Here is a 57,671-nt window from a genome sequence, read left to right on the forward strand (position 1 = left end):
TAAAACTAAATATATTCATCTTAAACAATTGACTATACGCAAATTTACTAAATTTAGGTGAAATTACGGATATTCAATAAAAAAATATAGAAATCAAAATTTATTTAAATCATTTTCATTGCTATCACTCGCTGAGTGAGACGCCCTTGCGAACCAAAAATGTCTAATAAAATGAAAATTCTCAGCGATCTTAGCGTTAAAAGCAAAAAAGAATATTTCACATCGAATTTTTCTATCAACCAACAACAATCAACTCTCAGCTACAATCCGAAAAAAAGCTGTAAATTTGAAGAGTTCTAAATAAGAACAGTTTAATTAAAAAGTTAATAAATGTTTGACATTCAGGAAATCAGAAGTCAGTTTTCTATATTAGATCAGAAAGTGAACGGTAAACCACTGGTTTATCTCGATAATGCAGCCACCTCTCAAAAACCGGATTCCGTTTTGGAGGTCTGGAATAAATACTATACGGAAATCAACGCGAATGTTCATCGTGGAATTCATACATTAAGTCAGTTGGCAACTGAAGAAATGGAACTTTCCAGAAGAAAAATCCAGAAATTCATCAATGCTGAACATGATTTTGAGGTTATTTTTACTAAAGGAACTACCGAAGGAATCAATTTGATCGCCTATATTTTAACCCAAAAATTAAAAAAGGACGATGAAATTATCATCTCTTATCTGGAACATCACTCCAATATTGTTCCGTGGCAGATGCTTTGTGAAAGAACCGGAGCGAAGCTGAGAGTCATTCCTATGGATGAAAACGGAATTCTTCAACTCGATCAGTTTGAAAAATTTTTAAATGAAAAAACGAAAGTTGTTTCTGTTAATCAGGTTTCCAATGCTTTAGGGATTATTAATCCGATCGAAGAAATCATTGCTAAAACAAGAAAGAATACCAATGCATACATCGTTATCGACGGAGCTCAGTCTGCACCTCATTTTACTCTTGATGTTCAGAAAATAGACTGTGACTTTTTTGTTTTCTCGGGACACAAAATGTATGCTCCAATGGGAACAGGAATTCTGTACGGAAAACAGGCAATTCTTGAAGATTTGCCTCCATTCCACGGAGGAGGAGAAATGATTGCCACCTGTTCTTTTGACGGAACCACTTACGCAGGTCTTCCTTTTAAATATGAAGCAGGAACACCCAATGTAGGCGGAAACATTGCTTTGGGAGCTGCTGTGGATTTTATTCTGAAAGTAGGGCAGGAAAATATTCAGAACCATGAAAATGCTTTGCTGGAATATGCGCAGAGACAGCTTCTGGAATTGGAAGGCATTAAAATTTATGGTGAAAAAGCCAACAGAACCGGTGTTGTTTCTTTCAATCTTGAAGGTGTCGGAATTGCTTCCGATGTGGGAATGATTCTGGATAAACTTGGGATCGCTGTAAGAACGGGGCATCACTGTACACAGCCAATTATGGATTTCTTCAATATTGCGGGAACCGTAAGAGCAAGTTTTGCGGTGTACAATACATTCAGTGAAATTGATGCTTTGATAGAAGGCGTAAAAAAAGCACAGAAAATGCTAAGTTAGACTTAGATTTTTTTATAATACAAAACGGTCAGAGAAATTTCTGACCGTTTTATTTTTGTATGTAGTCTTAATTGACTTCAGAATCGCACATTTCCATCGGAACCAGACATTTTGTAGAAAGACATGGGTTTCCGCTCGGAATCTGAAGGCAGCACGCATGATATCCGTTATATGTGATGTGGTACGTATTGGCAGGACAGGTATGACCCCCTAAAACCTGTTTTAAGTTCTCTCTTTGGATTTTTTTTAGATTTTTCATAATGTTTTGTTTTATAGTAGTTTGTAATAAGTCCCTAAGATATGAAAAATATTTAAAATGATATTTTTTAATAAATTTCAAAAAATAATTTCCTTCGGTGTAACCTTTTCCGTTTTTAATTGTCTTACTAATAGAAACAAATAATTATGAAGCTTCTGTTTGGAAATAAAAGAGATGATTTGCTGAGCCGCCTCAAAAGGCAGGAACCGGCAGCGCAGAAAGTTTTTTATGATCAGAATGTAAAGAAATTTCTGAGCATTAGCAGAAGTTACGTTACAGATTTGTATCAGGCTGAAGATTGTGTAATAAAAGCGTTCTGTAAAATTTTTAAAAGTATTGAGACCTTTAGAAATGATGGAAGTTTTGAAGGCTGGGCAAGAAGAATTGTGGTGAACGAATGTCTGAACTTTATTAAAAGCCGCAAAACCGTTTTTTATCTGGACGACATTAACCAGTCTTATCTGGAAGAAATTTATGAAGAGGATATTGCTTTTGATTTCAATGCGCAGGAACTTTTAGATCAGCTTCCGGATGCTTACAGAATGGTTTTTAACCTCTATGTTCTCGAAGATTATTCGCATCAGGAAATTGCAGATACTTTGCAGATTTCAGTTGCCGTAAGTAAGACACAACTGTTTCGGGCAAAGGAAAAAATGAGAAAAATTTATTTTCAACAACAAAAAGCACTGAAAAATGAACACTACTAAAAATAATATAGAACATCATATCAAAAAGCAGATTTCAGAAAGAGAAATTGCTCCTTCGAGAAATTTGTGGTCTGAAATCGAAACCCAGTCAGAACGAAAAAACTCAAAAACAAAAATAAATTGGTATTTGGTTGCGGCTTGTCTGGTTTTAACGTTCAGTTTGGGAGCAGTTCTGTTTTTTAATAAAGAAAGCAAAGGAACCGAAAAATCTGCAATAATTGCTGAAATTAAAAATTCAGATATTCAGAATAAAACTCAAGAACAAACAGTACAGTCTCCTGAAACTTTAGATCAGAAACAGAAAGAATCTTTTGCGGCAGAAAATATTAAGGCTGAAAAAAAGAATGAAGCAGTAAAGTCACAAATTATTGTTGAGCAAAAACAAATGCCTTTAACAAAAGAAAATGCTCCGGAAATTATCGGTACTATTTCTAAAATCGAGCCTGAAAAAATCATGGCAAAGTCAGATTCTGCAAAAACTCAGGGGAAAAGAAAAAGATATGTTGATCCTTCCACATTACTGTTCTCGGTAGAACATAAAGACGTTATCGAAAAAACCAAAGAAAGCAATGTAGCAACCATTGATCTGAACGGAAAATAATACTTCAAATTTTAACAAATAAAAAATAATACTATGATTAAAAAAATGATCATGATGGGACTATTGTGCCTTTTATCAGGTACGGCCTATTCTCAGAAAAATCTTACCTTAAATCTTCAGTCTAAAGAAGATACAGAAGTAAGCCCGATTGTAAAAGAAAAAGTAGATGAATATGCCCGAAAAATTGATTCGATTATTCAGGAAGAAAAAAAGCAGATGGAAGCAGAACTGCTGATTCTTCAGGCTAAGAATCTTGATAAAGCTGAATTCGACAAACAAAAGGCGCTTGTTGCCGACCGCTTTTCGGAAAAAATTGATCAGCGAGTTGAAGAACTCGGTTTTGATCTGGATTCTGTGATTCAAAAGCAGGTAAGATATTCTCTTCTGAATTCTGATGTAACTTCCAATGAAGAAATTAAAGAAAAACTTCTAAAGAAATTCCGTCCGACCAAGAACTTCACCGCCTATTTTTCTTACGGAGCCATGATTCTCACCAATAATAAGGCAGATAATGATCTGGATAAAAATTTAGGATACGCGGGAAATCTTGAATTTGGGCTGAAATTCAATTATCAGTTCAGCAGAACCAGTCATTGGGGATTAATTTCCGGGCTTGGATTTTCATGGAGAACCTTAAACATTGATAATAATCGGTTTTTTGCTAAAGACATGAATTCGGATATTTACCTTTCGGCGTATGATAAAAATTTAAGCAAAAGCAAATTGCGAACAGGCTATGTCATCGTTCCTTTAGGTTTGCAGTACAATTTTTCTAAACTGAAAAGTGCAGGAATGGATATCCAGTACAGAGATTATCAGAAAGGCTTTAAAGTAGGTGCAAATATTTATGGAGGAGTAAGAATGTCGACAAACAACATTATTAAAGGCGAAGAAATCAGCCAGAGAGAAAGAGGAAATTATCAGGTAAATCCTTTCATTTATGGAGCGCAGTTTACCGTTTCGTACAGCGATTTCAGCATTTTCGTGAAGAAAGATTTCGGTAATTTTTTCAAGGATAATCAATTTGAAAATGACAAAGCTCTGGTTATAGGTCTTGCTTACAAATGGTAAAAACACGTAACATTTATATATAACAGGAAACCGCAGGACAAATTTGTCATGCGGTTTTTTACAATATTTAACAATTTAATTCTTAGTTTATTTCAGGCTTCCCACCATATCTTCAGGTTTTACCCACTCGTCAAACTGTTCGGCGGTTAAAAGTCCCAGATTCACCGCTTCTTCTTTTAAGGTAGTTCCGTTTTTATGGGCGGTTTTGGCAATTTTTGCAGCATTTTCATAACCAATGTGCGTGTTCAAAGCCGTTACCAGCATCAGAGATTTATCAACCAGTTCTTTAATTCTCTCACGATTGGGTTCAATTCCGACTGCACAGTGATCGTTAAAGGAAATACAGGCATCGGCAATCAGTTGGGCAGACTGTAAAAAATTATAAGCCATCACAGGTTTGAAGACATTCAGTTCGTAATTTCCCTGCGTTCCCGCAAAAGAAATGGTCGTATCATTTCCTAAAACCTGAGCGCAAACCATCGTCATTGCTTCATTTTGTGTAGGATTTACTTTTCCCGGCATAATGGATGATCCCGGCTCATTTTCCGGAATATGAATTTCCCCGATCCCGGAACGAGGTCCGGAAGCTAATAATCGGATATCCTGAGCAATTTTAAATAGAGAAACTGCTAATTGTTTTAAAGCTCCGTGAGATTCTACAATCGCATCATGAGCCGCCAAAGCCTCAAATTTATTTTCTGCGGTTACAAAAGGAAGATCCGTAAATTTTGAAATATATTCCGCCACTTTTACATCATAACCTTGAGGAGTGTTTAATCCTGTTCCCACCGCAGTTCCGCCTAAAGCCAATTCAGAAAGATGAGGTAACGTGTTTTTTAAGGCTTTCAAACCGTAATTTAACTGAGCAACATACCCTGAAAATTCCTGACCTAAAGTTAAAGGCGTTGCGTCCATCAAATGTGTTCTTCCGATTTTTACAATATCTTTAAACGCTTCTGATTTTTCTTTTAAAGTGTCTCTTAATTTTTCGACAGCCGGAATGGTGGTTTCCACCACTTTTTTATAAGCCGCGATGTGCATCGCCGTTGGATAAGTATCGTTGGATGATTGCGACTTATTCACATCGTCATTCGCATGAATTTCCGATTTTTCGCCTAAATTTCCACCGTTGTTGACGTGTGCTTTATTGGAGATTACCTCATTTATATTCATATTCGACTGCGTTCCGGAACCGGTTTGCCAGATCACCAAAGGAAACTGATCGTTAAGTTTTCCTTCTAAAATTTCGTCACAGACTTTCGCGATCATATCTCTCTTTTCTGTAGAAAGAACTCCTAAATCTGTATTGGTAAATGCAGCCGCTTTTTTAAGATAAGCAAACGCTTCGATGATTTCATGTGGCATGGAACCTTCCGGACCGATCTTAAAATTATTTCTTGAACGTTCCGTTTGGGCTCCCCAAAACTTATCTGCAGGAACCTGCACTTCGCCCATCGTGTCTTTTTCTATTCTGTAATTCATGTGATTGAAATTTGTTTAGTTTTGATTTAACCCCAAAAGCAAAGAGATTTATTAAATTTTATAAAAATCAAATTTCACAAAATCAAAATCGAAGATTTTTAAAACTAATGTGTTCTTCTAAAGCATTATTTATTAAACTTAAAATAACTAAAGTGTTTAAAAGCTTTTGCGTCTTTTGTGGTTAAAATATCTTCGTATAAAGTTAATGAGAAAAGAAACCCCCCGCAATTTATAATCATTATAAATATCAATCTAAGTTACTGATTTTACTCATGCTTTTTTGAGTAAGCCGTATTTTTGCACCCAAAGAAAAAAGTAAAATGGATTTCAGATATCAGGATCCGTATCCGATTCTAAAGGATGATACGGTATACAAAAAATTGACTTCAGACTATGTAAAAGTTGAAACATTAGGAGACAGAGAAATTTTAACCATTGATCCGAAAGGGCTTGAGCTTTTGGCGGAAGAAGCAATGGCGGATGTTTCTTTCATGCTTCGTTCTTCGCATCTCGAAAGCTTGAGAAGAATTATTGATGATCCAGAAGCTACGGACAACGACCGATTTGTGGCTTATAATTTATTACAGAATGCAGCGGTTGCTGTGGAAGGAGCTTTACCTTCGTGTCAGGATACCGGAACAGCAATTGTAATGGGTAAAAAAGGAGAAAATGTTTACACAGGCGTTGATGATGGAGAATATTTAAGCAAAGGAATCTACAATACGTATCAAAAAAGAAATTTAAGATATTCTCAGGTGGTTCCTTTAACGATGTTTGATGAGAAAAATTCAGGTTCCAATCTTCCGGCACAGATCGATATTTACGCTAAAAAAGGAGATTATTACGAATTTTTATTTTTAACTAAAGGAGGAGGTTCAGCAAACAAAACCTTCTTATATCAGAAAACAAAGTCTTTACTGAACGAAAAATCTCTTGAAGAATTTATCAAAGAAAAAATTTCAGATTTAGGAACGGCTGCTTGTCCGCCTTATCATTTGGCTTTGGTAATCGGAGGAACTTCTGCGGAAGCCAATTTGGCTGCTGTTAAAAAAGCATCAGCAAAATATTACGACAATCTTCCGACCGAAGGAAATGAAGCGGGACAGGCTTTCAGAGACTTGGAGTGGGAAGCAAAAGTTCAGAAAATCTGTCAGGAAAGTGCTATCGGAGCACAGTTTGGCGGAAAATATTTAACGCACGATGTGAGAGTAATCAGATTGCCGCGTCACGCCGCTTCCTGTCCGGTTGGAATGGGAGTTTCCTGTTCAGCAGACCGAAATATCAAAGGAAAAATTACGAAAGACGGAATTTTCTTAGAGCAATTGGAGCAGGATCCGAAAAGATTTTTACCGGCAACACCGCCACATCTGGAAGAAGCAGTAGAAATCAACCTGAACCAGCCAATGTCTGATATTTTAGCAGAACTTTCAAAATATCCGATCAAAACGAGACTGAAGCTGAACGGTACTTTAATTGTAGCCAGAGATATTGCCCACGCAAAGATCAAAGAATTACTGGATGCAGGACAGCCAATGCCTGAATATTTCAAAAATCACCCGATTTATTACGCAGGACCTGCAAAAACTCCGGAAGGAATGGCTTCAGGAAGTTTCGGACCAACGACGGCGGGAAGAATGGACGTTTATGTAGATGAATTCCAGAGCCACGGCGGAAGTATGATTATGCTGGCAAAAGGAAACAGAACAAAAGGCGTTACCAATGCCTGCAACAAATATGGAGGTTTTTATTTAGGTTCCATCGGAGGACCGGCCGCTATTTTAGCGAAAGACAATATTCTTTCTGTTGAGGTGGTAGATTTTCCGGAATTAGGAATGGAAGCCGTAAGAAAAATCGAAGTGAAAGATTTCCCTGCGTTCATCATTACGGATGATAAAGGAAATGATTTCTTTGCAGATCTTGCGCACTAAAATTAGTTTATAAATAATTGCTACTTTGTATTGCATGGTACTTTATTTAAAGTTATCTTTGCAATACAAAATAGTATTATGAAAAATTTTTTACTTACATTTATATTTAGTACAACTGTTTTCAGTATATCTTTTGCTCAGACGGATGCTAAGATTGACAGTTTGATACAAAAAGAGTTTAAAGATTCAGATGCTCCCGGTGCTGTTTTCCTTGTTTCTAAAAAAGGAAAAATTATCTATGAGAAAGCATTTGGTAAGTCTAATTTGGAACTGAATACGGATATGACTGTCCAAAATGTATTCCAGATAGGCTCTATGACCAAGCAGTTTACAGCTTTTTCTATTTTACTTTTAGAATCCAAAGGTAAATTAAATATAAAAGATCCTATTTCTAAGTATATTCCCGATTATCCGAATGGAAAGTCTATCACCATTCATCATTTGCTTACCCATACTTCTGGAGTCAAAGATTTTACGAAAATGAAATCAATCTCAGAAATCGCACAAAAGGAAATGACTCCCAAAATGATGATTGATTTTTTTAAAAATGAACCTGTTGATTTTAGTCCCGGAGAAAAGTTTGATTATAATAATTCCGGTTATGTATTGCTTGGATATTTAATTGAGTTAGTTTCCGGAGAAACATATGAAGATTTCGTGAAGAAAAATATTTTTGAAAAAATTGGGATGAACAACTCTTTTTATGCTACAGACAGAAAGATAATCAAAAACAGAGCTTATGGATATCATGAAAAGAAAGATGGGTTTGTAAACAAGACAATTATCAACTACAGTGTTCCATTCGCTTCCGGATCTTTAATGTCAACCGTTGAAGATATGCTGAAATGGCAAGATGCTATTAATCGATATACTATTCTTGATGAAATACATACTAAAAAACTTTATACAAAAAATAAACTAAACAGCGGAGAAGAGTTTACCTATGGATATGGATGGCATTTAAAAGAGATCAACGGAACTCCTACAAGAGAGCATGGAGGCAGTATTTTCGGATTCAAATCTATGGGAGTATATATTCCCGATGTAGATATATATGTATTAGGATTCAGCAATTGCGACTGCCATTCCCCAACACAGATTACAAAAGATATCGCTCAATTAGTTTTAAATAGTCAAATTAGCAGCGTGAAGTAAAGGTATAATAGTTTAAAATCAAAATAAATAATAAAATAGGACGTATATCTTTTGTGTAAAAAAATAAAAAGTCCTATTTTTGCCTAAAATCTTTAAGAAAATGATAACGATTTTATCAGCATTTTGGCCGTTTTACCAATTCCTTTGGACAATTTTCTTCATTACAATGTTCCTTGTAGGATTTTGGTGTATCTTTATGTTCTTCGGGTTGGTAATTCCAATGTGGTTGACAGAAGGTTTGAAAGAATATTTCGGAAAAATTAAACCTTTCAATCCGGAAGATATCAGAAGCAAGCAGCTAAACGAGCAGGAGGGAGTAGAAGTAATCTACAGCAATCCTAAAGGAAACGGACCTTTCTTGCACGATAGTCACGGACACGGACATCATTAATTGATTGTCATTGTTTTCTCACCTGAATTCTGAGAAAGCAATATCAAAGCAAAACAACATATATAAACCACTTATCTTGATAAGTGGTTTTTTTTATTTCTATCATTCAAACACTTAAGTGTTATTCAAAGCATATTATTTAATAAGTGCAAAGTTTTGTTTTTCAACAAAAGTTGATTTTTTATTCGAAAAATAAATTACTTTAGTATTGAATTAACCTTAAAAGGATGAATTATATGAAAAAATTCTATTCCGGTATATTGTTGTTTATCTTAGCCAATATCTTTGGTCAGATAAGCTATACAATTACCCCTAATCCGTTTAATGAAACGGATGCAATAACATTAACCGTGCCCGGAAATCAGATCGATGAGTCGGCGTGGGGAGTTTCAAACAATGCCATTTATATCTGGACGTGGTCTCTGGATACCAATTATCAGAACAGTCAGGATTGTCCGACAAACGGGAGTTGGAACAATTCCAATGAACTTAATCGATTAAGTTATAACGCTGCGACAGACACTTATTCATTATCTTTTACGCCCACAACTTTTTATGCAAGAACAGGGATCGGAAGATTTGGTTTTTTACTGAAAGATAAAACCGGAGCACATCAGACAACTCCGGATATTTTTGTCAACGTAGGAATTCTGAATTTAACCATGACAAATCCTGCTGCAAACAGCTTAACGTCTGTTCCTACAGGGAATTCTATTAACATTACGGCTACCACCAATGTAAATGCAACTTTTCAGCTTAAAGCCAACGGAACGGTTGTAAATTCTACTTCTACAGCATCAACTTCATATTCTTATAACTACACGGTAACAGGAGATGCTAATATGGAGCTGATTGCAATGCAGGGTTCGGCTTCAAAAAGCTCAACTTTTATTTTGCAGGTTCCGAGAAATGTGATTTCTGAAGCAATTCCTTCATGGATAAGACAGGGGATCAATTATCATCCGACGGATAACACAAAAGTAGGATTGGCTTTGTATGCTCCGTCTAAAAATTTCGTTCATGTCATCGGAAGTTTTAATAACTGGGCAGTGAATGATGCCTATCTGATGAAAAGAGATACTGCAAATCCAGATTTATACTGGATTGAGTTAAGCGGATTAACGCCTCAGCAATTGTATACTTTCCAGTACAGAACCAATGATTTAAGAAAAGTGGCAGATCCTTACTCTCCACAGATTCTTTCTTCTTATGACGATCAGTACATTTCTTCTACGACTTATCCGAATTTACCGGCGTTTCCTGCCGGACAAGGCTTTGAAGTTTCTATGTTTAAAACAGGGCAGGCTCCTTATAACTGGCAGGTTACAAACTTTCAGCGTCCGGCAAAAGAAAATCTTGTGGTGTATGAATTGCTGTTAAGAGACTTTACACAGGAAAAAAACTGGCAATCTTTAATTAATAAGATTTCATACCTGAAAAATCTGAATATTAATGCAATCGAATTGCTTCCTATCATGGAATTCGAAGGAAATCTTTCCTGGGGTTATAATACTTCTTTCCATTATGCATTAGATAAAGCATACGGAACACCGGAAAAATTCAAAGAATTTATTGATTTGTGCCACCAGAACGGAATTGCTGTAATTCTGGATATTGCTTTCAATCACGCAACAGGTCGTTCACCGTTGGCAAGACTATGGAATGTTGATCCGGATGGAGACGGTTACGGAGATATTGCAGCCAATAATCCTTATTTCAATCAGGTTCCTAAACATTCCTATAATGTATTCAATGATTTTAACCATACAAGTGCTTCAACGAAATATTACGTTGAAAGATGTCTTCAGCAATGGTTAACGGAATATCATGTAGACGGTTTCCGTTGGGATTTAACAAAAGGATTCACACAAAGCTGTTCTGAAAACGATGAAACCTGTACGAACGCTTATCAGCAGGACAGAGTGGATATTCTAAAATATTATGCCGACAAGCAATGGGCTCTTGATCCGAATTCTTACATGATTTTTGAACATTTGGGAACCGATGCGGAAGAACAGCAGTGGGCAAACTACAGAGTTGCGGAAGGAAAAGGAGTGATGATGTGGAATAACCAGAACGGATCTTATAACCAGAATACAATGGGGTATAAAGAAAACAGTAATTTCGACAGAATGAATCATACGCTGCATGGATTCTCTGAAATGAGAGCAGTAGGTTACGGAGAAAGTCACGATGAAGAAAGGCTAATGTTCAAAAACCTTGCTTACGGTGCGGTAAACGGAAGTTATGATGTTAAAAACCTTAATACAGCTTTAGACAGAATGAAAGCTTTCGGAGCGACGTTCTTCACTATTCCCGGTCCGAAAATGATCTGGCAGTTCGGAGAGCTTGGATATGAATTCAGCATCAACAGATGTACAAACGGAACCATTAATAACGGTTGCAGAACCGATGAAAAGCCGATTGCATTTACTTTAGGATATGATACAGATGTGAACAGAAAAGCGGTTTATGATACCTGGGCGAAGATTATCAATTTCAGAAATATTTATCCGGTTTTCAAGTCAAAAACATATACTGTAGAATCCAATAATCTGGCAAACGATCCGAATGGATTAATTACGAGAATTTACGTTTACGACAACGCAATTACGAACGGAGTGAAAAATGTAGTGGTGTTAGCAAATTACACAACGGCAGCTCAAAGTGTGGTTCCGTATTTCCCGTATGTAGGTCAGTGGCAGAATCTAATGGATAACTCTGTTTCTAATGTAACTTCTACAACGGCTCCGATTACTCTTCAGCCGGGAGAATTCAGAATTTTCGGAAATTATGTGGGAAGTTTATCCACATTGGATGTGAATGCTGAAAATAAGCTTTCTTTACAGATTGCGGATAACCCTGTAAAAGATGGTCTGGCTAAATTAATTTACCACAAAGCGAAGAATGGGGAAATCTTTATCTACGATATAAGCGGTAAAAAAATGGATTCATTTAAATTGAATAATGAAAACGGAACGTACGAATTAAAAACAAATTATCCTGCAGGAGCGTATTTGGTTCATTTAAAATCAGATACAGGAATTTCAATTCAGAAAATGATGGTAAAATAACCTGTGGATAACTTCAAAAGTTTATATGGAGAGATCGCGAAAGCGGTCTCTTTTTTTTGTTTATTCATACTTTATCCGCAGTGAAAAAAGAGGTTGCTAATACGATACTAACGCCTTTTCAATACTTTATTCACAATTTTTTCCACACTAAAATAGAAGGTTTTCCATATCATATTCATACCTTACCAATAGGTTATTCATATTTTACTCACAATTGAAAAATTGTTTATCGACAATTAATTTTTGCATATCAACATGAAATTAATACGTTCCTAATAGGTAATTCACGCGTTATCCACATCTTATTCACAATTTTGGCAGCCCTGAAAAATTCAAATTCTAAATTGGTTTGCAGATTAAAAATTATTAGTCTACTTTTGCAGTAGATTTATCAAGAAAGGTGGAGGGATTTGGCCCTGAGAAACCTTAGCAACCGACATTTTCTGATGAAAAGGTGCTAATTCCAACCCGATTGGGGGAAGATAAGTGATTCTGTATTCCGTATGAATTCCAGCTTCTTGAAGGTCTTTTTGTTTGTTTCTGCAAACATTTTAAACTAAATTTTTTAAAGCACTGAAAAGAATGAAGAAACTCAGCGTAAGCGTATTCCTTTTGGCGGTAGGATTTTTATCGGCACAGGAAAAAGAACAGCAGATAGAAGATGTCGTAATTGTAGGAAACCGAAATGCAAAACGCACAAAACTGGAAACACCGGTTCCGGTAGACATCATCAACATCGAAAAAATACAGCAGTCTTCACCGCAAATTACCGTTCAGGATTTACTGAATTATGTTATCCCGTCTTTCAACTCAGTCCGGCAGTCGGCTTCAGACGGTACAGAACATATCGATCCTGTTACTTTGAGAGGAATGGGACCTGATCAGGTTCTGGTTCTCGTTAACGGAAAAAGAAGACATACTACTTCTTTAGTTAATTATCAGAATACAGTCGGAAACGGCTCTGTAGGAACAGACTTAAGCACCATTCCGGTAATCGCAATCGACAGAATTGAAGTTCTGAGAGACGGTGCAGCAGCACAATACGGTTCTGATGCCATTGCAGGAGTCATCAATATTATTCTTAAAAAAAATATCGGCGGAACAGCCAGCCTTAATTACGGAATTTCCGGAAGAAATGATGGTGAAACGTATCAGGCAGCAGCGAACTACGGAACTTCTTTAGGGAAAAAAGACGGCTATATCAGTTTATCCCTGCAATTAAACCAAAGAGGAAAAACAACAAGAACGCAGAATCATAATTTGGATATTTACGGCGATAATTTCGCGTATGATTTTGCTCCGGATTTTAATGCTGCAAAAGCGCTGGACGATCAAAGAATTCTTGCCAATGGCTTAACCCGGGATGATTTTAATTTCCAGATTGGTGATGCAAAAATAAAGCAGGCACAGTTATTTTTTAATTCCGAATATCCTTTGAACGATCAGTTTAAAATATATTCCTTCGGAGGCTTCAGTATCAAAGAAGGACAGGGTTACGGTTTCAGAAGATTGCCGAGTGAAACTTCAAACAATGTGTATTCTATTTATCCGAACGGTTTTCAGCCGACTTTAGGCTCGAAAATCTATGACATTTCTTATGCAGTCGGAGCAAAATATAATAAAGACGACTGGTTTTTTGATCTTAGCAATACATTCGGAAGCAATACATTCAATTATGATGTAAGCAACACCGTCAATGCATCTTTAGGAGCCAAGTCACCAACGGATTTTTATGCAGGAGCACACAGTTTTCTTCAGAATACAATTAATCTTGACGTTTCAAAAAACATCAGGAACTTCAATATCGCATTCGGTGGAGAATTCAGGTTTGAGCAGTACGACATCAAAGCAGGAGATCAGGCTTCCTATATGAGATATGATGTTTTCGGAAATCCTGTGACGGCGACTACCAATCCGGATAATATCTCCGGAGCAGGAGGAGCGCAGTCGTTTATTGGATTTTCACCACAAAACGCACTTTCAAAATCCAGACATTCAACTGCGGTTTATGCCGATGTTTCTTATGATCTGGATAAAAAATTAAATGTAGACCTTGCCGGAAGATTCGAAAACTATTCAGATTTTGGAAGTACACTGAACGGAAAATTAGCAGTGAGGTACGAATTCGCAAAAAATTATGCAGTTCGTGCTGCGGTGGGAACAGGCTTTAGAGCACCATCTCTTCAGCAGCAGTATTTTAACAATTCTTATGCAGATATTTCCACCACAGGAAATTCAATTGTTACCAAAGGAATTTTTAACAACGACAGCGAAGCTGCAAAAGCACTTGGTTTCGACAATTTAAAACAGGAAACTTCGGTGAACGGAAGCGTTGGATTTACTTTAAAGCCGATCAATAAGCTGTCAATCACTTTAGACGGATATTTAATTAAAGTAAAAGACCGAATCGTGATTACAAGTAATATTACAGATGATCGACTGGCGGTTTATGGTGTGGAAAGCGGAAGATTTTTTGCCAATGCCGTTGATACGGAAACCAAAGGAGTAGATCTGGTAGTTGCCTACGACTGGAAAATTGGAGGAGGCAATTTAAACATCAATCTTGCCGGAAATTATACCGAAACAAAAATTACAGATTTCCATTTCCCTGCTAATCTTCAGACACCGCAGAATGAATTTTTCGGACCCGACCAGATCAATATCATCGAAAGTCTGTCTCCCAAAACCAAAGCTTCTTTAGGATTGAATTACGGAGTCGGAAAATTTAATTTTCTGGTGAGAAATACTTACTTCGGGAAAGTAATCCGCGACGGATATCCGTTTGGAGGAGTTCAGGAATTTAATCCGAAAGTAGTAACCGATGTGAGTGTAGGATATGATTTCACAAAAAATATTAACTTAACCGTCGGAGCCAATAATGTGTTTGATGTCTTTCCGGATCTGCAGATTTATGAAAATTCGTATTTTGGGGTTTTCAAATATGCTCCGGTGCAGATGGGAACTCTCGGAAACTATTTCTTCGGAAGGCTTAATTTTACATTTTAATTAATGAATTCAACTTCACACCAGATCGGCTGGAAAACCGCAGTGGCAATTGTTGTTTCGAATATGATCGGAACCGGAATTTTCACAACACTCGGTTTTCAGCTTACCGACATTACGAATGCTTACAGCATATTCCTCCTTTGTTTCATTGGAGGAATTCTTGCTTTGTTCGGAGCCTTTTGCTATGCCGAATTAGGTTCCCATTTCAAAGGGAACGGCGGAGATTTTATTTATCTGAAAGAAACCTATCACCCGCTTCTAGGCTATCTCGTGAGCTGGATTTCCCTCATTATCGGGTTTTCCTCTCCCGTTGCATTGGCAGCTTTGGCGATGTCGAAATACCTTTCTGCTTTCGATGTTTCTTTTGGAAACAGCTTTGCCATAGGAATTATCTTTCTGGTTTCCGTTTTTTTGTCATTCAGCTTACAGGCTTCAAGCAGATTTCATAATTTTTTTACATTGATAAAAATTGCGTTCATTATTGTTCTCATTATCATCGGAATCGGAATTTCAGACTCAGAAACAATTGGGAACAGTCTGAAATTAGATGATTCATGGCAAAAGGAAATCATGCTTCCGGCTTTTGCAACATCTTTGGTTTTTGTAACGTATTCTTACACCGGCTGGAATTCTGCTTCCTACATTGCCGGAGAAATAAAAGATGTTCAGAAAAACCTACCAAAATCACTCATTGTAGGAACTGTTTTCGTAACCGTTTGTTATCTCTTGGTTAATTTTATCATGCTGAAACACGCTCCGGTAGATCAGTTGGCGGGAAAAGAAGATGTAATGGGAGAAGCTGCCAATAATATGCTGGGAAATACTTTCGGTAAAATAGTTAATATTTTTATTGCTTTACAGTTAGTCGCAACCATCAGCGGCTATCTGTGGGTAGGTTCCCGTTTGACGCAGGCTTTTGCAAAAGAAAACCGACTCTGGAAATCTCTATCGGTCGGCAATAAAAAAGGAATTCCTGTCCGTGCGATTTTTGCCCATGCCGTAATTGCAACGCTGATTATTTTAACGGGAAGTTTTAAAGAGATTTTTGTTTATACCGCTTTTATTCTGCAGTTATTTGCCAGTCTGGCAATTTCAACGGTGTATTTTATAAAAAAGGAAGACCGGAAGATATTCAAATCCAATCTTTTTTACGTTTATCCCACGGTTTTTTTATTGTTCAGCATCTACATTTTGTATTTCACGTTGATCCATAATCCTAAAGAAAGCATCATCGGATTAGGAATTGTTGCTGTGGGAATTGTTTTGTATTTAATTGATAGAAAATTATCCCGCTAATTTAAATTAATCGTAAAACAATCAAATATTGTTTTTAAAGCGCAAATTGCAAGGGTATTATGCTTACTAAATCAATTAAAAATTGTTTTTAACGAAGGGTTCGCAAGGGTAATTGAATTAGCTTTGAAAAAAAATGTTCGCAAGGGCGTTTCACTCAGTAAATGATAGCAGAATTATATTTTTGAAATCATTTTGAGACGTTTTAATTTAAAGAAGGTATCATTACCATTAAGTATTGTTTTTAACGCATGGTTCGCAAGGATAATTGAACCAGCTTTGAAAAGAATCCGTTCGCAAGGGTGTTTCACTCAGCAAATGATAGCAGAATATATTTTTGAAATCATTTTAAAACGTCTTAATTTCAAAAGCTATTACGTAAGAATCATTTACACATTTTTATCACTTGCTGAGTGAAACGCCTTTGCGACCGAAAAGTAATTGCAATCATTTTAAAAGAAAAACCTTGCGAACATTGCGCTTAAAAAACAACAAATTCAAAAACTGAGTTAAAAAAGATTCTTCAATAGGCATACGCTTCATTCAGAACAACAAACTATTAGTTTTAAAATTGAATTAATAATCCGTATCTTTGCACCCACAAAATTTTCATAATGTCTAAATCATTAATTCCAAAATTAGAAGCTATAAAACAGAGATATAATGAGGTGGCAGACCTTATTATACAGCCTGATGTTATTTCAGACCAAAAAAGATATTCTTCTTTGAACAAAGAATATAGCGATTTGGGGAAAATTGTAAAAGTTTACGATCAATATAAAGGAGCGTTGGATACGATTGAAGAGTCCGACGAAATTATTGCCGACGGATCAGATAAAGATTTCGTGGAACTGGCAAAAATCGAAAAAAACGAAGCACTGGAAAAAATTCCGGGACTGGAAGAAGAATTAAAAGTACTATTAATTCCTAAAGATCCTGCAGATGATAAAAACGTTATCGTGGAACTTCGTGCCGGAACTGGAGGTGATGAAGCAGCCATTTTCGTGGAAGATATTTACAGAATGTATTCCATGTACTTCAAGACGAAAGGATGGAGACACGAGGTTACAGATTCCAACGAAGCGGCTAAAGGGTACAAAGAACTCATCATGAAAGTGGAAGGAGAAGGCGTGTACGGAATCATGAAATTCGAATCCGGAGTTCACCGTGTGCAGCGTGTTCCTGAAACAGAATCTCAGGGACGAGTTCACACTTCTGCCATTACCATTGCAGTTCTTCCGGAAGCCGAAGAAGTGGATGTGGAAATTAATCCGGCAGATATCGAAATGCAGACTTCACGTTCCGGTGGAGCAGGAGGGCAGAACGTTAACAAGGTGGAAACTAAAGTTCAGCTTACGCACAAACCTTCAGGATTGGTGGTGGTTTGTCAGCAGGCACGTTCCCAGTTAGCCAACCGTGAATTGGCGATGGAAATGCTTCGTGCAAAATTGTACGACATCAAATTGCAGGAAGTTCAGGGAGATATTGCGGCACAGAGAAAGACAATGGTTTCTACGGGAGACCGTTCTGCAAAGATCAAAACGTATAATTATCCTCAAGGGAGAGTTACCGATCACAGAATCAACAAATCCATGTATAACTTAGATGCATACATGAACGGAGATATTTCTGAAATGATCGATGCCGTTATCATGGCAGAAAACGCCGAAAAAATGAAAGGCGAAGAAGAAAGTTTATAAAATCTTTACCATAAAATCTTTTGTAAGTCTCCGGAGTATTTCGGAGACTTTTATTTTGAGCTTAATTCATTGTTTAAATTATGTGATGTTTAAATATTTTTAAATCAATTGATTATGTTGTTTTGTAAATGCTTGTTTAAAAATAATTTAGGAAAAAAAGGGTTTCATGGTATAATTAATGTACTTTTACATCAACTCTTGATCATTCAGGAGTTTTTTTATACACTAAAATTGAAAAATGTACCGTACTTATGAAAAAACTTCACATTGCCTTTCTGGCAATACTTCTCTTTTGCTTTCAAAGCTTAAAATCCCAAAATATTCTAAAGCCTGAAAGTGTTTTTAATCTTTACTTTAATTCTTTCGTTAAATATGATGATGAATCTGTAAAAGAACTCAACAGTTATCTTATTAATTTTCTGGGAAAAGAAAGTACCCACAAAATGAAACTTAAAGACACCTACAACGAAAAGATTGATGATTATACCCAACTTTTTCTTTCCGGTCTTCCTGTAAATGTGGCATCTGCGTGCTCTGTTGAAGTTAAAAATTATTTCAGCGCTTTAATGCAGAATTTTGCCGATACGAAATACAGGATAAAAGAAATTAAAACCGTAAATGATGAAAGATTTAAAGGAAACGGATTCTCTGAAGTTACATACGAAGCAAGTTTTAAAGTGCCTTCTCATAATCTGATGCTTAATATGGGAGATATTAAAAAAATAGGTGCAGGAGAAATGAAGAAATACCTTATTGATGTTACCAATCAGTTAAAAAAAGCAGACAAAATCGTTTCCACAGAACAGAAATTCAACCTTTATCAGATTAAGGTTGATGACGCCATTTACTACTGGAACGGAGGTCCACAGGAATTAAACTGGAAGCTAAATGAATTTTATCTGAGAAATTTCAATTAAAAATTAAGGCTGTTTTAGGACAGCTTTTTTTATTTAAAACAGATTCCTTATTTTTGGGGAAATAGCTTAATATGAAAATCACACCCATTTTATTAACAGCCGGAGTTCTTTTTTCGGCAACATTTTATTCACAAAAAATGAATTATCCAAAAGCAGTTAAAGGAACACAAACCGATACCTATTTCGGAACTGCCGTTGCAGATCCGTACCGGGATTTGGAGAATGATTCTGAAGCCACCAGAAAGTGGGTAGATGATGAGGTAAAACACAGTCAGGATTATCTTTCTAAAATTCCTTTCAGAGACGAAATCAAGAATCAGTTAAGAGACATCTGGAATTATGAAAAAATTTCGGCACCTTTCAAAGAAGGAGAATATACCTATTATTATAAAAATGACGGATTGCAGGCGCAGTCTGTATTGTACAGAACGAACAATAAAACAAAGGCAACGGAAGTTTTTCTGGATCCCAATAAATTTTCGGAAAAAGGAACCACTTCACTTTCCCAGCTTTCTTTCAATAAAAAAGGAAATCTGGCTGCCTATTCCATTTCTGAAGGAGGAAGCGACTGGAACAAAATCATCATTATCGATGCAATTACAAAAAAACAGATTGATGAAACTTTGGTTGATGTAAAATTCAGCGGAATTTCATGGCAGGGTGATGAAGGTTTCTATTATTCCAGTTACGACAAACCAAAAGAAGGAACCGTACTTTCCGGAATGACAGACAAGCACAAAGTGTATTTTCATAAACTGGGAACTAAACAATCCGATGATCAGTTGATTTTTGGCGGAGAAAAAACACCAAGAAGATATTTAGGAGCGGGAGTTTCCGAAGATCAAAGATATCTGATTATTTCCGCAGCCAATGCAACCAACGGAAATGAACTGTATATTAAAGATCTGAAAAATGGCGGCGATTTTGTTCAGATTAATAAAGGTTTTGATATCAATGTAAGCATTGTTGATACGCAGGGCGATGATCTTTATATTTTTACGGATAAAGATGCTCCGAATATGCGTCTGGTAAAAACTTCCATCAAAAATCCGGCTCCCGAAACATGGAAAGATGTTATTCCTCAGACCGAAAATGTTTTAGGAATTACAACAGGAGGAGGATATTTCTTCGCAACTTACATGATTGATGCCATTGATCAGGTAAAACAATATGACAGAACCGGAAAACTGATCCGTGAAATTTCCCTTCCCGGAAAAGGGAACGTTTCCGGATTCGGAGGCAAGGAAACTGAAAAAGAACTGTACTTCTCTTTTACGAATTACATCACTCCCGGAACAACGTATAAATTTAACGCAGATTCAGGGAAATCGGAAGTGTATCAGAAGCCAAAAGTGAAATTCAATCCCGAAGATTATATTTCTGAACAGGTTTTCTACACTTCAAAAGACGGAACTAAAATTCCGATGATGATTAATTATAAGAAAGGAACAAAGCTGAATGGTAAAAATCCTACGATTCTTTATTCTTACGGAGGATTCAACATCAGTTTACAGCCTGCCTTTTCTGTGGTAAATGCGATCTGGATGGAAAATGGCGGAATCTATGCCGTTCCAAACATTCGTGGTGGCGGAGAATATGGTAAAAAATGGCATGATGCAGGAACGAAGATGCAGAAGAAAAATGTTTTTGAAGATTTCATCGCAGCAGGAGAATATTTACAGAGCAAAGGCTATACTTCCAAACAGTTCATGGCGCTTTCAGGAAGATCAAACGGTGGTTTGCTGGTAGGAGCTACGATGACGATGCGTCCGGATTTAGCCAAAGTTGCCTTTCCGGGAGTGGGAGTTTTGGATATGTTGAGATATAATAAATTTACCGCAGGAGCAGGCTGGTCTTACGATTACGGAACTGCGGAAGACAACAAAGAAATGTTTGACTATTTAAAATCTTATTCTCCGGTTCATAATGTAAAAGCAGGAACGTGTTATCCTTCAACCATGATTATCACCAGTGATCACGACGACAGAGTAGTTCCGGCGCATTCTTTTAAATTTGGTGCAGAATTACAGGAAAAACAGGCTTGTAACAACCCGATTTTACTAAGAATTGAGAAAAACGCAGGTCACGGAGCCGGAAGATCTACAGAACAGGTAATCGGAGAAAATGCAGATCTGATTTCTTTTGCGCTGTATGAAATGGGGGTTAAGAAATTACAATAGATCTGTTTAAAAAATGTAAATCCGGTCAGAGTAATTCTAACCGGATTTTTATATATATGAAATAACTTAGTTCTTAGTAAACTTAGAGCTCAGATTTCCTATTTTATAAATATAAATTCCCTTTGGAAGACTTTCTACATCAACTGAAATTTTACTATCAGATGTTAGGAAAGATTGGTTAACAACAAGTTTTCCTGTTGTATCGAAAACTTGTACTTTATGAGCCCCATTTTCAGGATTTGTAATGTTTAAGATTTTACTTGTTGGAATTGGGAAAGCGGATAATTTTGCTTCTGTTTGAATTTCTTTTGCTGCCAATACCGATGTTGACAAAGAGTAAATATCTGTCTGAGGTGTTGATTCATTGTTACTATTAAAAATATCACTATACACAATTAATTTATTTATATTGTTTACAGAATCATGGAAAATTTCGAAATTTTCAGCATAGCTTTTAGATGAAGGATTTGGATGAAAATCCTGAATCAAATTTCCATCTTCGTCTATTAAAAGAAGCTTGATTGCATAAGTATTCGTATAATTGTAAACTCCTACTAAAAATTCAAATTTATTATCCGTATTGAAAATATTTTTTGAAATGAGAAAAGAAGAATTATCTGCAGCAAAAAGCAGTCTATCATAATTTGCTGGCATTGGAACATTTACTGTTTTGTAAAGTGTATAATTTGAAGTGTAAATTTTAAGCTTATTATTTGTAGTTCTTGAAATATAATAGGTTTCAGTTGGGGTAGAGTACTTTAATGTGTGTTCGTTAGTAAATGTATGTTCAAGTGTAAGTTGTCCAAAAGCGAAACATGCAACAAATAATGCCGCCGAAAGTAATAATTTTTTCATTGAGTCTATCGTTTAAAAGTTTAATTATTTAAGCTGACAAAATTAGTGAAATTATAATTAAATAAAGGAAACTGGCTTGTTGATAAGTAATAGAATGTTAATTTAAGATAATTTATTCCCTCAAAAATGTGTAATTTTAGCCATCTATTAAATCTGAAATTATGAGAAGGGCAGTTCAGAATAAAACTCCTCAATTCACTATTACCGAAAAGAAAACAGAGGTCTATCCTTTTGAGAAAGACGGCTTACAGTTAAAATCTTCTTATACGGCAGAAGACGTTAAAAATCAGGAATTAACGCAGACTTCTCCGGGAATTGCTCCTTATTTAAGAGGTCCGTATTCCACAATGTATGTTCAGAAGCCATGGACGATCCGTCAGTATGCGGGTTTTTCCACAGCAGAAGAATCCAATGCTTTTTACAGAAGAAATCTGGCGGCGGGACAAAAAGGTCTTTCCGTTGCCTTCGATCTGGCGACACACAGAGGATATGATTCCGATCACGCGAGAGTTGTGGGCGATGTTGGAAAAGCGGGAGTAGCGATTGATTCTGTGGAGGATATGAAGATTTTATTCAATGAAATCCCTTTGGATCAGATTTCAGTTTCCATGACGATGAACGGAGCCGTTCTGCCGATTCTTTCCTTCTATATTGTGGCGGCAGAAGAGCAGGGCGTTTCTCAGGATTTGCTTTCAGGAACCATCCAGAATGATATTTTGAAGGAATTCATGGTGAGAAATACCTACATTTATCCACCTGCACCTTCCATGAAGATCATTGCAGATATTTTCGAATATACTTCTCAGAATATTCCGAAATTCAATTCCATCTCAATTTCCGGTTATCATATGCAGGAAGCAGGAGCCACTCCTGTTCTGGAAATGGCTTATACACTTGCAGATGGTTTAGAATACGTAAGAACAGGAATAAAAGCAGGAATGAATGTCGATGATTTTGCACCGAGACTCTCATTTTTTTGGGCAATCGGGATGAATCACTTCATGGAAATTGCAAAGATGAGAGCGGCAAGATATATCTGGGCTGAATTATTAAAGCAGTTTAACCCTCAGAATCCAAAATCTTTAGCTTTAAGAACCCACTCACAGACTTCAGGATGGTCTTTAACGGAACAGGAGCCTTTCAATAATATTACCAGAACCGCGATTGAAGCATTATCTTCAGCGTTGGGCGGAACGCAGTCTCTTCATACCAATGCTTTGGATGAAGCCATTGCACTTCCTACAGATTATTCAGCGAAAATTGCAAGAAATACACAGATTATTCTTCAGCAGGAAAGCGGAATCTGCGATGTCGTAGATCCGATGGGCGGAAGCAATCTGGTTGAATCTTTAACGCAGCAAATGATTGAAGAAGCGATGAAATACATCGATGAGGTAGAGCAGGAAGGCGGAATGACAAAAGCCATTGAAGCCGGAATTCCAAAGATGAGGATTGAAGAAGCGGCAGCGAGAAAACAGGCAAAAATTGACAGTGGTGAAGAATTTATCATCGGGGTTAATTCTTTCAGATCAGAATTAAAGCAGGATGCCATTGAAATTTTAGACATCGATAACACGGAAGTCCGCAGAAAGCAGATCGAAAGATTAAATAAAATAAAGGCAGAAAGAAATTCTGAGGCGGTGAATGAGATTTTAAATGAGATCCGTGAAAGTGCCAAATCTGGAAAAGGAAATCTTTTAGCCTTATGTATTGAAGCCGCAAGAAGAAGAGTAACGCTGGGCGAAATGAGCGATGCGATGGAAGAAAGCTTCGGAAGATACAAAGCCAACATCAGAACAATTTCAGGAGTTTATGCCATGAACGCAGGGAAAAACGAATATTTTGAAAAAGCCTTACACCTTACTCAGAAATTTGAGGAAGAAGAAGGACGCCGTCCACGATTAATGGTTGCCAAAATGGGACAGGACGGTCACGACAGAGGAGCAAAAGTAGTCGCAACCGCATTTGCAGATATGGGATTTGACGTGGATGTGGCACCATTATTCCAGACTCCGGAAGAAGTGGCAAAACAGGCAGTGGAAAATGATATTCACATTTTAGGAGTTTCTTCTTTGGCGGCAGGTCATAAAACTTTGGTTCCACAGGTTGTTGAGGAGCTTAAAAAACTCGGAGCAGACGATATTACTATCGTTGTAGGAGGCGTAATTCCGCAGCAGGATTATGAATTTCTGTATGCGAACGGAGCCGATTTCATTTTTGGTCCGGGAACCAACCTTCCGAAGTGTGCAGTAGATATTCTGGATAAATTTTTAAATTAAATTAACCTTTTCACCAGATAAGTTGCACAGCTTTTGTACTGTACTCCATAATCAAAAAACAAAATATTATGGCTTATACAGTAGTTTCGGTATTTCCTGTAACGGTAGATACAGAAGAAATTAAAAAAGATTTAAAAGAAAACGGCTTTGATGAATCAAATATCATTATTTCCAGATCAAACCTCGAAAGCGGACTGTCTACCGACAATTATCAGGAAGATGAGCAGACGAAAGGATTTTTTGAATATACCTTTGCGCATGACAATGATATGCTTGATGCTTACAGAAAACACAGCATCGGAAAAAATAATGTTATCGTTTATGCCGATAATCTGGAACAGGCAGTTTCTGCCAATTCAATCCTGAATAAAAACGGAGCTTTGCAAGTATACAGAAAACCTGCGGAAGAAAAAACAGATATTCCTGAAGGAATGACCGAAGAAGAGTATAACGGAATTATAGCAAAAGCAAGGCACAATATTTACTTCTTAGGATCAGAAAGAGTTTACCATTCCAATATCATCAAAGGAATGGACGATCCGATGGATGATCTGGGATCTAAAGATTAAGAGCTGAAAAATACGATAAATAAATAGGCTGCTTCACAAATGAGGCAGCCTATTTTGCTAAATATTATATGAAAAAAAACAATTAGGGTAGCAAAACCTTATCAATTGCATGGATAATTCCGTTGCTGCATTGTACGTCGGTTACAATAATATTAGAAACTCTGTTGTTGTTATCTGTAATCTTAGCACCGCCCGTTGTGGTAATCTTAAAACTTCCACCCTGGAAAGTAGGAACCATCATATTGTTTGTGAGATTATTAGATCCTACATTGGCTCCGGTAACGACGTGATATTTCAAAGTATTTTCCAAAGTCGTTTTTGGAATCGCTGCAAGATTAGCCGCTCCGATTTCTGTTAGCAAAGAAGAAAATGCTGTGTTGGTAGGTGCAAAAACCGTAAACGGAGAATTGGCAGTTCCGCTTAAAATTCCAACAAAATTCGGCATATCACTTCTTGTAAGAGCAGAAACCAAAGACGTAAACTGAGGATTTGCCGTTGCATGAGTAACAATAGTTGGCAAACCGATTACCGCATCTACTTTGTGGATCACTCCGTTGTTGGCATCAATATCTGTGGCAACAACATTCGATACCCCATTAATTTTTACACCGCCATTCGTATTGATAAACATACTGATCGGTCTTGTGGAAGAAGCAGATCCCATAGCAAGAGTAGAAACATAGCCGGTAGAAATTGCTGCAGCTTTTACTTCAGAATTCAGAACGTGATTCATCAGCAGAGTTTTCAGAGCATCTGTAGGAACATCATTAAGACTTGCATATCCGTTTGCTTGCAAAAAAGTTGCAAAAGCGGCATTTGTTGGGGCGAATAGTGTAAAAGTTCCGCTTTGGTTTAGAGTAGCAGAAAGACCTGCTTTGTCAATGGCAGCTTTTAAACTGCTTAAGTTACTGTCTGAAGAAACCAGTTCATAAGTTGTTTTCTCAGTCATCATGTTGTCGTCATTGTCATCGCAGGAGATAATACTAAGCATAGCAACTCCTGAAAAGAGTAGAGGTTTAATGAAATTTCTCATAATATTATTTGTTAAGATGTAAAATCTTATAGGCAAATATTATACCTTTTTATTTATTTTAGTAAAATAAATTTACTTTTTTATCAGTTTATCTTTTAGATCATAAAAAGAGATAGGTGAAAAAAGGAGTTTCGATTAAAAAAGAATTACAGATTTAATAAAAAAACTAAAAAATAATTTTGATATTCAGAAAAATGTATATATTTGCAATGTAAAAAAAGTTTAACCATTTAAAAACAACGAAGCAATGTTCATATCCAATCAGCTTTCAACAGTAGGATTGCCTTTTGCAAAGGCGAGGCTTCGTGGTTTGGTACACTCTTAGAATAACAGTACAATGAAATATCAAAACCCGAAGTCGTAGAGATTTCGGGTTTTTTATTGCGCAATATTTCAAACTTAAAACAGTTTCCCCGAAAATCTTTTTTTAGAAATTAGGATTTCTTTCGAATTAGCAGATAATTTCTTATTTGAAGCTATTTCCAGCTTTCCGCTGTATCTTTTTTGTTACGACCTGCGCTTCGCTCCGGTCGCCAAAAAAAAGGATGCCGCTGCAATCTGGGCTAGAAAAATCCATTGAAGAAAACTCATAGAAACCTCATAGGTTTTTAAAACCTATGAGGTTTAGATAAAGTCAGCCAATATTTTGCCTGACGAAATGTAATATGAAGTTTAGAAAATAAAATTTCTGAACCTCACTTCTAATGCTAAATTAATGGAAAAAGATCATCTTCTGTATTCCCGAATAAGAAGTCTGAGAAGCAGAAAAAGAATTATAAGAAAAGATGTAGAAAAACAAATACTTAAAAAATATAAACGTCATAGAGAAGTCTGGAAATTAAGAAGGAATATTCCGCTCATTCCGCTGGAAAAACCTTATCAGAAAGGATTTGTAAGATTCTTTGTTGTGAGAGATGATGTAAAACGTTCTAAAGACGGCGATTTTTTCGAAAATCTTTTAAAGAAAATCAATACGGAAATGTACTCCGACACCCGAAAATTTCTAAAAAAGAAAAGAAAATTCGGACGAAGAATTTACGTGGAAAAAGAACAGAAAACCGCAAACGTTCTTCCGTGGGAATGGAACAATCCGAAATTTGGTTTAACGGAACGCGAAAGACAATATTTTGTAAAAAGAGAATATTACGCTCATAACAAAAAACTGATTAAAGAATATTATGAATTCATCGAGCCGTGGAGATTCGTATTGAGAGTAAAACCGAATATCATTACCCACTATAAACCTTTAGATGAAGATTTGGAAAGAGAATATAATGCATTAGACTCCTATTTAAATCAGCACAAAGTAATAGGAATTATTCAAAAAACCATTTATGGGAAACCCAATAAATGGAGGGATAAATACAAAAGGAAAACTAACGTGAGAAAATATTTTAATTATAGGATCTCCGCAGAAGAGCTTGCAGAAATATTTACAGACGGAGAATTTTAATTTTTCAGATCAATCATTAAACAACAAAAAGTAAGCATGACCTGGAAAGTTGCAGAAAGAAAAATAGGAAAAGCAGGAAATATAAAACAGCAGAAGAAAAGGCAGCAGGAATGGAACCGTAAATATGGCGAAAACTGGCAGATCGGGTATTTTATAAACAATGAATTTGTAGCACAGGAAGATGCTTTGGAAACCATCTATTACAAAAGTTATGAAGAACATTTCGAAAATCATCCGAATGATTTACAGGAGCTTATTCATACAGCCAAAGCTTTACGGAATCCCCATGCAGAAATGACGGGAGGAAAAGATTTACAGGTTCCTGCAATTTATAAATATTTAAAAAACAAAAATCTTACGCTTTTGGGCAATGAAATGGTAGACATCGGAACGTATGGAAGCAGATCACACAAACTCAGTGTAAGACTTAGTCCTCTTACCATTAAAGTAACAGGAAATCCCGATATGACCTTAGAAAAATTCTGGCAGGATAAGAAATGCCTTGTCATTTGGGAAGACAATTAAAACAAAAACAATGGGAAATTTAAAACTTAAAGGAAAAGATATATTAAAATTAGGCTATCCAAACAACCAGAGTGTCAACATCGCTTTGGAAGTGATGAAAAGGAACTTTGCCACAAAAAACATCCATCACGTCAAATCTATTCTAAAAGATATTCTGGTGAATCCCGAAAACTTTGAAAAAGATTTAACCTTCGGACAGATTGCTGAAGCTTTGCTTTCATCCAAGAAAACTGAAAAGAGGATGCTCAATACACATCGGGCGACATTCAATATTTTCGGAAACAATATTTCAGATGAAGCAAAAAATCAATTATACACCGCGCTCAAGCTTCCAATTTCAACACAGGGAGCTTTGATGCCCGATGCACACAGCGGATACGGACTTCCGATCGGAGGCGTTCTCGCGGTAGAAAATGCCGTAATTCCTTACGGAGTCGGGATGGATATTGGCTGCAGAATGAGCCTCAGCATTTTGGATACGCCGATTTCATATCTTGAAGGAGCAAGAGATAAATACGAAAAAGCGCTTGCTGAACATACCAAATTCGGAATGTACGAAATACACAAATCTCACATCGACCACGAAATTTTCGACAGAGACACCTTCGATCTCATTCCGGTTTTGAGAAGATTAAAAGGAAAAGCCATCAAACAGATGGGAACTTCCGGCGGCGGAAACCACTTTGTGGAATTCGGAGAAGTTGAAATTACGGAAGAAGATGAACAGATCGGACTTCCGAAAGGAAAATACCTCGGAATTCTTTCGCACAGCGGGTCGCGTGGATTGGGAGCAGAAATCGCCCAGTATTATTCCAGAGTTGCGGCAGAACAGTGTCCCTTACCCAAAGAAGCACAACAATTTGCATGGCTGGATCTGAATACTCACCTCGGATTAGAATATTGGACGGCAATGAATCTTGCGGGAGATTACGCTTCTGCGTGTCATGAAGATATCCACAGAAGACTTGTAAAAGCGGTAGGAGGAAGATTAAAAGCAAAAATCGAAAACCATCACAATTTTGCATGGAAAGAAATCCACAACGGAAAAGAAGTAATCGTTCACCGAAAAGGAGCAACTCCGGCAAATGAAAACGAATTGGGAATGATTCCCGGTTCCATGACGGCAAAAGGATTTATCGTCCGTGGAAAAGGAAATCCGGATTCTCTGAATTCCGCTTCTCACGGAGCCGGAAGAGCGCATTCAAGAGGAGAGTGCAGAAGCCTTTTTACTCAAAATGACATTAAAAAAGAATTAAAATTGAAGAATGTCATCTTAATGGGCGGAAATGCAGAAGAAGCACCAATGGCTTACAAAGACATCAACGAAGTGATGAACGCGCAAAGCGAACTGGTGGATATTCTGGGAACATTCCAACCGAGAATTGTTAGAATGGATAAGTAAAATGGTTGTTAGTTTTTGGTTGATGGTTGTTAGAATTTTTAACGCCATCAACTGACAACCATCAACCGACAACAAAAACCAAAAAAATGGGAGCACCACATAATATAAAAAGATACGGTGAAGTCTGGCCGGAATTCAGAATTCAGAGCGGACTCGACATTTTAGAAAAATTAAAAGATAAAATTATTATTTCAGGAGGTTGGACGTGGCATTTTATGTCTGAAATCGGGCATACGGAATACAAGCACGCGCACGACCATAAGGATATTGATGTCTTTGTGAAAAAAGAAAACGTAGCAGAAGTTGTGATAATCCTTCAACAGGAAGGTTTTCAGAAAGTCTGGACAAGGTACGATCATCTTCAGAGCGAAGAGAATTTCCGAAGATATGAGAAAACAGTTGAGCTGGAAAACGGAAAATTCCACAGGATCACAATCGATTTCTTTGAAAGAAATGATCTTGAAACTGTTGAAGCTAACGGATTTACCGTCGTAAAGCCTGAAGTTTTGCTCACGTTTTACAGAAACATTCATTCCAGCGATAAATGTTGGGCAGTTATGGCTGCAAAAGATTTACTGGAAAAAAGGATTGATCCTATTGGTCATCCGAAATTAAGTGAAATGCCGAAATAAATTAAGATGGAAGACGAGATTAGAAAAGAAATATTCGAATTTATAAATCAGAATTTTTCTGATAACAGAAAATTATTAAGAGAAAAAGCAAACGAATTTTTGAAAAACCCTAATGTAACCAATTTGTTTTTAAATGAATTTAAAAAAATAAATATTGTCGTGCATTTTCAGTCTTTGTCTTCAGAAACTGATAAATTTTCGAAAGAAGAAATGGGAGACATTTCAGATGTCTGGAATTTTTATTTAAATGAAGATATCGATGAGGTAGATAAAAGTAAAGGTTATGAGGATTGGGATTTTGATACATATTTAGAATCAGGAAAACCTCTTCACTGTTGTAAGGTTTGGATTAATTGGTTTTTAAAGCTTTATTACATCCAAAACTTTGAAATAATTAGAAAAGGAGAAGATGAAACAGAGCGAGTTTTAATAATTGCTGATCTTTATGAAAAAGAAAAATACAGTTCAATTTTAAAAATATTGAAACAAAACGGTTACGAAGAAGTTACAGATGAATTGGCTCTATTAAAAGCAGAGTCTATTTCTACAGATTGTAATGATGATCCGACTGTTTTTGATTGTCTGTTTTCGGATATTATTCATCCTATTCATTTTAAAAGTAATTAAAAATGGAAAAACTCATACAAATAACCTCAGGAAGAGGACCTTTAGAATGCCAATGGGTGGTGGCAAAAGTTCTGAAGCACTTTCTTCAAGAGGCAAAAAATAACAATATAGATTATGAAATCATTCACCGTGAAAATAGCGATGAAAACCTCACGTTAAAATCGGTGACTTTGCTTTTACAGTCAAAAAATCTTAATGGATTTTTAGATAGCTGGTTAGGAAGCATTTGCTGGATCGGGAAAAGTACATTCCGGAAACTGCATAAAAGAAGCAACTGGTTTATCGGCGTTTTTGAACTGGAGGGATTGGAGAAAATCAATTTTAATGAAAAGGACATTCAGTTTCAGACAACCAGAAGTCAGGGAAGCGGCGGACAAAATGTAAACAAAGTGAATACGGCGGTTCGCGCAACATACATTCCGACAGGGCAAAGTGTTTTCGTTCAGGATTCGCGTTCTCAACTGGAGAATAAGAAACTTTCCATCACAAGATTAAAAGGAAAAGTATTGGAACAGAATATCATTCAGCTTCAAAAAAGAATGCAGGAAACATGGAACAATCATCTGAATGTTCAGCGCGGAAATCCGATCCGTACATTTTCCGGAACCGACTTTAAAAAGAATTATGAAGACAAATCGTTTAAAAAACAGAGAAGTCAGCTCAAAAATGAATTAAAAAACTATAACAATGACCTTAACTAAAAATAAATACTATTTTGAGGCTTTAGACAATTATCCGTACAGTTTGCCGGAGTGTCTCGAAGCATTAAACTATGCGTTGTCTTATGATCCTGAAGACGCAGACAGTCTTTGTCTGATGGGAAGAATATACAGCGAAATGTTATCCGATTATGAAAAGGCAAAGCTGTACTTTGAAGAAGCCATGCAGTGTGACGTAACGAATCTTAATACACCGCAATATTATATTAAATGTCTTCTGGATAATGAAGATTATCACGAAGCAGAAAAACTGATTGATTATTCTTTAAAAATCAAGGGAATTGACAAAGCAACCTTATGGTTTTACAGAGCTTTGCTTTCCGAAAAAAGAGGAAGTTTTGCCAATGCATTGAAATTTCTGGATGAATCTGCAAAATACTGTTTTACAGAATACAGCCTGAATGTGGTGAAAGACCGGAAGAAATTCATCAAATCAAAAATGCCGAAGAAAAAGAAGATGAAAAAAGCGAAGGAGACGAAATAAGTCTCCTTTTTAACATAATATATTTTTTTGACAGCCATTCATAAAAAATCTTAGATTTGCTTAAAATCAATCACATGAATAAAAATATATTTTATATACCACTCTCTGTAGCGGTTATGTTCGCTTACAGCACAGTAAATGCGCAAAATTCTAAATCACTGATTCAGGATTACTATAAAAAAAATGCACAGCTTACTCAGAAAAATAGTTTTGATAATAAGCTCGGATTTATTATTCTTAATGAAGATAATTCCAAAAGTCTTGGAGTAAATATTGTAAATATACAGCAGACTTACAACGGTCTTCGTGTGTACAATGCTTTAGGTAAAGTTCTGATAAAAGATGAAAAAATAATCTCTGAAAAAAATGATTTCAAAAAAGAGATTGTTATCGGAAATCAGGGAAGTTCAAAAGAAAGAATTCCCGAAGAAACACTGAAGCAAAATTTAAACCTGCAGGAAATATTAAGAACAGAATACCTGCCGGACCTTTATTTTGACAAAAATAATGTATTGGTACTGGCAAAAGAAATTTTTGTTTCGGACAAGAAATCTTCAGATGTATGGCACGTAATTGCAGACGCTTCCACCGGAGAAATACTTACTAAAGACAATCTTACGGTAAGCTGTAATTTTGATCATAGCGAAAGCGGTTAAGAGAATTCTTATTCAGAACCTGTAAAATTTACAACGGAAAGTTCAGATTCTCAGAAAACGACTTCATTATTGGTTCCTTCTAATGCCTCTTATAATGTTTTTCCTCTACCGGTAGAAGCACCAAGTTTCGGATCCCGCTCTGTTGTAAGCAATCCTTGGGATCTCACGGCATCACCAGAAGGATGGCATTCTACAGGTACAGCAAGCTATACCAATACAAGAGGAAATAATGTGTACGCATACTCGGATCAGGCAAATGCAAACACACCGGGATATTCTCCGGACGGCGGAGCTTCAAGAAATTTTGATTTCACATATGCAGAAGGAAGATACATCAATCCGTTTACGCATAAAGATGCAGCCATTACCAATCTTTTTTATTTAAATAATAAGATTCATGATGTATTTTATAGATTTGGATTCACAGAATCGGCAAGAAATTTTCAAACAAATAATTTTGGAAACGGAGGAATTAGCGGAGATGCAGTAAATGCAGAAGCGTTCGATGGAAGCGGACTGAATAACGCCAATTTCAATTCAGGATACGAAACGGTAATCAGCGGAACCACTTACCTTCTTGCGCCAAGAATGCAGATGTATCTTTGGTCAAGAGCACAGACAAGCGCAGATCCTATTTCACGTTATCAGTATAATTCTCCCTCTACCGTTGCAAGCCGTCCAAAAGTTTTAACAGGTGCAGCATCTTTTGGGCCTTTGTTGTTCGAAGGTCAGTCTGTAACAGGAGATCTCGCAGTTTCTTCGCCGGCGGATGCATGTACACAACCCGCAGCAGGAAGTCTTACAGGAAAAATTGCTGTTGTAACCAGTACTACCTGCGAATACAGCCTTAAAGTTCTAAACGCTCAGAATGCAGGTGCAGTAGGTGTTATTGTTTACAGACCAAGTACAGATACACCCGCAACAATGGGAGCCGGAACCTATGGAGATCAGGTTACTATCCCTTCAATTAATATGGGGAAAACTGAAGGCGAATTTTTAGTAGCACAGGTTTCCGGAGGAAATACCATCAACACAACTTTGATTAATGATTTTAACGGATTTAAACATTCAAGTTTAGATAATGGTGTTGTTATTCATGAATATGGTCATGGAATTTCCAACAGACTGACGGGACAGGGCTACAGTTGTCTGTCTTCCACCAACTCTACCGAACAGATGGGAGAAGGATGGTCAGACTACTTTGCATTGATGCTTACGACCAGACCGGGAGATACATCTTCTCTTGCGAGAGGAATGGGAACCTATGTTGCGGAACAGGCAACAACAGGAAACGGAATCAGACCTGCAAAATATTCACCGGACTTTACAGTAAACGGATATACTTATAACAATACTAATTCTATGACTGGAAATCCTCACTCCATAGGATTTGTATGGGCTTCCATGCTTTGGGATCTTACGTGGAAATATGTAGAGAAATATGGGTATAACAGTGATGTTTTAGCCAATCCGAATTCGGGAAATGCCAGAATTTTACAATTGGTAATGGACGGGCTGAAACTTCAGGCCTGCAGTCCTACATTTATTGACGGAAGAGATGCCATTCTTCAGGCAGATCAGGTTAAAACAGGAGGTGCAGACAAATGTATGATCTGGAAAGCCTTTGCTAAAAGAGGCTTGGGAACAGCAGCTTCTGCCGGAAGCAAAACCGTAGGAACAGATCAGGTAGAAAGTTTTACCTATCCTGCAGAATGTGATATTGTACTGGCGACACAGGAAGCCGGAAATGCAGAAACAAAATATGTAGTTTTTCCAAATCCTACCTATGATGAATTCTTTGTAGGAAATATTGATAAGTCCAAGGAAGACGTTAAGGTAAAACTTTTCGATATGTCAGGGAAATTAGTATTCTCCGATACGCGTGAAAATACTTCCAAAAAAGCATTTTCAACCAGAGGATTACAAAAAGGAGTGTATATGGTAAACATCAGACAGGGTGAAAAAACTCAGACAGAAAAACTGATTGTTAGATAAATTATTCAATCAAATAATTTTAAGAAGGAAGTCATTTAGGCTTCCTTTTTTTGTACATTTAATAATGGAATTAAGATTTGAACGCAGACCGTTATATTTAAAAGAAACATTTTCAATTGCTTACGGGAACTATGATAAGAGGGAAGCCTTGCTCATACAATTATCTCATCAGAATTGCAAAGGTTACGGAGAATGTGTGGCGATCGATTATTATAAGATTGATCTTCAGAGATTTGTTTTACAGTTAAAAGAAATTCAGTCTCAGATTCAAAACTGTAAAATTATTCATCCGGAAGAATTTTTCAAGTATCTGTTGAATTTAAATCTGCATCCGTTTTTACTTTCCGCATTAGATTGCGCGTATTGGGATCTTTTTGGAAAACTTGAAAATAAAAACTTTATTGAGTTAAATAACCTTCCATCAGATCATTTAGTTGAAAGTTCCATCACCATTTCTGTCGGTGAAATCGATCATCAGATTAAAAAAATCGAAAAAAGTTCATGGAATAAATTCAAAGTAAAATGCAAAGGCTTAAATAAAAATGATGTTGAAAAACTATTACAGTTAAACCGAAATATTGCTCTTGATTCCAATGCAAGTTTTACCGATGAAGATTGTATTTGGCTTCAGAATAATCCTGAAGTTCAAAAATTTTCCTATCTCGAGCAGCCAAGACCAGTCGATAATTATCGAATCTTAGAAAAACAATCTTTTGCAAACTGGATGGCAGATGAAGATTGTCAGAATTTGGATTCATTAGCCAAATTAATTCCCTACTATAAAAGCATCAATATCAAATTAATGAAATGTGGCGGATTAACCCCTGCTTTAGAAATGATCAGAAAAGCAAGAGCATTGAATTACAAAATTATGATTGGCTGTATGACGGAATCTACCGTGGGAATTTCCGCAGCCTGTAATTTAACAGGAATGGTAGATTATGCCGATTTGGACGGAGCGAATTTAATTTCAAATGACTATGCGACAGGAAGTTTCGTTAAAAACGGAAAAATTAGTTTATCTTCAAAACCAGGTTTAGGAATTATGATTAAATAAGTGAACGATAAATCGTCAATCCGATTTGCTTATCAGTTTTTTCACTCAGTGCTTTCATTCGCAGAGTGAAACGCCATTGCGAACGAAAAATAAACAGATTAGAAATCAAAAAACTTTGCGCTTTTTGTGTTAAAAATATAAAGAAGAACCAAAAACAAAAATAGACTTCAAAAGAAGCCTATTTTTTGTTTGCTGAAATCAGATAATCATAAACCATTTGATGCTGATCTTCCGATAATTTCGCTTTCGGAGCCATTCTGCTTAATGTTTTTATCCAGCCCTGATCGTCATGTTTTGCAGGATCCGGCAATTTGTGGCATCTGTTGCAGGAATTTTCGAAGATGGTTTTTCCCTGTGCCAATTGTTCGGATGAGGTATATTTTGGTCCGGTTACCGCTACACTTTTTGGTCCGCACGATACAGCGACTGCTGCAGAAGCTAACGTCATACCTAAAATCAGTTTTTTCATATTACTATTTTTTGTTGTGATTTATTTTTTTGCAGATACGATATAATCGTACACCCACTGATGCTGTTCATCGGTAAGTCTTGCTTTCGGAGCCATAGAATTCATAATTCCAACCCACTGAACAGAAGTGTGGGAAGCCGGATCCGGTAATTTGTGACATCTTCCGCAAGAGTTTTCGAAAATTGTTTTTCCTTGTGCAATTTGTTCTGCTGTAGAAGTCGAAGCTACAGGAGCAGTTGCTGTTGAAGCTTTTGGAGTACAGGATGCCAGTAAAACGGCAGCAAATGATGCTACAGCGATAAGTTTTTTCATGTTTTTTAACTGTTTATTCAAACAAATGTAGGAAATTACCGTTTCCATTGATAAAATTGTACATAATTTAGAAGAAATACAAATAATAGTAGTGTGAATCGTGAAATCCGTTTCACTTGTAAATTGTGAATTTTTAAAATGAGCGAAAATTCTCACTACATTTGAATGGTGATTAAAAACAATTTTATCATTACAGTTTTAGAAGCTTAATCCCGCTTTCTGCTATATCTTTTTTTGCCATTACTTTTTCCCTTATAAAAAAAGGATGTCGCGTCAATCGGGGCTAGGTGTCCAGTCATCAATTCATAGAATTTTCCTTCAAATTCCAACTGCAGGTTTTGTAAGAAAAAAGTCAATTTTCAGCATTAAAAAAATTGACAAATGAAATGAATTCACTATTGACCATTCACTCTTTAATCCTTATTTTTGAAACAATGAAATTTTCTACAGAAGAGCTAATACAAGGAATAAGATCGGGAAACAAACGCCTGATCGCAAAAGCCATAACATTAGTTGAAAGTAAAAAAGCCGAACACAGAACACAGGCAGAAGAACTCCTCAAACAGATCATGCCTTTTACCGGAAATTCGGTTAGAGTAGGAGTAACGGGTGTTCCCGGAGCCGGAAAATCAACTTTCATTGAAAATTTCGGAAGACTTGCCATTGCCAATGGCAAAAAAGTGGCAGTTTTAGCCATCGATCCGAGTTCAGCCATTAATAAAGGAAGCATTTTGGGCGATAAAACCCGCATGGAAGAACTTGCCAAAGAAGAAAATGCATTTATACGACCTTCCCCGAGTTCCGGATTTCTGGGCGGAGTGGCGAATACAACTTTCGAAACCATGATGATCTGCGAAGCGGCAGGTTACGATTATATTTTAATAGAAACCGTTGGAGTAGGGCAGTCTGAAGTTTTGGTTGCCGATATTACGGATGTTTTTTTATTCTTAAAAATAATTGGCGGAGGCGACGAACTTCAGGGCATCAAACGCGGAATTATGGAAATGGTGGATGTTATTTTCATAAATAAAGTCGATCAGGACAACTTTCAGAAAGCCAAAAATACAAGACTGGAATTAAAAAGAGCCTTAGATTTTATTCCGCCAAAAGAAAAAGACTGGAAAGTTCCTGTTTTACTGGGGTCTGCTTTAAGCAATGAAGGTCTGAATGATGTTTTTGAAAAGATCGATGATTTTATAGATCTTAAAAAGAAGACCAACCGTTTCGAAGAGGTAAGAATCCAACAGGCAGAAAAACGTTTTGAATATTGGGTTCAGGAATATATTCTTTCTGTGATGAAAAAAAATAATTCTGTGGAAGAAGCATATCTTCTGCACAAAAAAAATGCTTCAGCCATGATTTCAAATCCAAGTACCGAAGCAAAATTATTTGTGGATAAATTTTTGTTTAAAGAATAATTTTAATTTTTGAATATCCGTTAAACAACCTATTACTTTGCACTGATATGAAAATCAATTATTTATAACAGGCACTTCGACAAGCTCAGTGTGATACCTCTAATACTAAACGCTTGATTTCTGCGATGTCAAGCTGAGCCTGTCGAAGCTTTAGGTTAATAAACGGACAATCAAATTTCAATTAAAGCTTTTCTTTCTCCTCTTCATTTTTCGTAATATATCCGTCATAAGAAATCGGCTGTCTGTCGTTGCTTCTGATGGAAGTAAAAGCCTTTCCATTTTTGAAAATCTCCATATTAATTTCATCAACAGAACTTTGGTCATTCAGTTTAATTTTTACGATCCATTTTCCCTTTTTTCCCTGAGACTTTGTCACCGTAAAATCTTTTGAAGTAAATCTGTAACTGTTTTGGGTCGTATTTCCGTAAGTAGGATTAAAAACTCTTCCGAAATAAGGCAGTACAACCTCAAGTTTATCTTTTCTCAGATCAATAGAATAGTTGCTTCCCGAAAGATCAAGAATTCTCGACGCTGTAGCGTTGGGAAGAGAACCCATTACATTAATAACATCGTAATTGGTGGGTGTGGCTCTTTCTGCATGAAACGAGAAATCTTCGGAATTCACAAGTGCTGTTACAGCGGAAGGGTCTGTAGCGGTTTGAGAAGAGCAGTTTTGGAAGATCATCAGAAATCCAAAGACAAATATAATCGAAATATACTTTTTCATAATATTAAAATAATTGTTAAATTTAAATAGCAAATTATATGCAAATATATCGTTAAAAATTATTTTGGAACAAAAATTGTAAAGGTTGATCTTATACACTCGCACTATGAAAATAAAACACATTTTTGGAATAGGAGCTTTGGCTCTGTCTGTTGCTGCCTGTACAACGAACCCGATTACGGGAAGATCTTCGCTGCAGCTTGCAAATAACTCGGAAATTATGACCATGTCTGCTCAGGAATACAAAACAACATTAGGAAAATCTAAAGTGATTTCCGGAACTGCAGATGCGAAAAGAGTGGTAAGCGTAGGTTCCAGAATAAAATCTGCTGCCGAAAGATATTATCAGCAAATCGGGCGTTCTGCGGATCTTGCGAACTACAATTGGGAGTTTAATCTTCTTCAGAGCAACGAACTTAATGCATGGTGTATGCCGGGCGGAAAAGTTGCCGTTTATACAGGGATTTTACCGGTTACAAAAAATGAAAATGGTTTAGCTGTAGTAATGGGACACGAAGTTTCTCATGCTTTGGCAGGACACGGAAACGAAAGAATTTCTCAGGCTATGATCGCACAATATGGCGGACAAATTTTGGGAGGATCTATTTCTAATTCTCAGTGGGCAAGCGTTTTCCAGCAGGTTTATCCAATTGGATCTCAGGTTGCTTTATTGAAATACGGAAGAAATCAGGAGTCTGAGGCAGATCAGATGGGATTATATTTAATGGGAATGGCAGGTTACGATCCAAGAGAAGCAATTCCTTTCTGGAACAGAATGGAAGCTGCATCTACCGGAGCAAGACAGCCGGAATTCCTTTCCACTCACCCGAACCCTGAGACAAGAATTTCAGATATTAATAAAAATTTGCCTAAAGCTTTAGAATATTATAAGGCTGCGGGAGGAAGAATGTAATCATAAAGAATTTTAATCTTGAGTAAAAGCCTTGTTGAATTTTAATAGATTTGATGGGGCTTTTTAATTAACCACTTAAACACAGCACTATGAAAAATTTAACCATTATCGGCCTTGTTCTTTTAGCCTTATCTATTCTGCTGTTTTATCTAACGTCTAATAATTTTACCATTAATGATCTTCAGATGTCTCACATTATGGGAATCTTAGGAGGAATTGGAATTGGTCTGATTATCGGCGGAATGGTAGGATATGTAAGTAAAGGAAGTGCCATAAAAGCCGAACAGAAAAGAAAAGAATTTAAGCAGTTGCAGAAAGATAAGGAAGATCTTGAACAGCAGGCTGCAGAAATTGCAAGACGTGAAGCAGAACTTCGCAGTCGTGAAAATCAAAATCCTCAAATCTAATGATTTGAGGATTTTTTTATCAGTTGTTATTTTCGACAGTTAAAATTTATATCCTACACCTACCATAAATAAGTTAGGTCTGTTATCGTATCTGATTTCCTGACCGGAAACTTTATTAATAAAGTTTCTGGAATCTTTACTGAAAGCACCTTCATATTTGGCATTCACAAGAAACTTCTTAATTTCAAGCTGTGCCCCGAATTGATAGCCTACTGTAAAATTATCCTTTGCATTTTCCTGAAAATCGTTAAAAGTATCTTCTTTGCTTAAGTTGTAACTTGCAACAGGACCTACATATACTCCTAAAAAGTCACCTAAAACTTTATGCCCGATTAATACAGGTAAGTCCAGACGGTTATTTTTAATATCGAAAGTAGTATTGGATGCAGGATCTGTAAAATCACTTTTAAAAGTCGTATAATACAATTCCGGCATTAAAAAGAACGATGCAGGAAGATTCGCTTTTAAAGAAAGACCAATATTGAAGCCTACATTATTTTTACCTTCTCCTTCAATTGCCTGGTTTACGGTTCCTTTAATGTTTTTCCATGAAGGAGAACCCGTAGGAAAAATTAAATTCGTTTTCGCCGCCAGAGAAATCTGTGCGGAAGCCAACATAGAAAAACCTATTAATGCGATACTAAATGCCTTTTTCATTATCTTCTATTTTTGTAATGGTATTATCAATAGTTTTATTATTCTCAAGCAGATATTCTCTCAGTTCTTTAAATAACTCTGATGAATAAACGAAATCAATAAGGTTTTTATTGCCCGCCGTAATCAGGACGTCTTTATTTCCTTCCCATTCTTTAATTCCCAGTCTCAGATAGACAATTTTTTCCCCAATCGTCATTACCGAATTCATATCGTGGGTATTGATAATTGTTGTTGTGTTATATTCCTTGGTAATTTCAAGCAAAAGATCATCAATGACGTTCGATGTATAAGGATCCAGTCCGGAGTTCGGCTCATCACAGAAAAGATATTTCGGATTGTTGACAATAGCTCTTGCAATTGCCACACGTTTCTGCATCCCTCCGGAAATTTCAGATGGAAATTTTCGGTTGGCTTTATCCAGATGCACTCTTCCGATAACATCAAAAACCCTTTTTTTCTTTTCTCTGAATGTTAAATTCGTGAACATATCCAGCGGAAACATAATATTTTCTTCCACCGTTAATGAGTCGAATAAAGCACTTCCCTGAAATACAGTTCCGATTTCTGAACGAAGATGCTGCTTTTCTTCTCTGGTCATCGTATTAATATCTCTTCCGTCGAATAAAATTTCTCCCGATGTAGGCTGATACACATTCAGTAAACTTTTCAGAAATACCGTTTTTCCGGAACCACTCTGTCCGATAATTAAATTTACTTTTCCTTTATCAAACGTAGTTGAAATCCCTTTCAGTACTTCTACCTGATCAAAACTCTTTTTAAGATCTTTTACCTCAATCATCAGCTTAAAATTAATTGGGTTAATAATAATTCCGAAAGGATAATAAACACCATCGTCCAGACTACCGCCTGTGTACTCGCTCTACCTACTTCCAATGATCCTCCTTTTACATTATATCCGAAATAAGACGGAACCGTTGCAATGATGAAGGCGAAAACAATGGTTTTGGTAAATGCATAATAAATGAAAAGATTAGGCATATACATTTGGATACCCACCACATAATCATTGGTTGTCCAGTTTCCTGTTAAAATCCCGGCAACATATCCACCTCCGATACCAAAAACAATACTGATGGCAATAAGCAAAGGATTGAATATAACACAAGCAATAATTTTAGGAAAAATCAGGAAGTTGGGAGAGTTTACCCCCATAATGTCCAAAGCGTCGATCTGCTCGGAAACCCTCATTGTTCCAATACTTGATGCAATATAAGAACCTACTTTTCCTGCAAGGATAAGACTGATAATTGTTGGGGAAAATTCCAGTACCAAAACTGCTTTCGTAGCATATCCTACGAAAGAAGGAGGAATCGGAAACGAAGAAGCATCGAAATTGTTGAACATCTGTATTGCAACAACAGCTCCCACGAATATTGAAGTAAAGATCACCAACCCAAAAGAGTTGACGCCCAAATCGTTGATTTCTCTCATGAACAGCTTCCAGAAAACCCTCATTTTCTGAGGCTTCTGAATAGATTTACCAAGAAGAAGAATATATTCTCCGACTGCTGTAAAAAACTTTTTTAACATTCTGCTAAATTAGACTTTTTTTATTGAATTAATTGAAACTTAAGACCAAGACTGAAGCTCCGTTTTAATATTAAATTTAGTATATCATAATGTAGACCAAAAAATGTTATTTTGCATTTTTATCTCCGCCTAACACCAATAAAATCGTTTTTAAAATAATTACAAGATCCAGAACAAAACTCCAGTTTCTTACATAGAACGCATCTGCCAAAACCCTTTTGTTCATTTCCACTTCCACATCTCCGGCATCGCCGCGAAGTCCGTTTACCTGCGCAAGACCCGTTATTCCGGGACTTACCATACTTCTTAAACTGTATCTTCCGATTTTAGGCTTGTAATAATCGTCTACAGCCAACATATGCGGTCGAGGTCCTACAATAGACATTTCACCTTTCAACACGTTCAGAAACTGTGGCATTTCATCAAGACTGGTTTTTCGTAAAAACTTCCCGATTTTGGTAATTCTGGAATCATTTTCCGAAGTGGTTTTGGTCGAAGATTCTTCATTTACAATCATTGTTCTGAATTTAATGCATCTGAAAACTTCTTCGTGGAAACCATATCTTTCCTGAATGAAAAAAACCGGACCTTTGGAAGATGAACGGATTAATATTGCAATGATCGGAAAAAGCCAGGAGCAGATTGCCACCAAAACAATTACTGAAAAAATAACATCGAAAGTTCTTTTCAATAAAAAATTAGAATAATAATCCAAAGGATATTTTGCCTGATTGAGAATCGGCTGTGTCTGAATATACCCAATATCATACAGGAAAAAATTATTCTGAACAATACTCGGAATCAGGGAAATATGCACTTTGTTGGCTTCTGCTAATCTGAAAATCTCTCTTTCCTGTTTTTCGTTGTATATATTTTCAGTGGGAATAAATAAAGTATGAATTCCGTTTGTCTTCCAGAAATCAATCAGTTCCTCAGCATTGATTTCTGCATTTTGATAGTCGAAAATTTTATAACCGTAATCTCTTCTCTCCTTTAAAATATTCTTTAAAACTTCTGTAGAGCTGTTTTCACTCAGGAACATAACATTTCTGTGATTGATTCCGAGACTTCTAAAGTATTTAATTCCAAAATAGATTAAAGATTTCGCAAGGAAAATAAAGAAAAACAGGTAAAACGAAAGCCAGTAAATATCCGAATTGAAAAATACATTATAACTGACTTTTCCGATGAGTAAAACGCCGAGAATAAACAGCAAAAAATGAATTAAAAGCCTTTCTAAAAATAAGGTATAAGTAAGGTTTCTCGGAATATTATAAATCTTTGTTCTGCCGCTGAGAAGCATCCAGAACAGAAATAATAAAGCCAGAGAAAATAAATTCTGATACCATGTTTCCTGATTGTATTTTAAGCTTTCATTTCTGCTCAGGAAAAAGAATATAAAAATAGATGCAATAACCATAAGGTCAAGCAAAACGATGATCGATTTCAGGTATCTGGAGTATCGAATTCTCTGCATCTATAGGCAATTACGGATACGAAAGGCTAAGTTACATATTTTTTATGGGATATTCAGGTACTTATGGGTCTGAACTGATGCTCTCCATTCCGGATTTTCTAAAATAAAGTCAGTAATCTTAGGATACATTTCATCTCTTTTGCTCCATTCGCTCTGAAGATACAGCGTACAGTTTTCCGAAACTTTTGCGGCCTGTTCCTCTGCAAATTTAAAATCATTGTTATTGAAAACGATCACTTTAAGCTCATGAGCTTTGGCGTAAATTTCCTCTTTCGGAAGCCCTGTTTTCTTTGGCGAAAGCGTAATCCAGTCGATTTGTCCGCTAATAGGATAAGCGCCCGAAGTTTCAATATGGATGGAACAGCCCAGTTCTTTTAGCTTTCCGGTTAAAATATCAAGATTCCACATCAAAGGTTCACCGCCTGTCAAAACTATCGTTTTACAGTGTTTAGCTGCGGTTTCGGCAATCTCTTCCGCATTCATTAACGGATGCAGATTAGGATCCCAGCTTTCTTTTACATCACACCAATGGCATCCGACATCGCAACCGCCTAATCTGATGAAATAGGCTGCTTTTCCGGTGTGCGCTCCTTCTCCCTGAAGAGTGTAAAAATGCTCCATTACAGGGAGCATTTTACCTTCTTTTAATAATATTTCTTCTGTTAAATTCATTTTAAATTAGTCGTTATAGACCGAAGTTTTATAAGCAATGATGGTGTTTTTCATCAGCATCGCTCTTGTCATAGGTCCTACTCCTCCCGGAACCGGCGTGATCCAGCTTGCTTTTGCTGCACAGCTATCGAAATCTACATCACCTGCCAAATAGTATCCTTTCGGAGAATCGTCGTCTACTCTTGTAATACCTACGTCCACAATTACAGCTCCGTCTTTAATCATTTCACCTTTTAAGAAATGAGGATCGCCTAAAGCGGTAATTACGATGTCTGCTTTTTTTGTATATTCTTCGATGTCTTTAGTGTAAGAATGTGTTAACGTTACCGTAGAATTTCCCGGGAAATCTTTTCTTCCCATCAGAATGCTCATCGGTCTTCCTACAATTTTACTTCTTCCGATAATTACACAGTCTTTACCTTTTGTTTCAATATTATATCTTTCCAGTAAGGTTAAAATTCCAAACGGTGTTGCCGGTAAAAACGTATCCATTTCCAATGCCATTTTCCCGAAATTTTCTGGGTGGAAACCGTCAACATCTTTTCTCGGATCAATTGCGTTGATGATTTTTTCCTGATCAATCTGCTTTGGTAAAGGCAACTGAACGATAAATCCGTCTACTGCTTTCGACTTATTTAATTCATCGATCTTTTCCAATAATTCAGATTCTGAAACGGTGCTTGGAAATTTAATTAAGCTCGACTGAAATCCAACCTCTTCACAATCTTTCACTTTTGCATTTACATAAGCCTTACTTGCTCCGTTGTTTCCCACAAGAATCGCTACCAAATGTGGAGCCCTTCTCTTGTTGGCAAGAATTTTTTCTACTTCAGCCTTAATTTCCTGTTTTATTTCTTTGGATACTTTTAATCCGTCAAGAATTTGTGCCATTTTTACTTTATTACTTTTTATTAGATTTTTTATGGATATTTTTCCGGATTTTGGTGGGTGCAGAAAACGGAGAGAATATTTACGATTTTTTCTTTTTCATATACATCAAATAAAACTAAATAAGGCAGTTTCTTTAAAGGAATTGCTCTTACATCTTTATATTTTACTGCGAAAAAAGGATTTATTTGCAAAGATTTATAAGCGTCCAATAATTTTTTCTTAAAACTCTTAGCTGCAGATTGAGATTGCATTTTATAATATTTAATGGCATCATCAATATTATTGTTTGCAATTGGAGAAACCAAAATTTTAAATGCCATACTTTTCGGAAATTCTCTTTAACGATTCGAATGCATCTACCGATTGTGATCTGTCTTGTTTTAAAGCTTCATCAATTACCCTTTTCATTTCATCCGTCAGCTCAAAATCATCCTCATTTTTTTCAAAGCTGATTTTCATCTTTTTCAAAAGATTTTCCATTAAAGTTTCTTCTTCTTTATTTTTAAGATGGATGGTAATGGTACTCATATCTTTGTATTTTTTATCAAAATTAACGAAAATCAGCAATAATTTATTTGTTTGCTTTATAATAATTAATCAATCCGTTGGTTGAAGAATCGTGAGAACTAACTGCTTCATTGCTTTCAAGTTCCGGTAAAATTTTATTCGCTAAAACTTTTCCTAATTCCACACCGAACTGGTCAAAACTGAAAATATTCCAGATCACCCCCTGAACGAAAATTTTATGCTCATACAATGCAATTAACTGTCCTAATGAAAAAGGAGTTAATTCGTTGAATAATATTGAGTTAGTTGGTGTATTTCCATGGAAGACTTTATAATTTAATAAAAACTCAATTTCCTCATCAGATTTTCCTGAAGCTTTTAATTCTGCTTCTACTTCTTCTTCCGTTTTCCCGAAGGCAAGTGCCTCAGTCTGAGCAAAAAAGTTCGCCAGTAATTTATCCTGATGGTCAGAAACTTTATTCGGGCTTTTCGCATATGCAATAAAATCCGCAGGAATCAGTTCTGTTCCCTGATGAATCAACTGATAGAAAGCGTGCTGTCCGTTTGTTCCCGGCTCTCCCCAGATAATCGGTCCGGTTTCATATTCTACAAATTCACCGTTTCTGTCCACACATTTTCCGTTACTTTCCATATCACCCTGCTGGAAATAAGCAGGAAAACGGTCTAAATACTGAGAATATGGAAGAATCGCATGAGTAGTTGCTGCATAGAAGTTTCTGTACCATATTCCGATCAGCCCCATTAAAACAGGAATATTTTCTCCAAAATCTGCCGTCTGGAAATGTTGGTCTGTATCGTAAGCTCCTCTTAATAATTGTTCAAAATTTTCATAACCCACTGCAAGAACGATACTTAAGCCGATTGCACTCCAAAGCGAATATCTTCCACCAACCCAATCCCAGAACTCGAATATGTTTTCCTCTGCAATTCCGAAGTCTTTAACTGCCTGTACGTTAGTAGATAAAGCGACAAAATGTTTTGCCACATCTTCCTGTTTTCCCGCTTTTAAGAACCAGTCTTTGGCTGAATTGGCATTCGTCATTGTTTCCTGAGTGGTAAATGTCTTGGAAGCAATGATAAATAAAGTGGTTTCAGGATTTAAAGTTTTCACAGTTTCCGCCAGATGATTTCCGTCTACATTGGAAACAAAATGAACGTTTAACCTTGTTTTAAAATGCTTCAAAGCCGAAACGACCATCACAGGTCCCAAGTCTGAACCTCCGATTCCGATGTTCACCACATCTGTAATTTCTTTTCCTGTAAAACCTTTGTGATCCCCTGAAATAATGCTTTCGGAAAAAGATTTCATATGATCCAGAACTCTTTTGATCTGAGGCTTTATATTTTCGCCGTCAACCAGAATTTCTTTATCTGAAAAATCCCTCAAAGCTGTGTGCAAAACTGCTCTTCCTTCCGTTTCGTTAATTTTGTCTCCCGAAAACATTTTGGAAATCGCATCTTTCAATTCACATTCTTCCGCAAGATTTAAAAGAAGATTTTTCGTTTTGGAATCTATTAAATTTTTAGAATAATCAAACAAAAAATTAGGTCTTTTGATTGAAAATTCATTGAAACGATTCGGATTATACTGAAAAAGGCTTCTTAAATCGAAATCATTATTCGCAAATTGGTCGTCAAGTGCTTTCCAGCTATTGGTTTGAGTAGGATTTATTTTTGATAACATATCTTTAGAAATTAAGGTTTTGTGACTTCGGATTCAGGATTGTTGAATTCCAAATCCTCATGTAAAATTATTGATTTGCAAATTTACGGAATTTTAGTTCAATCATATTAATGGATGATTAAAAATCAAATGTATGTTGAGTAACAAATGAATTTTTAAAATTTAAAATGCTTATTTTTAGGCATAATATTTCATGACATCATGCTGAACAGAAGAAATTTTATTAAAAAGTCATCTTTGGGAGTAGGATTTTTTGCTTTGCCTGTTTCTGCAAGCTTTTTATTTGCAAACGATTATGTCTCTAAAAGACCGCCCTTGAGCGAAAGGAAATTTACTTCTGAGGCTGTTGAGAAAACCATTAAGACCATCAAAAAATCAATTGCTGATGAAGAATTGGCGTGGATGTTTGAAAACTGTTTTCCGAATACTTTAGATACCACGGTAAAATTTTACCAGAAAAACAATAAACCTTACACGTATGTGATCACAGGAGATATTAATGCGATGTGGCTTCGGGATTCTTCCGCGCAGGTTTATCCGTATTTAAGTCTCGCTAACGAAGATGAAAAACTGAAAAATCTTCTGAAAGGCGTCATTAATAAGCAGGTTGAATGCGTTCTTCTTGATTCTTATGCCAATGCATTTTTCAATGATGCCAATAAAGTAAGTGAATGGAAAAATGATTCTACCCAGATGAAACCCGGAATTCATGAAAGAAAATGGGAGATCGATTCACTTTGCTATGTTATGAGATTATCTTACAATTATTGGAAAATAACAGGAGATTCTTCCGTTTTTGATTCCGACTGGAAAAAAGCGATGCTTTTAATTTTGCAGACTTTTAAAGAACAGCAGCGAAAAGATTCAAAAGGGCCATATAAATTTCAGCGATCTAACGGAAATCCTCTGGACACACAATTTGCCGGAGGTTATGGAAATCCTACAAAGAAAGTGGGGCTGATTCATTCAATGTTCAGGCCTTCGGATGATGCGACTTTTTATCCGTTTTTAATTTCTTCCAATATGTTTGCTGTGGTTTCTTTGAGGGAGACTGCGGAAATTTTTTCTGAAATTTTTAAAGATGAAAATACCGCCGCTCAGTTTAAAAATTTAGCTGAAGAAGTGGATGAAGCCATTCAGAAATATGCAGTTTTAAATCATCCGGAAGCTGGGAAAATTTATGCCTTGGAAATCGATGGTTTCGGAAATGCTTTATTTATGGATGATGCCAATGTCCCGAATTTATTATCCATTCCGTATTTGGGTTACAGATCCAAAGAAGACGAAATCTATAAAAATACCCGAAAATTTTCTTTAAGTAAAGCAAATCCGTGGTTTAGCGAGGGTGAATTTGCCAAAGGAATTGGCGGACCGCACATCGGAGAGCATAAAATCTGGCCTTTGGGTTTGATTATGCAGGCTTTGACAACTGATAATGATGAGGAAATTGTTTCCTGCTTAAAAATGCTGAAAGCCACTCATGCCGGAACCGGATTTATCCACGAATCTTTTGATGTAGATAATCCGAAAGACTTTACAAGAGCTTGGTTTGCATGGGCAAATACATTGTTTGGAGAATTGATTCTTCATCTCCATACAACAAAACCGGAAATCCTGAAAAGAAAGTTGTAAGCATAAAAACCTCCGGATTTACCGAAGGTTTATTGTAAAATTTAAAATATATAGATAACCGAAGTTAGGATTGCTAAATTTCTGTGGTAGGCTGTTTTTTAGCAGGTTTTCTTTTTCTTACGAAATAAACAACAGCAATTCCTATTAATATAATTGGCCAGACTGTGATGAGTCCTACTACAATTTTCTGGATCAGATAATATCCTTCCACGAAAGCTGATTTTGCGCTGTACAGAAAATCAAATTTGTACTTATCGTCTATGCTTTGTGTGTTGGTAACTGCAATTTCTGCGACTCGTATTTTGGGTTCTTTGATGTAAATATCAACGGTGCTGTATTTCAACATGTCCGTCATATTCATGCTTTCCAGTTGCTGGCTGTTTCCTTCTTTCATATTTTCATCGCTCATGGTTACTTTGTCTTTATTTACCTTCATCTGAGCAATATTGTTGGTTGTTTTTTTGTTTCGCTGAGCTTCCAGAGCAGAATATTTAATATTTGCCGTTACATCTTCCGCATTAATCGATCTTGCATTCAGGAACAGTTTTTTATTGTTAATTAAAGTGAGCAGTTCGCCCAATTTTTCTGTAGGAACTCTTACCTGCATGGCATTTTCGGACTGATATTTTTTTATCAGCATTGCCTGTTCATCCGATGTATTGTAGGTTTCCTCAGAAACCACATTGCTTTTCAGGTCGCTGTGCGTTACGAAGCCTCCCAATTCCTGAACGGATTTTTCAATGGATATGGTCGCGTCATAGACATCTTTTACTTCCATATTCACGTCTGCGGTTTTAATGAACTGCTTGTCTTTTACTTTCATGGTTGCCACAGAAGAAACACTGTCTGAAGATATTGCTATTGCTGAATCAGCAGATGCATATTTTTCAAGATTTTCGGAAGAAACTTCTCCTTTTTTGCATGAATAAATTCCCAGTAAAAGTGCTGTTGCGATGCTTAGTCTGATGTACTTCGTTTTCATAGATATAGATTTTTAATGTTTTGCTTATCCCAAAGTTCAGACAGAATCATTTGTAATATTTGAAAATGAAACGTAAAAATTCTGTAAAGAGAAATTCTGTTTTAAGTGGTTGTAATTCATTGTTTTGTAAATTGTGGGCTATTCAGCTACCTCATTTTCGGAGTAATTTTTGCTGTTCTTTTACAAATCAAACACAACAAATTATTATGTCAAATACTTTTTCCAAAATCCGAAACGCCATAGAATTATTCAGATCCATAGATTTTGATCAGTTAAGTGCTATTTCTCAAAAGGTAAATCTTCCCAAGCTGATGGAAAATTTCTCCAAATTAGACGATAAACAGCTTAACGGAATGATGAAAATGCTCGATCCGAATAAAAAGAAGAAAGAGCTTCCTGATATAGACGGCGATTTCTACGACATCTATCACACATTAAGTCCTGAACAGCGGGAAATTCAGTTAAAAGTGAGAGCGTTCATGGAAAAAGAAGTAAAACCGCTTGTTAATCACTATTGGCTGCGTGATGAATTTCCTCACGAACTGATTCCAAAATTTCAAAAACTGAATATCTGCGGAGTTACTTACGAAGGGTACGGCTGTCCCGGAATGCCTTTTCTAATGGAAGGTGTTATTGCGATGGAAATGGCTAGAATTGATGCTTCCATTGCTACCTTTTTCGGAGTGCAGTCCGGTTTGTCGATGGGTTCCATTTATATCTGCGGTTCCGAAGAGCAAAAACAGAAATGGCTTCCACAGATGCAGAAGTTTGAAAAAATCGGAGCCTTTGGATTAACAGAACCCGAAGTAGGTTCCGGAGCAGCGGGAGGATTAACGGTAACCTGCAAAAAAACACCTGAAGGCTGGATTCTGAACGGACAGAAAAAATGGATCGGAAATGCAACGTTTGCAGATTTAATTATTATTTGGGCAAGAGATCTTGATGATGGAGAAGTGAAAGGATTTATTGTTGAAAAAGACAATCCGGGGTATTCTGTTGAGAAAATCAAAGGAAAAATGGCGTTGAGAATTGTTCAGAATGGTTTGATTACGCTGAAAGATTGTTTGGTGACAGAAGAAAACAGGTTGCAGAATGCCAATTCCTTTAAAGACACCGCAAAAGTTTTGCAAATGACGAGAGCTGGAGTAGCATGGATGGCTACAGGATGTGCAAGAGGAGCGTATGAAAGTGCGTTGGATTACACCAGAAAAAGAGAGCAGTTCGGGAAACCGATTGCTTCCTTCCAGATGATTCAGGGACATCTGGTAGAAATGCTTTCCAATCTTACGGCAATGCAGACCATGGTTTTCAGGCTTTCTGAAATGCAGGATGAAGGAATTTTAAAAGATGAGCACGCTTCTTTAGCCAAAGTTTTCTGTACCATGAGAACCAGAGATATTGTTTCCAGAGCGCGTGAAGTGATGGGCGGAAACGGAATTCTGCTGGAATATGATGTGGCAAGATTTGTAGCCGATGCGGAAGCGATTTATTCTTACGAAGGAACAAAAGAAATCAACTCCCTGATTGTAGGAAGATCAATTACGGGTTTCAGTGCATTTGTATAATATTAAAAGTGAATGGTCAATTTGTTTCTCAATTTTACGATTTTCATACTACAATTTTTATTAAACTCAGATAAAATTATTGTTAACTGATTAGAAGAAAATAAAATTTAAATAAATTCTCAGTTTTGAGAAATATTTATTGAATTATATGAATTGATTTAATATATTTGTTGTGCAAGACAAATAAAACTAAATATTATGCTGAAAAATCTTAAAAAACTAAATCGTGCAGATTTAAGAGAAATTAAAGGAGGCGGTGGTGCAGAAAAATGCGATATCGGACCTGTTGGATGCCCTTGTAAAATTCCGCCGGGAGATCCTTGTTTAGGCGGAGGAGGAGATCCGGGAAATCCGGGAGATCCTGTAGGATATTGTCCGGACAGCGGAGAGTATATTTATTGTACAGCACTTTGTCCAAACGGATTACAGCCTCTTTGTGCATTGTAAAAATAAAAGCCTTCAATTCTGAAGGCTTTCTTTTTTATAGTTAATGCTTGATAATCAATCCATTTCCTTTAAAGTAATGTTCTTGGAGATTTTATAGGTTTTCTTCTTTTTATCAGGTTTTTCTTCTTCACCCAGCAATTTTCCCCAAGGCTGAAGTCCCTGAACTCTTTCGAAAATTATTTTAATGATGGCAATTGCCGGAATACAAAGAAACATCCCCGCAATTCCCCACAAATGTTCTCCGATAAGAATTCCGATAAATGAAAATAATGCATTGATTTTTACTTTTGAGCCTACCACGAAAGGAAGAACAATATTTCCGTCCACAACATGGACTGCAATATATCCGATTGCTACATAAATACAGGTAGAAGGAGTAGAAGTGGCAAAAGCGATAAAACATGAAATCAAAAGACTGATGCAGATTCCCAGATACGGAATTACATTTAACAAGCCCGTAAGAACTCCTAAAAGAATGGCGTATTTTACTCCCAGAATCGTAAGAACAATAGAAGTAAGGACGGAAACGATTAAAATCTGAAGACACAATCCGATAATGTACTTTTTGGTCATCACTCTTACTTCGCCTACCACTTCCTGAACGCTGGCTTTATGTTTTTCATTAAAAACGGTAATAATAAAGTTATTTAAAACTCTTCTGTAATTCAAAATGAAGATAAAAAACAGAATAAAAAACACAAAAAATCCTAAACTCGAGGAAAAAATCCCAAAAGTAAAGCCCAGAATAACGCCGGATGAAGAAAGAAGTTTATTCAGTCCCTGATCAATATAGTTAAGCTGCTCATCTATTTTTACGTGAAAAGTTCTGGAAACCCAGTGCTGAATGTCTTCCGCAACCGAGGTGAACTGCTTTTTAAGGTGTGGAATATCTTTGCTGAAATCCGAAAGCTGTGATCCGAAAAAGTAAATTAATCCCGTTAAAATAAACAGCATTATTAATACTGAAGCAATGGTAGACATCGATCTTGTAAATCTTAATCTTTTCTCCAGAAAATTGGCAACCGGCAGAAACAGCATCGCCATTAAAAATGCCAGAAAAAACGGAGCTAAAATACTCTGTCCCAAAGCAAGAAGATATCCCAATCCAATGATGGAAATAATAACCAGCGTGAGTTTTACAAGAAAAGGAAGTCGAAGTAAATTCATGGTGTGAAAATCTGTTCTATAAAAATAATAAAAACCGTTCGAGTTAAGTGCTTTAACCTTTAAATCTTTTTCAACTCATTAGAAAAATGTATGCCATTTAATAAGGCTGTTTACCTTTAGTAAAAAAACAATAAAAAACACATCTCAAATCTGAGACGTGTTTTTTATTTAAATGATAAGTCTGAATTATTTCTCCAGTGCAATTTCGATTACCTCTTCCATTCTGTTTACATAATGTACATTCAGGTTTTTCAGATAATCCTTTTTAATTTCTTCCACATCTTTTCTGTTGGCTTCACAAAGAATAACCTCTTTAATTCCCGCTCTTGTAGCTGCCAGAAGTTTTTCTTTAATTCCTCCCACCGGAAGAACTTTTCCTCTTAAAGTAATCTCTCCTGTCATGGCAAGATGAGGTTTTACCTTTTTATTTTTAAATGAAGAAACCATAGAAGTCAGCATCGCAATTCCCGCAGAAGGTCCGTCTTTTGGTGTTGCGCCTTCCGGAACGTGAACGTGGATGTTTTTCTTTTCGATATCATCCTGAGAAATTCCCAGTTCGTCATGTTTCGCTTTAATATATTCCAGCGCAATGGTTGCAGATTCTTTCATCACGGTTCCTAAATTTCCGGTCATGGATAATGATCCTTTTCCGTTGCTCAAAATACTTTCAATGAATAAAATATCTCCGCCGACACTTGTCCACGCAAGACCCGTCACAACTCCCGGAACTCCTGTGATTTCCGACAGGCTTTTCGGTCTAGGAACACCTAAAATTTCATCTACTTTTTCGATGGAGATTTTAGGATCGTATTCTTTAACCAAAGCAGTCTGTAACGCAACCCAACGCGCAATTCCTGCAATTCTTTTTTCCAGAGATCTTACGCCGCTTTCCGAAGTGTGTGCTTCGATAATATGTTTTAATTCAGCATTGCCAAGTTTGAATGATTTAGTATCCAAACCGTTTTCCTCCTGCTGTTTTTTAATTAAATGTCTTTTGGCGATTTCAATTTTTTCCTCTAAAGTATAGCCTGCAATCTGAATGATTTCAGTCCTGTCTAACAAAGGAGTCTGAATGGTAGATAATGAATTTGCCGTTGCAATGAACATTACTTTAGACAGATTATATCCCATTTCTAAGAAATTATCGTAGAAAGACTTATTTTGTTCAGGATCAAGGACTTCTAAAAGTGCGGAACTTGGGTCACCATGCAATCCCTGTCCGATTTTATCCATTTCATCCAGAACAATCACCGGATTGGAAGTTCCGGATTTCTTAATAGACTGAAGAATTCTTCCCGCCATTGCACCAATGTAGGTTTTTCTGTGACCGCGGATTTCACTTTCATCGTGAAGTCCGCCCAGAGAAAGTCTTACATATTTTCTTCCCAGTGCATCAGCAACAGATTTTCCCAGTGACGTTTTACCGACTCCGGGAGGCCCGACAAGCAAAAGAATAGGGGATTTCATGTTGTTTTTAAGCTTTAAAACAGCCATATGCTCCAGAATTCTTTTCTTGATATCTTCTAAACCGAAATGGGCTTTATCTAAAATTTTCTCCGCTTTGGCAATATCAAAAACATCTTTGGTATAGGTTTCCCAAGGAAGATCCGTAAAGAAATCCAGGTAATTTCTCTGAACATTGTAATCCGGCGAATTAGGATTCTGACGCTGCAAACGGTTGATTTCCTTCTGGAAATGTTCTTCTACTTCATCGCTCCATTTTTTTTCTCTCGCCTTTTTAATAAGATCCTCTACATCACCTTCTGTACCGCCTCCCAATTCTTCCTGAATCGTTCTGATCTGCTGGTTCAGGAAATATTCTCTCTGCTGTTTATCAAGATCCTTCGAAGTTTTCTGATGGATCTGGTTTCTCAGTTCCAGCTTTCTGAAATCCTCATGCATCATTTCGTAGCACTTGTTGGCTCTTTCCATCAGATTCTTTTCTTCCAGAAGCTTTTGCTTGTCAGAAGAAGGGAAATTGGCATTTGTGCAAATGAAATTCAACAGGTCATCATTGTTGTTGATGTTTTTGATGGCAAAATTCGCAGCATTCGGAATCTTAGGATCCAGCTCAATGATTTTCAGGGCAAGATCTTTTACATTTTCCAGTAAAGCTTCGTATTCTTCCTTGTTTTTAGGCTTAGAATCCTTTAATTTTGATATTTCTGCTTTAAAATAAGGCTGTTTTTCAACCACTTTCTTAATTTTGAATCGGTGGAAACCTTTCGTAATCGCAGTAATATTTCCTTCCGGAAGTTTAATGATTTTAATAATCTTTGCTAAAGTCCCAATCTGGTATAAATCTTTTTCGGCAGGCTGCTCAAGATCAGAATTTTTCTGGCTTACGATTCCTATAAAATCGCCATTTTTCTGCGCTTCTTCCAGTAATTGGATGGACGCTTTTCTTCCCGCAGTAATTGGGATCACAACGTTGGGGAACATCACCATATTTCTTACAGGAAGGATTGGGAATATCTTTTGCTCCGAATTTTGTTCTGTTTCCGCAAGGTCATCAATGTTGATTTCCTGAGCTACAATATCAAATCCGTCGCTTATCATTTCTTCTAAACTAATATCTTCAAATTCTGTCATAGTAAATCGAATGACAAATTGTCATTATCGTTTTAATTCGTTAACGTGAAATTTCATAATATGTTTTGAAAAGGCAGTCCATATTATGTGTGCTTAAAATGCACAAGACTTATGCCATTTGTTTTTTACTAAAAAATACGGTCAAAATTTCCTTTTTATAAAAATTAAATTTTAAAAATTAAAATAAAGGTCTTGTATTTCCGTAATTTCTTAAAAATGTGTATTTTCGCAAACTGATAAAAAACTATAATTTATATAATGGCAATTTTAGGACAAATTAGGAGTAGACCTTGGCTTTTGATGGGAGTAATTGCACTGGCGCTTTTGGCGTTCCTTGTAAACCCCGACAGTATTGATAAGGTTTTTGGTAAAAATCCTGATGTTTTAGGAAAAGTGAATGGTGAGAAAATTACCCGTGAAGAGTTTAACGATCAACTTTTCGTACTGCAACAACAGGCTGAACAGCAAGGTCAACCAAAAAATGGTCTTGAAGAGCAGGCTTGGCAATTGCTTGTGCAATCGAAGCTGATTAAACAGCAATTCGAGAAAATGGGCTTCGAAATGACGGACGATTACTTCTGGAATCAGATCCAGTACGATAAGATGTTTGCACAGCAGAAGCAGTTTTTTGATGAAAAAGGCAATTTCAAGACGCAGGAGCTTAAAAAACAGATAGAAGATATGAAAGCTGCTTCGCCGGAAGGTTACAACCAGTGGTTGAAAACCAGAAAATCGATCGAATACAGATTGATGGCGAGACAGGTATTTGCTAATGTTTCTACAGGAATCACTACAGGTAAAAAAGAAGCGGAAGAGTTGATGAGAGAAAGAGATCAGTTAGCTGATATCGATTTCGTAAAAGTAGATTATGCAGCTTATCTTCAAAAAAACAACATTAAAGTTACCACTGAAGATTTAGCAAATTATATCAAGCAGCATCCGATAATGTTCAAAGCGGAAGAAAGCAGAAATATAGGAATCGTTTATTTCCCTTCTCAGCCAAGTCCTGCAGATGATGCGGCGGCTCAGAAAGAAATCAATAAATTATTCTCTGTAGGAAGCGATGCAAGCGGAGGTTCTGAAAACTTCCAGAATACAAAGAATGACTCTATGTTTATCATGGCGAATTCTGATATGCCTTTCAATCCACAGTATCTGAAGCCAAATCAATTGCCTCAGACGATTCAGGCGCAGCTTCCGACAGCAGCGATCGGTCAGACTTTTGGTCCGTACAAAGAGCAGAATTTTTATGTAGTTTCTAAACTTTTAGATAAAAAGACTTCAGATTCTACATTATCAAGACATATTTTAATTGCTTTTAAAGGAAGTCCTGCGGGAGAAGGTGTTACAAGATCCAAAGAACAGGCTAAAAAGTTAGCAGATTCTATCGGAGCAATTGTAAAAGCAAATCCGGGGAAATTTACAGAATTCCTTAAATTATCAAACGATCCAAGTTCTGCTGCACAAGGCGGGAGCTTAGGATGGACAACTCCTGAAACGCCTTTCGTTCCTGAATTCTTAAAATATCTGTCTGAAAACCCTAAAGGTGCGACAGGTGTTGTAGAAACACAGTTCGGGTATCATATCATCAATATTGAAGATAAAAAACCGGGAGCAATGGCTTACAAAGTGGCAAACTTGGTAAAAGCAATTAAACCTTCTGATGCTACGGAAGCAGAAGTAAACAAAAAAGCAAGCAGATTCGTTCAGCAGGTTCAGGGGAAATCTTTCAACGATTTCGTGAATATTGCTAAAAAAGCAAACTATCAGTTCTCTAATCCTAAACAGGCGAAGAGATTCGACGGACAGCTTCAGGGATTAGGAACAGACAAAGATCCGGAAATCCTTGCATGGGCTTTTGATAAGAAAAGAGAAAAAGGAGATACTGAATTATTTACAGTAGACGGAACAGGAGATAAAATTGTAGTTTACTTAAACGGGAAGCAGGAAAAAGGAACTGCAGATCCTGAATCTGTAAG

Annotated in this window: 50 protein-coding genes, 1 pseudogene and 1 riboswitch (1 of these 52 running past the window's edge); of the genes and pseudogenes, 32 read left to right on the forward strand and 19 right to left on the reverse strand. The window is 36.5% G+C overall.

From position 1 onward, the window contains the following. Window positions 1-330 precede the first annotated feature (330 nt). Complete coding sequence (locus tag B0E34_RS06965) at window positions 331-1,551, forward strand: aminotransferase class V-fold PLP-dependent enzyme (protein ID WP_087708147.1); 1,221 nt, start codon at window positions 331-333, stop codon at window positions 1,549-1,551. 67 nt (window positions 1,552-1,618) lie between these two features. Here B0E34_RS06965 and B0E34_RS06970 read toward each other — a convergent pair whose 3' ends face one another. Next, window positions 1,619-1,810, reverse strand: a complete 192-nt coding sequence (locus tag B0E34_RS06970) for a bacteriocin-like protein (protein WP_087708149.1) — start codon at window positions 1,808-1,810, stop codon at window positions 1,619-1,621. Between the two features lie 146 nt (window positions 1,811-1,956). Between B0E34_RS06970 and B0E34_RS06975 the strand changes: the two genes are divergently transcribed. From B0E34_RS06975 to B0E34_RS06985, 3 genes are read left to right on the forward strand one after another with little or no spacing between them, the layout of a single operon-like run. Then, window positions 1,957-2,517, forward strand: coding sequence for an RNA polymerase sigma factor (locus tag B0E34_RS06975; protein ID WP_087708151.1), 561 nt, complete (start codon window positions 1,957-1,959; stop codon window positions 2,515-2,517). Beyond that, a complete protein-coding gene (locus B0E34_RS06980) occupies window positions 2,504-3,118 on the forward strand; it encodes a hypothetical protein (RefSeq protein WP_087708152.1) in 615 nt (204 codons plus the stop codon). The genes B0E34_RS06975 and B0E34_RS06980 overlap by 14 nt, the downstream gene beginning before the upstream one ends. 33 nt (window positions 3,119-3,151) lie before the next feature. Then, window positions 3,152-4,189: an outer membrane beta-barrel protein gene (locus B0E34_RS06985; RefSeq protein ID WP_087708154.1), complete on the forward strand. Its 1,038-nt coding sequence runs from the start codon at window positions 3,152-3,154 to the stop codon at window positions 4,187-4,189. Between the two features lie 87 nt (window positions 4,190-4,276). On the opposite strand, the gene fumC is transcribed toward B0E34_RS06985, so the two are convergent. After that, a complete protein-coding gene (gene fumC, locus B0E34_RS06990; RefSeq protein ID WP_087708156.1) occupies window positions 4,277-5,671 on the reverse strand; it encodes a class II fumarate hydratase in 1,395 nt (464 codons plus the stop codon). Between the two features lie 320 nt (window positions 5,672-5,991). Between fumC and B0E34_RS06995 the strand changes: the two genes are divergently transcribed. From B0E34_RS06995 to B0E34_RS07035, 9 genes are all read left to right on the forward strand, one after another. Then, window positions 5,992-7,599, forward strand: coding sequence for a fumarate hydratase (locus tag B0E34_RS06995; protein WP_087708158.1), 1,608 nt, complete (start codon window positions 5,992-5,994; stop codon window positions 7,597-7,599). A 78-nt stretch (window positions 7,600-7,677) separates the two neighbouring features. After that, on the forward strand, window positions 7,678-8,754 hold the full coding sequence (locus tag B0E34_RS07000; RefSeq protein ID WP_087708160.1) for a serine hydrolase domain-containing protein: 1,077 nt from the start codon (window positions 7,678-7,680) through the stop codon (window positions 8,752-8,754). Between the two features lie 100 nt (window positions 8,755-8,854). After that, window positions 8,855-9,145, forward strand: a complete 291-nt coding sequence (locus tag B0E34_RS07005; protein WP_185117444.1) for a hypothetical protein — start codon at window positions 8,855-8,857, stop codon at window positions 9,143-9,145. 236 nt (window positions 9,146-9,381) lie between these two features. Further along, window positions 9,382-12,219 (forward strand): alpha-amylase family glycosyl hydrolase, encoded by a 2,838-nt coding sequence (locus B0E34_RS07010; RefSeq protein WP_087708427.1) that lies wholly within the window; start codon window positions 9,382-9,384, stop codon window positions 12,217-12,219. Between the two features lie 385 nt (window positions 12,220-12,604). Further along, window positions 12,605-12,708: riboswitch (SAM riboswitch) on the forward strand. A 93-nt stretch (window positions 12,709-12,801) separates the two neighbouring features. Further along, window positions 12,802-15,225 carry a TonB-dependent receptor plug domain-containing protein gene (locus tag B0E34_RS07015; protein ID WP_087708162.1) on the forward strand — a complete coding sequence of 808 codons (2,424 nt, stop codon included), beginning with the start codon at window positions 12,802-12,804 and terminating at the stop codon, window positions 15,223-15,225. 3 nt (window positions 15,226-15,228) lie between these two features. Next, entirely contained in the window at window positions 15,229-16,521 is a 1,293-nt protein-coding gene (locus tag B0E34_RS07020) for an APC family permease (RefSeq protein ID WP_087708164.1), read from the forward strand. 611 nt (window positions 16,522-17,132) lie between these two features. Then, window positions 17,133-18,218: a peptide chain release factor 1 gene (gene prfA / locus B0E34_RS07025; RefSeq protein ID WP_087708166.1), complete on the forward strand. Its 1,086-nt coding sequence runs from the start codon at window positions 17,133-17,135 to the stop codon at window positions 18,216-18,218. Window positions 18,219-18,469: 251 nt separating this feature from the next. Next, a complete protein-coding gene (locus B0E34_RS07030; RefSeq protein ID WP_087708168.1) occupies window positions 18,470-19,135 on the forward strand; it encodes a hypothetical protein in 666 nt (221 codons plus the stop codon). A gap of 137 nt (window positions 19,136-19,272) precedes the next feature. Further along, window positions 19,273-21,315: a prolyl oligopeptidase family serine peptidase gene (locus B0E34_RS07035; RefSeq protein ID WP_228423033.1), complete on the forward strand. Its 2,043-nt coding sequence runs from the start codon at window positions 19,273-19,275 to the stop codon at window positions 21,313-21,315. Window positions 21,316-21,381: 66 nt separating this feature from the next. Here the strand turns inward: B0E34_RS07035 and B0E34_RS07040 are convergent, their stop codons facing one another. After that, window positions 21,382-22,170 (reverse strand): T9SS type A sorting domain-containing protein, encoded by a 789-nt coding sequence (locus B0E34_RS07040; RefSeq protein WP_087708172.1) that lies wholly within the window; start codon window positions 22,168-22,170, stop codon window positions 21,382-21,384. A 161-nt stretch (window positions 22,171-22,331) separates the two neighbouring features. On the opposite strand from B0E34_RS07040, the gene scpA reads away from it, so the two are divergent. After that, window positions 22,332-24,449 (forward strand): methylmalonyl-CoA mutase, encoded by a 2,118-nt coding sequence (gene scpA / locus B0E34_RS07045; RefSeq protein WP_087708174.1) that lies wholly within the window; start codon window positions 22,332-22,334, stop codon window positions 24,447-24,449. A 68-nt stretch (window positions 24,450-24,517) separates the two neighbouring features. Then, window positions 24,518-25,018, forward strand: coding sequence for a hypothetical protein (locus tag B0E34_RS07050; protein WP_087708176.1), 501 nt, complete (start codon window positions 24,518-24,520; stop codon window positions 25,016-25,018). A gap of 82 nt (window positions 25,019-25,100) precedes the next feature. Here B0E34_RS07050 and B0E34_RS07055 read toward each other — a convergent pair whose 3' ends face one another. Further along, window positions 25,101-26,051 carry a fasciclin domain-containing protein gene (locus tag B0E34_RS07055; protein WP_087708177.1) on the reverse strand — a complete coding sequence of 317 codons (951 nt, stop codon included), beginning with the start codon at window positions 26,049-26,051 and terminating at the stop codon, window positions 25,101-25,103. 715 nt (window positions 26,052-26,766) lie between these two features. On the opposite strand from B0E34_RS07055, the gene B0E34_RS07060 reads away from it, so the two are divergent. From B0E34_RS07060 to B0E34_RS07105, 10 genes and pseudogenes are all read left to right on the forward strand, one after another. Beyond that, window positions 26,767-27,504, forward strand: coding sequence for a hypothetical protein (locus tag B0E34_RS07060; RefSeq protein ID WP_087708179.1), 738 nt, complete (start codon window positions 26,767-26,769; stop codon window positions 27,502-27,504). Between the two features lie 36 nt (window positions 27,505-27,540). Beyond that, the gene (locus B0E34_RS07065; RefSeq protein ID WP_087708181.1) at window positions 27,541-28,029 is read left to right on the forward strand and encodes a hypothetical protein; all 489 of its coding nucleotides are present in this window, start codon (window positions 27,541-27,543) and stop codon (window positions 28,027-28,029) included. 10 nt (window positions 28,030-28,039) lie between these two features. After that, complete coding sequence (locus B0E34_RS07070) at window positions 28,040-29,431, forward strand: RtcB family protein (RefSeq protein ID WP_087708183.1); 1,392 nt, start codon at window positions 28,040-28,042, stop codon at window positions 29,429-29,431. An 86-nt stretch (window positions 29,432-29,517) separates the two neighbouring features. Continuing rightward, window positions 29,518-30,063 carry a nucleotidyltransferase family protein gene (locus B0E34_RS07075; protein WP_087708429.1) on the forward strand — a complete coding sequence of 182 codons (546 nt, stop codon included), beginning with the start codon at window positions 29,518-29,520 and terminating at the stop codon, window positions 30,061-30,063. Between the two features lie 6 nt (window positions 30,064-30,069). Then, window positions 30,070-30,690: a hypothetical protein gene (locus B0E34_RS07080; protein WP_087708185.1), complete on the forward strand. Its 621-nt coding sequence runs from the start codon at window positions 30,070-30,072 to the stop codon at window positions 30,688-30,690. Window positions 30,691-30,692: 2 nt separating this feature from the next. Beyond that, the gene (gene prfH / locus B0E34_RS07085) at window positions 30,693-31,391 is read left to right on the forward strand and encodes a peptide chain release factor H (RefSeq protein WP_087708187.1); all 699 of its coding nucleotides are present in this window, start codon (window positions 30,693-30,695) and stop codon (window positions 31,389-31,391) included. Further along, the gene (locus B0E34_RS07090; RefSeq protein WP_087708189.1) at window positions 31,378-31,893 is read left to right on the forward strand and encodes a tetratricopeptide repeat protein; all 516 of its coding nucleotides are present in this window, start codon (window positions 31,378-31,380) and stop codon (window positions 31,891-31,893) included. The genes prfH and B0E34_RS07090 overlap by 14 nt, the downstream gene beginning before the upstream one ends. Window positions 31,894-31,967: 74 nt before the next feature. Further along, complete coding sequence (locus B0E34_RS07095) at window positions 31,968-32,549, forward strand: hypothetical protein (RefSeq protein WP_087708191.1); 582 nt, start codon at window positions 31,968-31,970, stop codon at window positions 32,547-32,549. 39 nt (window positions 32,550-32,588) lie between these two features. After that, a pseudogene (locus tag B0E34_RS07100) lies at window positions 32,589-34,544 on the forward strand (T9SS-dependent M36 family metallopeptidase); the annotation flags it as partial. Window positions 34,545-34,608: 64 nt separating this feature from the next. After that, window positions 34,609-35,601: an enolase C-terminal domain-like protein gene (locus B0E34_RS07105; RefSeq protein ID WP_087708195.1), complete on the forward strand. Its 993-nt coding sequence runs from the start codon at window positions 34,609-34,611 to the stop codon at window positions 35,599-35,601. A 178-nt stretch (window positions 35,602-35,779) separates the two neighbouring features. Here B0E34_RS07105 and B0E34_RS07110 read toward each other — a convergent pair whose 3' ends face one another. After that, on the reverse strand, window positions 35,780-36,070 hold the full coding sequence (locus B0E34_RS07110; RefSeq protein WP_087708196.1) for a cytochrome C: 291 nt from the start codon (window positions 36,068-36,070) through the stop codon (window positions 35,780-35,782). Window positions 36,071-36,091: 21 nt separating this feature from the next. Further along, window positions 36,092-36,382 carry a c-type cytochrome gene (locus B0E34_RS07115; RefSeq protein WP_076394116.1) on the reverse strand — a complete coding sequence of 97 codons (291 nt, stop codon included), beginning with the start codon at window positions 36,380-36,382 and terminating at the stop codon, window positions 36,092-36,094. A gap of 434 nt (window positions 36,383-36,816) precedes the next feature. Between B0E34_RS07115 and meaB the strand changes: the two genes are divergently transcribed. Then, on the forward strand, window positions 36,817-37,800 hold the full coding sequence (gene meaB, locus B0E34_RS07120) for a methylmalonyl Co-A mutase-associated GTPase MeaB (RefSeq protein WP_087708466.1): 984 nt from the start codon (window positions 36,817-36,819) through the stop codon (window positions 37,798-37,800). 181 nt (window positions 37,801-37,981) lie between these two features. Here meaB and B0E34_RS07125 read toward each other — a convergent pair whose 3' ends face one another. Then, complete coding sequence (locus tag B0E34_RS07125; RefSeq protein WP_087708198.1) at window positions 37,982-38,527, reverse strand: DUF4251 domain-containing protein; 546 nt, start codon at window positions 38,525-38,527, stop codon at window positions 37,982-37,984. A gap of 106 nt (window positions 38,528-38,633) precedes the next feature. On the opposite strand from B0E34_RS07125, the gene B0E34_RS07130 reads away from it, so the two are divergent. Then, window positions 38,634-39,440, forward strand: coding sequence for a M48 family metallopeptidase (locus tag B0E34_RS07130; RefSeq protein WP_087708200.1), 807 nt, complete (start codon window positions 38,634-38,636; stop codon window positions 39,438-39,440). 89 nt (window positions 39,441-39,529) lie between these two features. Further along, a complete protein-coding gene (locus tag B0E34_RS07135) occupies window positions 39,530-39,847 on the forward strand; it encodes a hypothetical protein (RefSeq protein WP_076393815.1) in 318 nt (105 codons plus the stop codon). Window positions 39,848-39,886: 39 nt separating this feature from the next. Here B0E34_RS07135 and B0E34_RS07140 read toward each other — a convergent pair whose 3' ends face one another. The 9 genes from B0E34_RS07140 to pgi all read right to left on the reverse strand — a co-directional run bounded on the left by B0E34_RS07140 (window position 39,887) and on the right by pgi (window position 47,307). Then, on the reverse strand, window positions 39,887-40,504 hold the full coding sequence (locus tag B0E34_RS07140; protein ID WP_087708202.1) for an outer membrane beta-barrel protein: 618 nt from the start codon (window positions 40,502-40,504) through the stop codon (window positions 39,887-39,889). Beyond that, window positions 40,488-41,303 (reverse strand): ABC transporter ATP-binding protein, encoded by an 816-nt coding sequence (locus tag B0E34_RS07145; protein ID WP_087708204.1) that lies wholly within the window; start codon window positions 41,301-41,303, stop codon window positions 40,488-40,490. The genes B0E34_RS07140 and B0E34_RS07145 overlap by 17 nt, the downstream gene beginning before the upstream one ends. Next, entirely contained in the window at window positions 41,303-42,055 is a 753-nt protein-coding gene (locus tag B0E34_RS07150) for an MlaE family ABC transporter permease (protein WP_087708206.1), read from the reverse strand. Before B0E34_RS07150 ends, B0E34_RS07145 begins: the two co-directional genes overlap by 1 nt. A gap of 106 nt (window positions 42,056-42,161) precedes the next feature. Next, entirely contained in the window at window positions 42,162-43,532 is a 1,371-nt protein-coding gene (locus B0E34_RS07155; protein WP_087708208.1) for an exopolysaccharide biosynthesis polyprenyl glycosylphosphotransferase, read from the reverse strand. Window positions 43,533-43,574: 42 nt separating this feature from the next. Then, window positions 43,575-44,204: a 7-carboxy-7-deazaguanine synthase QueE gene (locus B0E34_RS07160; protein WP_087708210.1), complete on the reverse strand. Its 630-nt coding sequence runs from the start codon at window positions 44,202-44,204 to the stop codon at window positions 43,575-43,577. A gap of 6 nt (window positions 44,205-44,210) precedes the next feature. Further along, the gene (locus B0E34_RS07165; RefSeq protein ID WP_087708212.1) at window positions 44,211-45,095 is read right to left on the reverse strand and encodes a bifunctional 5,10-methylenetetrahydrofolate dehydrogenase/5,10-methenyltetrahydrofolate cyclohydrolase; all 885 of its coding nucleotides are present in this window, start codon (window positions 45,093-45,095) and stop codon (window positions 44,211-44,213) included. Between the two features lie 29 nt (window positions 45,096-45,124). Then, window positions 45,125-45,415 (reverse strand): type II toxin-antitoxin system RelE/ParE family toxin, encoded by a 291-nt coding sequence (locus tag B0E34_RS07170; protein WP_087708213.1) that lies wholly within the window; start codon window positions 45,413-45,415, stop codon window positions 45,125-45,127. Then, a complete protein-coding gene (locus B0E34_RS07175; RefSeq protein WP_087708215.1) occupies window positions 45,405-45,623 on the reverse strand; it encodes a hypothetical protein in 219 nt (72 codons plus the stop codon). Before B0E34_RS07175 ends, B0E34_RS07170 begins: the two co-directional genes overlap by 11 nt. A gap of 43 nt (window positions 45,624-45,666) precedes the next feature. Further along, window positions 45,667-47,307: a glucose-6-phosphate isomerase gene (gene pgi, locus B0E34_RS07180; protein WP_087708217.1), complete on the reverse strand. Its 1,641-nt coding sequence runs from the start codon at window positions 47,305-47,307 to the stop codon at window positions 45,667-45,669. Window positions 47,308-47,511: 204 nt separating this feature from the next. Between pgi and B0E34_RS07185 the strand changes: the two genes are divergently transcribed. Next, window positions 47,512-48,939, forward strand: coding sequence for a glycoside hydrolase family 125 protein (locus B0E34_RS07185; RefSeq protein ID WP_371263847.1), 1,428 nt, complete (start codon window positions 47,512-47,514; stop codon window positions 48,937-48,939). A gap of 73 nt (window positions 48,940-49,012) precedes the next feature. Here the strand turns inward: B0E34_RS07185 and B0E34_RS07190 are convergent, their stop codons facing one another. Further along, window positions 49,013-49,921, reverse strand: a complete 909-nt coding sequence (locus B0E34_RS07190) for a DUF4349 domain-containing protein (protein ID WP_087708221.1) — start codon at window positions 49,919-49,921, stop codon at window positions 49,013-49,015. A gap of 206 nt (window positions 49,922-50,127) precedes the next feature. Here B0E34_RS07190 and B0E34_RS07195 point away from each other — a divergent pair, with 206 nt between their 5' ends. After that, a complete protein-coding gene (locus tag B0E34_RS07195; RefSeq protein ID WP_087708222.1) occupies window positions 50,128-51,486 on the forward strand; it encodes an acyl-CoA dehydrogenase family protein in 1,359 nt (452 codons plus the stop codon). A 198-nt stretch (window positions 51,487-51,684) separates the two neighbouring features. Beyond that, window positions 51,685-51,933, forward strand: coding sequence for a bacteriocin-like protein (locus tag B0E34_RS07200; RefSeq protein ID WP_087708224.1), 249 nt, complete (start codon window positions 51,685-51,687; stop codon window positions 51,931-51,933). Window positions 51,934-51,987: 54 nt separating this feature from the next. Here B0E34_RS07200 and B0E34_RS07205 read toward each other — a convergent pair whose 3' ends face one another. Together B0E34_RS07205 and lon are read right to left on the reverse strand one after the other, a co-directional pair. Further along, entirely contained in the window at window positions 51,988-53,100 is a 1,113-nt protein-coding gene (locus B0E34_RS07205; protein WP_087708225.1) for an AI-2E family transporter, read from the reverse strand. A 186-nt stretch (window positions 53,101-53,286) separates the two neighbouring features. Continuing rightward, entirely contained in the window at window positions 53,287-55,692 is a 2,406-nt protein-coding gene (gene lon / locus B0E34_RS07210; protein ID WP_087708226.1) for an endopeptidase La, read from the reverse strand. 258 nt (window positions 55,693-55,950) lie between these two features. Here lon and B0E34_RS07215 point away from each other — a divergent pair, with 258 nt between their 5' ends. After that, window positions 55,951-57,671 carry the 5' portion of a peptidylprolyl isomerase gene (locus B0E34_RS07215; RefSeq protein WP_087708228.1) on the forward strand. Its footprint extends 427 nt past the window's final position, so only the first 1,721 of its 2,148 coding nucleotides appear in the window; it begins with the start codon at window positions 55,951-55,953; the stop codon falls past the right edge of the window.

It is taken from the genome of Chryseobacterium mucoviscidosis, from assembly GCF_002177115.1.
Lineage (GTDB): Bacteria > Bacteroidota > Bacteroidia > Flavobacteriales > Weeksellaceae > Chryseobacterium > Chryseobacterium mucoviscidosis.

What these genes read in the sequence shown, in the direction of transcription:
- B0E34_RS07200 (WP_087708224.1), top strand. Translation starts at nt 51,685, where the DNA reads ATGCTGAAAAATCTTAAAAAACTAAATCGTGCAGATTTAAGAGAAATT.
- B0E34_RS07040 (WP_087708172.1), bottom strand. Translation starts at nt 22,170, where the DNA reads ATGAAAAAATTATTACTTTCGGCGGCATTATTTGTTGCATGTTTCGCT.
- B0E34_RS07080 (WP_087708185.1), top strand. Translation starts at nt 30,070, where the DNA reads ATGGAAGACGAGATTAGAAAAGAAATATTCGAATTTATAAATCAGAAT.
- B0E34_RS07090 (WP_087708189.1), top strand. Translation starts at nt 31,378, where the DNA reads ATGACCTTAACTAAAAATAAATACTATTTTGAGGCTTTAGACAATTAT.
- B0E34_RS07000 (WP_087708160.1), top strand. Translation starts at nt 7,678, where the DNA reads ATGAAAAATTTTTTACTTACATTTATATTTAGTACAACTGTTTTCAGT.
- B0E34_RS07160 (WP_087708210.1), bottom strand. Translation starts at nt 44,204, where the DNA reads ATGAATTTAACAGAAGAAATATTATTAAAAGAAGGTAAAATGCTCCCT.
- B0E34_RS07135 (WP_076393815.1), top strand. Translation starts at nt 39,530, where the DNA reads ATGAAAAATTTAACCATTATCGGCCTTGTTCTTTTAGCCTTATCTATT.
- B0E34_RS06980 (WP_087708152.1), top strand. Translation starts at nt 2,504, where the DNA reads ATGAACACTACTAAAAATAATATAGAACATCATATCAAAAAGCAGATT.
- B0E34_RS07065 (WP_087708181.1), top strand. Translation starts at nt 27,541, where the DNA reads ATGACCTGGAAAGTTGCAGAAAGAAAAATAGGAAAAGCAGGAAATATA.
- B0E34_RS07105 (WP_087708195.1), top strand. Translation starts at nt 34,609, where the DNA reads ATGGAATTAAGATTTGAACGCAGACCGTTATATTTAAAAGAAACATTT.
- B0E34_RS07075 (WP_087708429.1), top strand. Translation starts at nt 29,518, where the DNA reads ATGGGAGCACCACATAATATAAAAAGATACGGTGAAGTCTGGCCGGAA.
- B0E34_RS07010 (WP_087708427.1), top strand. Translation starts at nt 9,382, where the DNA reads ATGAAAAAATTCTATTCCGGTATATTGTTGTTTATCTTAGCCAATATC.
- B0E34_RS07155 (WP_087708208.1), bottom strand. Translation starts at nt 43,532, where the DNA reads ATGCAGAGAATTCGATACTCCAGATACCTGAAATCGATCATCGTTTTG.
- pgi (WP_087708217.1), bottom strand. Translation starts at nt 47,307, where the DNA reads ATGTTATCAAAAATAAATCCTACTCAAACCAATAGCTGGAAAGCACTT.
- B0E34_RS07130 (WP_087708200.1), top strand. Translation starts at nt 38,634, where the DNA reads ATGAAAATAAAACACATTTTTGGAATAGGAGCTTTGGCTCTGTCTGTT.
- B0E34_RS07035 (WP_228423033.1), top strand. Translation starts at nt 19,273, where the DNA reads ATGAATTATCCAAAAGCAGTTAAAGGAACACAAACCGATACCTATTTC.
- B0E34_RS06995 (WP_087708158.1), top strand. Translation starts at nt 5,992, where the DNA reads ATGGATTTCAGATATCAGGATCCGTATCCGATTCTAAAGGATGATACG.
- prfH (WP_087708187.1), top strand. Translation starts at nt 30,693, where the DNA reads ATGGAAAAACTCATACAAATAACCTCAGGAAGAGGACCTTTAGAATGC.
- B0E34_RS07145 (WP_087708204.1), bottom strand. Translation starts at nt 41,303, where the DNA reads ATGATTGAGGTAAAAGATCTTAAAAAGAGTTTTGATCAGGTAGAAGTA.
- B0E34_RS07170 (WP_087708213.1), bottom strand. Translation starts at nt 45,415, where the DNA reads ATGGCATTTAAAATTTTGGTTTCTCCAATTGCAAACAATAATATTGAT.
- meaB (WP_087708466.1), top strand. Translation starts at nt 36,817, where the DNA reads ATGAAATTTTCTACAGAAGAGCTAATACAAGGAATAAGATCGGGAAAC.
- B0E34_RS07150 (WP_087708206.1), bottom strand. Translation starts at nt 42,055, where the DNA reads ATGTTAAAAAAGTTTTTTACAGCAGTCGGAGAATATATTCTTCTTCTT.
- B0E34_RS07165 (WP_087708212.1), bottom strand. Translation starts at nt 45,095, where the DNA reads ATGGCACAAATTCTTGACGGATTAAAAGTATCCAAAGAAATAAAACAG.
- B0E34_RS07110 (WP_087708196.1), bottom strand. Translation starts at nt 36,070, where the DNA reads ATGAAAAAACTGATTTTAGGTATGACGTTAGCTTCTGCAGCAGTCGCT.
- B0E34_RS06970 (WP_087708149.1), bottom strand. Translation starts at nt 1,810, where the DNA reads ATGAAAAATCTAAAAAAAATCCAAAGAGAGAACTTAAAACAGGTTTTA.
- B0E34_RS07095 (WP_087708191.1), top strand. Translation starts at nt 31,968, where the DNA reads ATGAATAAAAATATATTTTATATACCACTCTCTGTAGCGGTTATGTTC.
- B0E34_RS06985 (WP_087708154.1), top strand. Translation starts at nt 3,152, where the DNA reads ATGATTAAAAAAATGATCATGATGGGACTATTGTGCCTTTTATCAGGT.
- B0E34_RS06975 (WP_087708151.1), top strand. Translation starts at nt 1,957, where the DNA reads ATGAAGCTTCTGTTTGGAAATAAAAGAGATGATTTGCTGAGCCGCCTC.
- B0E34_RS07140 (WP_087708202.1), bottom strand. Translation starts at nt 40,504, where the DNA reads ATGAAAAAGGCATTTAGTATCGCATTAATAGGTTTTTCTATGTTGGCT.
- fumC (WP_087708156.1), bottom strand. Translation starts at nt 5,671, where the DNA reads ATGAATTACAGAATAGAAAAAGACACGATGGGCGAAGTGCAGGTTCCT.
- B0E34_RS07060 (WP_087708179.1), top strand. Translation starts at nt 26,767, where the DNA reads ATGGAAAAAGATCATCTTCTGTATTCCCGAATAAGAAGTCTGAGAAGC.
- B0E34_RS07050 (WP_087708176.1), top strand. Translation starts at nt 24,518, where the DNA reads ATGGCTTATACAGTAGTTTCGGTATTTCCTGTAACGGTAGATACAGAA.
- B0E34_RS07195 (WP_087708222.1), top strand. Translation starts at nt 50,128, where the DNA reads ATGTCAAATACTTTTTCCAAAATCCGAAACGCCATAGAATTATTCAGA.
- B0E34_RS07020 (WP_087708164.1), top strand. Translation starts at nt 15,229, where the DNA reads ATGAATTCAACTTCACACCAGATCGGCTGGAAAACCGCAGTGGCAATT.
- B0E34_RS07205 (WP_087708225.1), bottom strand. Translation starts at nt 53,100, where the DNA reads ATGAATTTACTTCGACTTCCTTTTCTTGTAAAACTCACGCTGGTTATT.
- lon (WP_087708226.1), bottom strand. Translation starts at nt 55,692, where the DNA reads ATGACAGAATTTGAAGATATTAGTTTAGAAGAAATGATAAGCGACGGA.
- B0E34_RS07070 (WP_087708183.1), top strand. Translation starts at nt 28,040, where the DNA reads ATGGGAAATTTAAAACTTAAAGGAAAAGATATATTAAAATTAGGCTAT.
- B0E34_RS07125 (WP_087708198.1), bottom strand. Translation starts at nt 38,527, where the DNA reads ATGAAAAAGTATATTTCGATTATATTTGTCTTTGGATTTCTGATGATC.
- B0E34_RS07005 (WP_185117444.1), top strand. Translation starts at nt 8,855, where the DNA reads ATGATAACGATTTTATCAGCATTTTGGCCGTTTTACCAATTCCTTTGG.
- B0E34_RS07055 (WP_087708177.1), bottom strand. Translation starts at nt 26,051, where the DNA reads ATGAGAAATTTCATTAAACCTCTACTCTTTTCAGGAGTTGCTATGCTT.
- B0E34_RS07115 (WP_076394116.1), bottom strand. Translation starts at nt 36,382, where the DNA reads ATGAAAAAACTTATCGCTGTAGCATCATTTGCTGCCGTTTTACTGGCA.
- B0E34_RS07030 (WP_087708168.1), top strand. Translation starts at nt 18,470, where the DNA reads ATGAAAAAACTTCACATTGCCTTTCTGGCAATACTTCTCTTTTGCTTT.
- scpA (WP_087708174.1), top strand. Translation starts at nt 22,332, where the DNA reads ATGAGAAGGGCAGTTCAGAATAAAACTCCTCAATTCACTATTACCGAA.
- B0E34_RS07175 (WP_087708215.1), bottom strand. Translation starts at nt 45,623, where the DNA reads ATGAGTACCATTACCATCCATCTTAAAAATAAAGAAGAAGAAACTTTA.
- B0E34_RS06965 (WP_087708147.1), top strand. Translation starts at nt 331, where the DNA reads ATGTTTGACATTCAGGAAATCAGAAGTCAGTTTTCTATATTAGATCAG.
- B0E34_RS07015 (WP_087708162.1), top strand. Translation starts at nt 12,802, where the DNA reads ATGAAGAAACTCAGCGTAAGCGTATTCCTTTTGGCGGTAGGATTTTTA.
- B0E34_RS07190 (WP_087708221.1), bottom strand. Translation starts at nt 49,921, where the DNA reads ATGAAAACGAAGTACATCAGACTAAGCATCGCAACAGCACTTTTACTG.
- prfA (WP_087708166.1), top strand. Translation starts at nt 17,133, where the DNA reads ATGTCTAAATCATTAATTCCAAAATTAGAAGCTATAAAACAGAGATAT.